The sequence below is a fragment of the Flavobacterium sp. AJR genome (assembly GCF_002156885.1).
GTDB lineage: Bacteria > Bacteroidota > Bacteroidia > Flavobacteriales > Flavobacteriaceae > Flavobacterium.
The window spans coordinates 1-57,671 of the sequence record NZ_NCWQ01000011.1; the positions used below are offsets into that span (position 1 = coordinate 1).

The following is a 57,671-nucleotide window of genomic DNA, read 5'->3' on the forward strand; positions in this document are numbered from 1 at the left end:
AAGAGTAATAAACATTGATAAAAGCGGTTCTAATACTGCAGCGATCAAAGTATATAACAAACGTTCGTTCTCAAAGATTAAAATCCGACAGTGAAATTAATTTCAATCATACTATTTCAGATAGAATATATTTGTGCCTTTCCACATCATATTTCTTCTTAAACATTTTAAAACTTTTTGTGGTGTATTTTTCTTTTGGACTGCTTAAATGTACTAATGTTAATTAATCTTATTTATTCCTTTAAAATCTAGGTTTATAGGCGGTTTGGATGTCCCGTAGAGGAACAGGATAAATTTCTATAAAAATTATGGAAGATTTGAAGAGATTGGCTTACTACAGGTAGGAGCTGTCTCTACATGTCTTCAATATTTTGGTTTGGATGTCCTCTTGGGGATTGATGTAAAAAAATATACTATTTCTCAAATTATTTCAAGAAAATGTTACATGATGATTTATTTAAACTAAAAATAGACAGTCTTAACTTTTGTCGCAAGAATATAGTAGCTCCAAAATTATATGATCTATGATATTGCAGTAATGCTTATAATAATAATTTGAAGATCATGAAAAAACGATAGATTGTAATAGTTTAATTTTCATGTTTTTAAATTAAAAGTAACAATTTTATTTTCTGATTCAAACTTTGTTTTTATTGGAAAATTAGTATTAAATTTACTATTGCCTCAATAAACGAATCTTTTTAGACTTGTAATTTAAAATGATTATAATATTTAAGCAACAAAATTAAATTTAAGCATTTAGAATATTTTTTATTTTTTGAATTGATATTTCCTGTATCTGGTTACATATATTATAGATTCTTTAAACGATTAATTAAATAATAAATTTCCAAATTATGCAAAAATCACTTTTAATTTTTATCACTTTTCTATTTTTAACAAGCTGTAAAAAAGAAAGCTCTACTCAAAATGAATTAAGTCCTAAAGAAGCAAAAGCTCTTGCAAAAGAAGCATACATTTATGGTTATCCGATGCTGATGGGGTATAGATCTACGTACTACTCAACTGTAGATAAAAAAAGTCCTGCCTATCGAAGTGATTTTAATATTATAACACACGACAGACGACCTGCAGATGATACCCGAAAAGATGTGGTTTCAATGAATGCAGACACTCCTTATTCTTTATTTGCAATGGATTTACGCACAGAACCCATTGTTCTGTCTGTTCCTGCCGTAAAAGGCAGATATTATGTTTTCCAATTTATTGATCTCTTTACCCACAATTTTGCTTACGTAGGCACCAGGACTACAGGTACAGAAGCAGGAGATTATTTATTTGTCGGACCAGATTATAAAGGAGAAATACCAAATGGAAAGTTTAAAAAGATTTTTCATGTAGAGAGTCAGCTTGCAATTGGAATTGGAAGAACCCAATTATTTAGTAGCAAAGATTTATCGAATGTTACTCAAATTCAGGATAAATATAAAGTTACTTCAATGAGTAAATTTTTAGGTACTGCATCACCAGCAAAAGCTCCTGAAATTAAATGGGTTTCTGTTAATCCAAAAGATTTTGAAGATTTAAATTTTACTAAGTATTTAAATGTCTATTTAAACTTAGTTAAACCATTCAATAAAGAAGATGCAGACGAGATAGCAAGATTTGAAAAAATAGGAATTAAGCCGGGAGCCGATTTGGATACCTCGCAGTTTAGTGAGGAGATTAGAAAGGCTATTAATGAAGGTGTCGAGGAAGGAATTACAGCTATTAAAGAAAAAGCAGCCCATATTAGTGAGCAGAAAAATGGCTGGAATATGATGGATCCTTTTGGAGACCGAGCATTTTATAAAAAAGACAGACTTCTGCGTGCCGCAGCAGTTATGGTTGGAATCTACGGAAATGATAAGATTGAAGCTTTTTATCCTGTTGCTTACATTGATAAAGAAGGACAGACATTGAACGGAAAAACAAGCAAGTATAAAATTCATTTTTCTAAAGATGAGATTCCGCCTGCAAAATATTTTTGGTCTATAACCATGTATGATAAAAGTGCGGATGGCACAGGAGGATATTTGATTAAAAATCCTATTAAAAGATTTCTTATCAGTTCTACTTCTGAAGGACTAAATTACGATAAAGATGGAGGACTGACAATCTACATTCAAAATCAGAAACCAGACAAATCGAAAGAGTCAAATTGGCTTCCTTCACCAGCAGAAGAGTTTTATTTAATGGCTAGAATTTATGGCCCCAAAGAAGCAGCTTTGAACGGTAAATGGTCACCGCCAGCAGTTGAGAAAGTAGAATAAGTTTCTAAGTATTAATTCAAAAAAAATAATTATGAAAAAGAAAATACTAGTATTCATTTTGGTTGTAATAACTTTCGTTGGTTGTAAAAAAGTAAATAAAGCCGAAGAAATAAGTTCATCAAATCAGGATTCGGCTAAGGTTGATCTCAAAGAAATTAGAGAAATAACAAAGGAAGCATACATATATGGATTTCCTTTAGTAGATAACACCAGAATACAATATGCTTATTTTGTAGACAAACAAAATCCTGAATATAAAGCACCATGGAATACCATTCGTAATATTCCTCGTGTTTTTACATCGGAAGATAAAGCTGTTCAAACTCCAAACTCGGATACTCCTTATTCTTGGATTGGCTTAGATTTAAGAAGTGAGCCAGTTGTTTTTATTATACCTCCGATTGAAAAGAGCAGATATTGGAGTTTGCAGTTAATTGATTTATATACATATAACTTTGCTTATTTAGGAAGCCGAGCAACTGGAAATGGAGGAGGTGCTTTTATGCTTACTGGACCTCACTGGAAAGGAGATATGCCAAAAGGAATTACCAAGGTAATTCAATGTGAAACAGATATTGCATTGGGAATAATCCGTACCCAGTTATTCAACGCCGGCGATTTAAAAAATGTAGAAAAAATACAGAAAAATTATGTTATAAAAACACTTTCTGCCTATTTGGGTAAACCAGCACCACCAAAAGCAAAACCACTTGATTTTGTGAAGCCTCTTACTCCGGAGGAGCAAAAAAAATCATTAGAATTCTTTAATAATTTAAATTTTGCCTTGCAGTTTTGTCCGATACATCCTTCTGAAAAAGATTTAAGAGCTCGATTTGCTAAAATTGGGATTCAGGAAGGAAAAGTTTTTAATCCCGCAAGTTTGAGTCCTGAAGTTAAAAATGCTATGGATGAGGGAATAAAAGATGCTTGGGCAGAAATGGCTGATTTGAAGAAAAAAGTAGTGACTGGTGAAGTTTCTTCAGGAGATGGTTTTGGGACAAGAGAATTTCTAAAGAATAATTATCTTTTTAGAATGAGCGGTGCTTTTCTAGGAATATATGGAAATTCAAAAGAGGAAGCAATTTATCCGACCTATTACGTTGATGCAAAAGGTGAAAAACTGAATGGTAAAAATCGCTATATTTTGAAATTTCCTCCTGGACAGCTTCCACCTGCCAATTCTTTTTGGTCGATTACCATGTACGATCAGCCAGCAAGTCTTCTTGTAGCAAATTCACTTAATCGTTATTTGCTCAATTCAACGATGCTGGGACAATTTAAAAAAGATGCTGACGGCAGTTTAACTTTTTTCTTTCAATCTGATTCACCCGGGAAAGATAAAGAGTCGAATTGGCTTCCTTCACCAAAAGGCGATTTCGCTTCAATAATGCGATTATATTGGCCAAAAGAAGCTGCTTTAAACGGAACGTGGAAACAGCCTCAACTAGTTAAGATTTAATGTTTTTTTATTTTAAATCATTGTGTAAGTTATTGTGAATCAGATTCTATTTGTGCTTCTCTTAATATGAAATTTTATTAAATAGCAAATAAATTTAGAACCGAATTTAGGTGGTCATTTTATTTTAGCATATAAAGGTCAATAAAAATAATTTTTCCAATTTTCTAATTAAGATCTCATTATTTGGCTTTGAACAGCAGTTGAAAGTAATTTAGGAGAATATAAAACTTAATTTCCGGCGTACATTCTCGTTGTTCGAGTCCTGTTAGGCTATTATAAGCTAAGTTTTAAATTTACCTTATTTTTCATGTAAATACCTGTATGTTCTACACTTTGTTTCTTTGTTTAGTGTGATTCTAGAAAAAAGATAATAAAAAGTAAAAACAAGTAAAAGTTACTTATTTAATAGGGTATATAAAAAATGGCGCCAATTGTCTTCAATTGACGCCATTTGGCTGTGGTGACCTCTACGAGACAAATTTCTATAAAATTTATGGAAGATTTGAAGAGATTGGCTTTATGAATTTGGTTTGGATGTCCTGATGGGGATTGATGGATAATTCATGTATTTATTTTGATATGAGTTATAAATATTCGAGTTAGGAACTATCAAGAATTAATAAATTACATTCATTTACCTCTAAAGATAACATTACTATCGAATTTCGTTTTTTCAAACAAAGGATACACTTTATGATGCAAAGAAACGGGAGTAAATTCAATAAAATAAGTCAGCAGTTCTTTTGTTGTTGGGTAATTAGGAGTTTTTGATTTTAACTTTCCGTTAGAATTGTTCCAATCACGAATAAACTTTTTAAAGCAAGATTCACCTTTTCTTCCCCAATATAATTTTGAAGTGCATACATAGCCAATATTCCTTTTGCAAAAGCGGCTCTATTTTTTCTCTGGAATATTTTTTTCATCACCATTAAAGCAGAATATTGGGCAAGGGTTCTCAAAATCATATTTTTTCCCTGAACATTAGCCGCTTGGAGCTGCATTCCCCACCATTGGTGTGCTAATTCATGGGCAATTCTATAGAGAATAATATCGATAATGATTGGTGGTCAATATTAAGCATAAATTCATTGGATTCAGAAAATGGTATTGCCCCGGAGAAAGACTCTGCTTGTTCAATGTAATTAGGAGTTTCTATGATAAGCATATTCCTATGTTGATAAGAGCCAAAATTCGTGGAAAAATAATCAAAAGATAATTTGACAGCTTGGGTCATTCTGTGCACGTTATATTGATGTCCTTTTTGATAATAGATTTCTAAATCTACCGGAGTTGCCAAACGATCATTTTTAGGAAACCATTTGCTCTTGGAAACTTCATAATCTGCCGATATTATCGCATACTGATTTACTTTTGGTTTATCCGTTTTATAATGAAAAAAGGAACGATTACCTAATGTCCAGTCCTTTAGTAAAGTGCCGCAAGAAATGGCTTTTTGACTTTTGTCTGTCCCAATAGTAACTTCAAAATTGAGTAAATCAGCATTACCTCCAGTACCTGCATAAGTTAATTCCGTTTTATCATTTCTTTTGGCCATTTCTTTTGCAGGTGTCAATTCAAATTCTGTCCTAATTCTTGTATTATCAAGCTCATATTCTTTGCTGTAGCCCAGAGTTGGTAACGCTTTATTTGTCAAGTATGTTCCGTTTTGAAGGACACTGTTATTAGAATCATTTTCTTTGAAACCTTTAGCTGTATAAGTCTGCTTAAATTTCATTTTAATAGCTTCACCTGCCTGGACAATGGTGTTATTTATATAGAGCAGTTGATAGATCTGGTAATACAGTTTAAGAGAAGGCAGATGATGAGTGCCCAGTCATTTCTAATTAAAGCAATTAGTAATAACTACAGGTCAAGAGTAATAAACATTGATAAAAGCGGTTCTAATACTGCAGCGATCAAAGTGTATAACAAGGCTTCGTTCTCAAAGATTATAATCCGGCAGTGTAAATATCTCAACAATATTGTAGAACAGGACCATCGTTTTATAAAGTGGAGGATTTTAAATGGTTTAGCTTTTTAAAATTTTGAATCTGCAAAGAGAACTTTAAGCGGTATTGAGATTGTTCATATGCTTAGAAAGAATCAGATGGTTAATCCTGAGAAAACTATATTTAAATTCTTTTGTAAATTGGCAGGCTAACTTTTAAATTACTTAAATTCTTATATTTGATTCTGACAGATGCGACAGAACCCAATAATTACGAACCGTGCTCTCGGACAGTTCCAGTTTTTTTGCAAATTCTACTACTGAAACGTGTGTCTTAAGTTTTTGTAGCAAATTAGAGGGTGACTTCACTTCGCAAACGCATTGTTAATCAAGCATTCTTTTTTTTTCTTCTTACAAAAAGTAATAAATATATGATTGAAAATTAAAGACATAGAGTTTTTTTTGTAACTTGGTATGAATTAGATTTAATTTTAACAAACAGATACTTATGAAATTATTCAAAATTTTTTTAGTTGAAGATGATCCCTTTTTTGGAGAAACTTTAAAGTATCACCTCAAGTTAAATCCTGATTTTGAAGTTTTTTTATTTAAAACAGGAAAAGAATGTTTGGATAATTTATTTCAGAACCCCAATATAATTTGTTTGGATTTTGGATTGCCAGATATAACTGGTGATTTACTTCTTAAAAAAATTCAACAAACAAATAATCAAATTCCCATTATCATTATAAGTGGTCAGGAAGAAATTGAAGTAGCCGTTGATTTTTTAAAATCGGGTGCAAAAGATTACATTGTGAAAAGCAATCACACAAAAGAGTTGCTTTGGAATTCAATTATTAAAATCAGGGAAAATTTAAACCTTATAAATGAAGTAGAAGAACTAAAGGAAAAACTCGAGCAAAAGTTTAGTTTTGAAAATACTATAATAGGGCAAAGTGAAGGAATAAAAGTTGTTTTTAATAAAATAAATAAATCTTTAAGTACTAATATAAATGTTTCTATAACGGGAGAGACAGGAACTGGTAAAGAGATTGTTGCAAAGGCAATTCATTACAATTCTGAGAGAAAAAACAAACCCTTTGTAGCATTAAATATGGCTGCTATTCCAAAAGAATTGGTCGAAAGCGAGTTTTTTGGACATGAAAAAGGAGCCTTTACTGGGGCAGATCAAAAAACGATTGGGAAATTTGAGCAAGCCGATGGCGGAACTATTTTTCTTGACGAAATAGCTGAGCTAGATTTAAATCTTCAAAGTAAATTACTACGAGTGCTTCAAGAACGCGAAGTGACAAGACTTGGTGGAAAGGCAGTCATTAAGTTTAATGCCAGATTAATTATTGCGACTCATAAAGATTTAAAAGAGGAGGTTAAAAAAGGAGCATTTAGAGAAGATCTGTATTATAGAATTATCGGTTTGCCAATAGAATTACCACCTTTAAGAGAGAGAGGTAACGATATTTTACTTTTGTCAAAACATTTTATTGATTTGTTTGTTAAAGAAAATAAATTGAAAACGATTACTATTACCAAAGAAGCTAAAGAAAAACTCCTTAAACATAAATTTCCAGGAAATATAAGAGAACTTAAATCTATAATAGATCTTGCTTGCGTTATGTGTGAGAGCAATGAAATTTGTGTAGAAGATTTAACTTTTGACACAATAAATGATACCGATTTTTTCTTGTCTGAAGATAAGACATTAAAAGAGTTTACTTCTGAAATTATACTGCATTACTTAAAAAAGAATAATGATGATGTATTAAAAACAGCCAAACAATTAGACATCGGAAAATCTACGATTTATAATTTAATTCAAGCAGGTCAAACTAAAAAAAATGATTTAAATGAAAGTAGCCACAGTTTTATTTGAAAGCAATTCTTTTGTAAGAGAATTAAATAATGATAATTTGGATTTTACTGATTCCGACTTAGTTTTAGGTTTTGGATCAAGAGATTTAGTTTCTGATGATACAATTTTTAATCAGTTGAAAAATAAATTTCCATCTTCACAATTAATATTATGTTCTTCGGCTGGGGAGATTTATGACAATGAAGTTCTTGATGATACAATAGCTCTTACTGCAATTAAATTTTCTTCAACAGTAATTAAAACTTATGAAGTAGATATAACAGATTTTAAAAATAGTTTTGAAGCAGGTTCTTCCTTGATTGAGAAATTTGTTCAGGAGGATTTAAAATTAGTTCTGGTACTCTCTGATGGAGGAAAAGTAAATGGGAGTGAGTTGGTAAATGGTATGAATGCCGTAAAAAAGGAAAAAGTATTAATAGTGGGTGGTCTTGCTGGTGATGCTGCAAAATTTGAAAAGACTGTTGTAGGATTGAATGCCCGACCAACTCAAGGTAAAATTATTGCTATTGGTTTTTATGGCCAGAAGTTATTGGTATCTCATGGCTCTTTGGGTGGCTGGGAAAGTTTTGGATTAGAAAGGATAGTTACAAAATCGAAAAGCAATGTTCTATATGAAATTGATGGTAAAAACGTATTAGATCTTTATAAAAGTTATTTAGGAAAATATGCGGATGAATTACCAGGTTCGGCACTACTTTTTCCGCTATCTATTAAGATTGAAGAAGTAGACGAACCCATTGTTAGAACTATTTTATCGATAGATGAAACCAATCAAACCATGACTTTTGCAGGAGATGTTCCCGAGGGGAGTAAAGTGCGTTTTATGAAGGCAAACTTTGACAGACTAATTGATGCTGCAAGTGACGCCGCGTCTTCTTGCTTAGAAGTAAATAGTTTTAGCCCAAAACTGGCTCTCTTAATAAGTTGCGTAGGAAGAAAATTAATTCTGGGAACCCGTATTGATGAAGAAGTTGAAGCTGTTTCTGATATTTTTGGAGGCGATACTATTCTTTCAGGGTTTTATTCCTATGGAGAAATTTCGCCATTAAAACCTTTTGGAGAATGTATACTTCATAACCAAACAATGACTATTACTTGTATAAATGAAATAGAGTAGTTATGGATATTCATAAGCTTTTGCAAAGACAAATTAATAAAAATATAAGTGATGATCTTAAAAATCATCCGGATTTTCAGTCTTTTATAAAAACGGTCAACGACTCGTATCTATCATTTGAAAGAGATAAAGATTTAATGGATCATTCTTTTAAAGTAAGTGAAAATGAATACAATGAAGTAAATCAGAGTTTAAAGAAAGAATATGAATTAAAACAAGAGTCTATTTTAAAGTTATATGAAAGCCTAACAGAATTGGATGAAGGGTATCGATTAATAAATGAAAGTGAAAAAAATGATCTACTTTTTATTTCAAAATATTTAAGTGAACAAATAACTAAAAGAAAAGAGACTGAAAAGAAATTATTTGAGACTGCCCAATTTTTAAAAATATTATTAGAAAGCTTACAATCGGGGATCTTAGTTGTAGATCATAATGATACTATATTATTTGTTAATCAGTATTTATGCGATATGCGCAATATCAATGCTCTGCCAGAGGAAATGATAGGAAAAAAACCAGCGGAATATTTAAATGATGCCCAGTCATTATTTAAAGATAGTGAAGCCTATAGAAATAGGATTAATGAAATTTTATCCAATAAAGAAATTGTAACTGGTGAAATACTTGAAACATTAGATAATCGTTTTTTTGAAAGAGACTACATACCAATTATGGTCAATAATGACTGTATTGGACACCTTTGGAAATCAACAGATGTAACCCAAAGAATTAAGAGTAAAAATTTACTAAAGCAAAGTGAAGAGCGTAATCGTATTATAATGAACTCCTCACTTAATGCTATAGTAACAATAGATGGTACTGGAAAAATAACTTTTTGGAACAATCAGGCCGAAATTATTTTTGGATGGAAAAAAGAAGAAGTTTTGGGTAAAACATTAAACGAAACCATAATTCCCAAACGTCATAAAGATAGTCATTCACAAGGGCTTAAGCATTATGAAGCAACAGGTAAGGGGCCTATTTTGAATAAACAAATAGAACTACCTGCAATAAATAATAGTGGACATGAATTTCCCGTAGAAATTTCTATTATACCTCTGGAGCAAAATGGAGAAGTATTTTTTTGCTCCTTTATGCAAGATATCTCAGAGCGAAAAAAAACAGAAACTAAACTAAAAGTTCAAGAAGAGAAATATCGCAACATTATTGCTAATATGAACTTAGGTCTCATAGAAGTTGATACTAATGAAATAATTCAATATGCCAATCAAAGTTTTGCTACTATCTCAGGATTTGAAGTTGAGGAACTTATTGGTTTGAATCCTTCAAAAACATTTGTCCTCGGTAAGAATATTGAAATGATGAATAGTAAAAATAGATTACGGGAAAAGGGTTTGTCAGATGTTTATCAAATGCCAGTAAAAAATAAAAGAGGAGAATTAAGATGGTGGGCCATCGGTGGAGCTCCCAATTATGATGATAAAGGTAAATTAGTAGGGTCGATCGGAATTCACTTAGATATTACCGAGCAAAAACAAATGGAGATTGAACTTGAAAAGCAAAAAATCAAAGCAGAACAAGCCTCTAAAGCAAAGGAAGCTTTTTTAGCCAATATGAGTCATGAAATAAGGACACCACTAAATGGTATAATTGGTTTTTTAAGAGAATTAGAGAGGCAACAATTAACTGATTTACAAAAAAAATACGTCGAGAATAGTACAGTAGCTTCAAAACATTTGCTATCGATTATAAATAATATATTGGATATTTCTAAAATAGAAGCAGGAGAGATGTCCCTTGAAGTAGAAGATTTTATTCTTGAGAATACAATTGCTAATGTCGTTAATGTACTCGAACCACTGGCAAAGAAAAAAGGACTAAAATTGATTTCGCAGATTTCTAAAGATGTTCATGGGGTCTTAAAAGGAGATATTTTAAGACTAGAGCAAGTATTATTTAATCTAATAGGAAACTCCTTGAAGTTTACTAATAAAGGTAAAATATATTTGAAATGCGAAGTATTAAAAGACATTAAAGCTTTTCAAAGACTACAGATTTCAGTTGTAGATACAGGAATAGGAATGGAACAAAGCTACGCTGAGAATATTTTTAATAAATTTTCGCAAGAAGACAAAGCAATTACCCGCAAATTTGGTGGTACAGGATTGGGTATGACCATTACTAAAGAACTAATCCTGCTTATGAAGGGCAAAATTAATGTACAAAGCGAAAAAGGTTTAGGAACTACCGTGAGCTTTATAATCGATTTAGAGAAGGGTAATATTAATAATATTAAAAAGATTCAAAATGAAATTAATGTAGACATTTCAGGCATAAATGTTTTATTAGTAGAGGATAATATTATTAATAGAATGGTTGCTATTAATTCATTAAACTATTTTAATTGTGTTGTTACCGAAGCAACCAATGGTATTGAGGCGATTGAAATTTTAAAAAATAAAAGTTTTGATATTATATTAATGGATGTGCAAATGCCCGAAATGGATGGTATTGAAACAACAGTAAAGATTAGAGAAGAATTACAATTGCAAACTCCTATTATAGCCCTTACGGCAAATGCTTTTAAAAGTGAGGTTGATAAGTGTAAAAATGCGGGCATGGATGATTATATCACTAAACCTTTTGAAGAGTTTGATTTAATAGAAACAATTTCAAGATTTACAAATAAACAATCAGATGCAACAAATAAACCTTGCAAAGAAAATAATGAAAAACTCTACAATTTAAAGTCATTAGATAGTATTAGTAGAGGCAACTCTGAGTTTATTACAAAAATGATAATGATTTTTATAGATCAAATAAAAGAAGTTATTCCAAACGCAGAAACAGCTCTTGCTTCGGGCGAATTTTTAGCAATGAGCAAACTTATACATAAGATTAAACCAAGTATTGAAGGGATGGGAATAACTAGTATTGCAGATAAAATCAAAACTTTGGAAAAGATCACTAAAGAAGGTAAAGACAAAGAAAAGATTAGCAACCTATTCTCTCAAATAAAAATGGTGTTGCTTACTGTGATAGAACAACTACAAGAAGAAATTTAAAGTTAATTTCTCTATTCCTTGGAATTATTTCCAAAAAATGGAAATAATTGCTTAAAAATAAAAACACAAACCCTTTGTTTTCAGTGTTTTGAAATTTTGGCTTGACTATAGCGTATATGTTATCAATATAAAAGTAGGATAACATGGAAACTAAAACTCAATTTAAATTCTTTATAGTAGATGATGATTTTTTTTGTGCCAATTTGTACAATCAATATCTCACCAACATGGACTATAATGACGTAACACTCTTTGCTAATGGTATTGATTGTATTGATAACCTGCATCTAAAACCGGATATTATTTTTTTAGACCATAATATGGAAGATATTACGGGATTTGAGGTATTGAAAAAAATTAAACGATACAATCCCAATATATATGTAGTTATGGTTTCAGGACAGGAAAATATCAAAACTGCGGTTGATGCGTTAAAATTTGGTGCTTTTGATTATGTAATAAAGGGTAACGATGTTAATGAAAAAATGATTGTGATTATTACTAAAATAATTGCTGTCAAAGAGCAATTAAAAAAAGTATACCCAGGTTTAATTAAACGTTTGTTATCTATTTTTTAATCAAACATACCATACCTACTATGAAAAGTTTACTTACATTTTTTTTAATAACGTTACTTTTTTGTTGCTGTAAAACTCAAAACTTACTAGTAAGTGATACAAAAGTAAATGATAATGAATCTTTTTTAAGCGATCCCAATTATCAATATAAAATACGAAAAGACGATAAAATATCAATCTCAGTATGGGGAGAGGATAATTTAAGTGTAGGTTCAGTTTACGGAATTTACAATTCAAACGAGGTCTACGGAAAATGGTTAATGGTAGATACAAATGGTACTATCGAAATACCAAAAATAGGAGCAATGACCGTTCTTGATAAAACCGTTCCAGAGTTAAAAGAGATGATTAAAAGTGAGCTTAAAAAATGGTTAATCAATCCTATAGTAGATATTAAGGTACTCAACAAGGAGATTATCGTTTTAGGAGAGGTAAGAAACCCAAATACAGTTGCGATAGATAAGGATCATGTTAGTCTTTTGGAAATGATTAGTAAAACGGGGGGATTTGAATTTTATGCCAATTTAAAATCAATTAAAATTTTAAGGCAAGAAGGAGAAAACGTCAGAGTAACGAATATCGATCTTACTCTTGGAAATAACATTGCAAATACCAATATACAATTGCATCCAGGCGATATTGTTATTGTTCCATCCAAAAAGAATAAAGAGTTTGATAAGCGCGTAGCCACTATAATTCCATTGACTACAACAATAAGCGCTGCTGCAATAATAATGGGAGTATTATAAAATAAAATCCTATGAACGAAAATGTACGAATACTAAAACCTCTTTTTAGAGGGTTGCCAATTATAATCTTAGCAATGCTAATTTTGATACTTGCTGCAAAAAAGTACCTTAATTACGTAACTCCAATGTATGAGAGTACAGCCAAGTTAAAACTAGCTGATGTACAGGAGGGAGTTCCTAGTGCCAATCTTTTTAAAGATTTTGATGTTTTTGCTTCGGCAAATAAAATAGCTACTGAAATAGAAGTTCTAAAATCAAACCTGTTAATAGGAAAAGCAATTGATGAGCTACCATTTAATAAAGAAATATATCGAAAAGGTAATGTACGATCTGTAGAGTTATTTAGGAACTCTCCAATCGTAATAGATGGTACTTTTAACTCTGAAAAGGCACTAGATAAAAGATATGGTTTAGATATTATCTCAAATAAAGAATTTGTATTCTATTATCCGGATTCAGAAAATGGTATACCTGGTTACTTTGGAAAATCTCTTTCAATTAATGGAGGTATTCTTTTAATTCATCTTAATGACCCCTTTATAAAATCAAAGAAAGACTTAAAAATTATAGACTCTTATGAATTTGAGTTTTTAAGTAAACAAAAATTAATGGATAAGATTAATAAGAATCTTGATATCGTAGCTGTTGATAAAGATGTACCTGTTATACGCATAAATCTTAAAAGCAATGTACCTGAAAAGGCTGCTTTATTTGTAAATAAATTGGCAGAAGTTTATGTAAAAGATTATATCGAAAGTAAATTTAGAGCAGCAGACACCACTGTCGATTTTTTAAAAAAAGAGATCAACACTTCTAATAAGAATCTTTCTGCTTCAGAAAATAATATCCAAAATTTTAGGGACAAAGAGCATATTATCAATATACCTCAGGAAACCGAGACAGATTTAAGAAAAATTGCCCAGCTGAAAATAGAAAAAGTTAACTTAAAAATGAATCTTGATGCAATAAAGGATCTAAATAAGTATATCGCTAATGCAAAAGGAAATTACTTAGATTTAGCTCCAAATTTTGAGGCTTTCACTGATTTGCTTTCTACAGAGATGATTAAGAACATGAAAAGTTTGCAAGCTGAAAAAAAAGACTTATTACTGACGTATACTCCTGAGAACGAAAAAGTAAAAGTAATAGATGCTAAATTAAAAGACTTGACAGATTATCAGATAGAAAGTATAAGAAACACAGAAAATAACTTACAAACAAAATATTCAGAACTTTCAAACGAAATTAAAGAGTCAGAAAAAGTTTTTATAGGCCTTCCTGAAAAAGAAAAAAAATTAACGATTTTAAACAGAGATTTTAACTTATATGAAAAAAACTATAATTTTCTTAATGAAAAAAGAATTGATGCAGAAATAGCAAAATCAGCTAAAATTGCTTTTCATAAAGTTATTAGTCCTGCCGAAATTTCGACTACACCCGTTTCACCAATACGTTCTATAATAATTATAGTTGCTGCTATAATGGGAATGTTTGGATCTATAGTATTAATATATATAGTTCATTTTGCAAAAGCAAAAGTTAATGACGTATATACTATCGAAAAAAACAGTAGTATCCCGGTGGCAATTGCAACCCCATATATCAAAGTAAATGCCCAAATTGAGGATCATTTTTTAAAAGAGGCATTACAAATAGAGTTAAAAGGGCTCGTTCAGGAAAAAGGAATTATAACAATTAGTTCTTATGATAATACAAGAGCACATTTGTTTCATTCTAAAAATCTTATCAAGGCTTTCTGTTCTCAAGGACGAAAGGTGTTGGTTGTTGATACTACTGGGGAGTTTCTGAATCAAATAGATCACAATAGCTATATCAACTTTTCGGACTCTAAATATTTAAGCGCAATCCAATCTGTTTTTAAAAATGAAATTGAACAAAAAATGGCAAGCCATGAGTTATGTATTATTCACAACCAAGCTATAAATAAAGGACGACTTGCATTATTGTTTATGAGTATAGCATCTCAAAATTTTGTTGTCTTAGATAGTCGAAAAACTGCCGAAAAAACAATACTAGCCATTGAATTATTACAAGAAGAATATCATTTGCCTAATATGTGGTTTATCCTTAATAAATCAGGTTATAATCCCAGTATTTTTTCTTGTGTAAAAAAGGGGTATAGAAAATATTTAAATAAATAAGCTAAATGTACATACTAAGAACATTACTAGTCAAAGATTCTTTTTTAGTTCTCATAGATCAAGTAATTACTAGTGGTACAAATTTTTGTTTAACATTAGTAATAGCCCAAAAATTAGACATAAAAAGTTTTGGTTTATACTCTTTGGTTTTATTGATTGCATATCTTTTATTAAGTGTCAATAATGCCTTAATTATTCAGCCATTTCAAGTTACTATTGCAAAAACAGAAAATAAAGAGCAATATATTACCACCTTATTTTTCGGGATACTTTTTTTATTGATTCTCCCTTTAATAATAATAACGGGAATGTTTCATTTTTTTAAAGATAAAATTTTGTTTCAAATAAGTCCAAGTGCTGTTATTTGTTTTACAATAGGGTTTTTAATTAATGATTTTTTCAGAAAATTGCTTTTAGGTATATCCAAAATAAAAAGAGTATTGGTTATGGATATGCTATTCTTAATTCTGGCTTTTTTATTTTTAGTACTAAAGAAGTTAGACTTATCGGAGGTTTTATTAATCTTTGGAATCATTAATTTAATTTCAACAATCCCAGGGTTTTTATTTATGATAAAGAATTATCAAAAGCCTGTTTCCTGGAGGATATTTTTTGAAGCTCATTTAAAACAAGGTAAATGGCTATTAAGTGTAGCTGTATTACAATGGTGCTCTAGTAATTTTTTTATTCTTATTTCAGGGATTTATCTTGGTATTGAAGCATTGGGCGCTTTAAGATTGGTACAATCATTTTTTGGAATCATAAATATTGGTTTACAGACAATAGAAAATTATTTTCTTCCTAAAATAGCCATGATATATGATAAAAACAGCATCACTGCAAAAAAATATTTGTTAAGATTAACTATAGCAGGTGCCTTTGGATTTGGCATATTAGCAATATTGTTTTTCATTTTTTCTGATCAAATTATAGTATTGGCAGGAGGCCTAAAGTATGAACATTATGGTTATGTAATAAAAATGGTAGCTGTTCTTTATTTTTTTATTTTTTTAGGTTATCCGATACGAATTATGATTAGGGTATTGATGCTCAATAAAGTTTTCTTTACAGGTTATTTACTTTCATTTTTTATCTCGCTGGCTAGTTTTCATTTTCTATTAAAATATTCGGGTCTGTATGGTGCTGTTACAGGATTAATTATAAATCAAATCATAATGATTTTGTATTGGCAATATCAGTTAAACAAAAAGCAATTTCAATTATGGAAATAATTCACTTAATTCTCGGAAAAGCAAACCCTCAAAGGATGAACGGAGTTAATAAAGTAGTTCATCAATTGGCAACAAAACAACATCTTTATGGTGAAAAAGTTGCTGTTTGGGGGATTACAGACAATCTTGAAATAAACTTTGACGAAAGGAGCTTTGAAACACGATTATTTAAAAAAATGGATTTTCCTTTTTCCTTTTCAAAAGAACTTAAACGGGCAATAATTGATAAAAAGGACAATGCAATTTTTCATCTTCATGGAGGCTGGATTCCGGTATATTATTCGTTGACAAAATTATTTTTTAGATATAATATAAAATTTGTCCTTACTCCCCACGGAGCTTATAATGTTATTGCTATGAAAAAGAATACTATTTTGAAGAAGGTATATTTTTATTTTTTTGAAAAAAGAGTACTTCATATAGCTCAAAAAATTCATTGTATTGGTAAAAGCGAGGTACACGGTTTAAAAAGAATTTTTAATACTAATAAATTTATTTTGCTACCCTATGGCTTTGAAAATAACTTGCCAATAGCGTTAAAGACAATTACCGATGAAAATATAGTTTTTGGGTTTATAGGCAGATTAGATATTTACACCAAAGGCTTGGATACTTTAGTAAAAGCGTTTAAAAAGTTTCATGCTAAAGAGCCTTCTTCAATGTTATGGATCATTGGAGATAGTAAGGAAAGAAACACGCTGCAACGGCTTATTTCCAGATATTTATTAGATAGTAGCGTTATTCTTTACGGAAGCAAATTTGGTATGGAAAAAGATGCATTATTACAGAAAATGGATGTCTTTGTTCATCCCTCAAGAAATGAAGGGTTACCACTTTCGGTGATCGAAGCAGCTAGTTACGGAAAACCTTGCATCGTAACAGATGCAACTAATATTGGTTATGAAGTTGTAAAATACAATTCGGGCAAAACAATTTACAGTCAAAGTAGTAAAAAATTAGAAGGAGCTATGATTGAAATTTTTGCAGACTATATAAATCATGATAAATTTATTGTGATGCAGCGCAATGCTATTAAAATGGTAAAAGAAAATTACAATTGGGATGTACTACTCTTACAATTCAATACAGATTTATATCAAATATGATGGAAAAGCAAATCATTAACCACGAGCCTTTTTTAAAAACAATAAATAATTATATGTTTATTGTTTTACTACTTATGATAGCCTGTTTTTTTACATGGAGTGAAAATGTAAATATTACAAGAGCTATAAAAGTAGTTGGGCGCATGGGACTTATGTTTTCTTCAATTGCTATATATTATAAAATAATTCGTTATGGAGCAGTACATACATTAAGTTATAAAAACATTTTTTCACCCTTATTTTACTTTGGTTATTTAGCATTGGGGTTTTTATCCTTTATGTGGAGTACAAATCCTGGTTTTAGTGCCTTACAATGGTTTATGACTTTTCAAAGCCTTGTTTTCGCCTTTTTTTTTATTAAAAGTATAAAAACATTAGATGCCTTTTTTGAAGGGCATACAATTTGGCTTTATCATCTTTTAGGCAATTCTGTATTTGTTTTACAAATCATATTTGTTGTAGGAATGTGGGTTGATCCTGATACTTTTTTCAGGCTTACCAATGGAGGAGAAGAAGTCAGACTAGGAGGGGTAATGATGAATCCAAACGAGCTAGGAATGCTCGCAGGAGTGGGTGTTGCCTGCCTTATTTTTGATTTGTACAGAAAAAAAAGTAAAGTATGGACAATACTAAAAATACTTGTAATATTTTATGCTTTATTCATGACAGGCTCAAGATCTTCGTTAATAGGAGTACTTTTAATTATTTTTTTTCATATCAATCAAACTAAAAAGAAAGGATTAAAACTAGCTATAATAGCCGGAGTGCTCATGGTAGTTCCTTTTGCAATAAATCAAATTATCTTAAAAGGAGGTGATGAAAAGCGTCTGGAAGAAATACTAACCCTAACAGGGCGATTGCCCTTTTGGCAAGCATTAATAACCGAAGGTTTGCCCAGAGAACCATTATTAGGTTTTGGTTATATGAGGATCGATTATAAAGAGTTTTTTCAAAGTGTTCATACTTACCCTGGTAAGATGACGCATAATACTTTTATGCAGGTATTAATGAACTTAGGATTTGTTGGTCTATGCATAGCCATCTTTCAATTATTTTTTACTTTCCGGGCATTCATCTACGAGGATAAAGAAAATCGTCTGATGCTCATCGGAATCCTTATTCCTGTTTTAATAAATTCATTTACCGAGTTTGGAATTTTTGGCGAAAGCAATTATGGAATTTTATTTTATCAGATGATCATTTTTTCCGTTTGCTTTAAAACAAACAAGCATTTTACTTCAGAGCAGAAAATTTATTTAAGGAAAAGAAGACCTGATCTTGTTACATAATTGATTTCCAAAAATATATATATATTCCAAAATATGGAAATTCCAAAATGATTTAAAACTTGTAACTTATTGATTTTAATGATTTTACATTTTAGGCACGGTTTTCCAAATAGATTGATTAATAAACTTTCTTATTATGGAAAATATATTTAGTAAAATCGGATACACTATTTCTAATCAAAAAAATAGTGAACAGGATATCGTTCAGAATGTTCTATTTATCAAAAATCTAAACGGGAGTATCAGATGGATTTGGAACGCAGAGAACAGCAAACCTCTTTTCTTGAAGTTTTATAACGTTGGAGGCATTCGGGCTAAGATCTTTACTTTGGCAGTTAAACTAATTTTTGTCTTGAGAGTACAAAAGATAGTTTTCAATAAAAAGAAATACTATTTTAAAAAAGAAGAAAATTCATTTTTTGATTGCCAGGAAAATTGGGCATTATTTACAGGCACCATGGGTTCTAATAATAAAGCTATTTTATATGCCGATGCATCATTCTTTAAAATAGCAACTACTGTTAAGGCTAAGAGATTAATTAAATCAGAGCATAAAATCTTATCGAATATCACTTTTGATTTTTTTAAAATCCCCAAATCAAAACAAATTTCAGAAAATGTAGTTCAATTTTCAGATATAACTTGTGGAGGGACACGTACTAATAAAATTGAAATTGCACATCTGAAAGCATTAACAGAAATGAATTTTAGAGGACATAATTTAATACAAATTAAAGATTGGGAATTATTTAAAGATTTAAAATTTGATTTTATTATGACCAATGATAGCAGACTTCCTATAAACATGATGAGAAAAATCAGCATGCTTTTAAACGAAATATCTGAAGATGATTATATTAATGTCTCGCTTTCTCACGGCGATTTTACATCATGGAATATGTTTGAGAGTGAAGAAAAAATTTCATTGTATGATTGGGAGCTATTTGCTTTTGACAGATCTACAGGATTTGATTATTTCCACTTTATTATACAACAAGGAATTTTGATAGATAAAAAATCCTGGAAAGAGATTTATATCGATATAAAAGAGCAATGTAGAGGAGAATCTGCCAGCTTTTTATTTGATTATGATCTGGAGATACTTCATAAATATTTAAAATATTATCTTCTTATAAACTGTATTAACTACCTAAAAATATATGCAGCACAAGATAAATGGCATATACAAGTTGATTGGTTATTGCAAGTTTGGAATGATGCTTTAAATAGTTTTGTCATAAAAGCAAAAACCGCCAGAGAACTTATAATCATGGATATTTTTGATGCATTGCAAAATCAAAAATATGCAACAATTAAATTTCATGATGGTTACCCTGAGCAACTTAGTGTTAATTCGGATATTGATATCTTAATAAATAAAGATCTATTTGCGTCAATTTTAAAGCTGATTAAAAGCCATTCATTAGTTGCTAAAGTTTCTCAAAACAAAAAGTCATTTATGAATTCATTACAGTTAGTAATGATTGATGGGACGATTTTAGCTATTGATTTAATTTGGGAATTTAAAAGAAAAAATATCATTTTTTTGGATGCTAAGAAAGCTTTGAAACATGCTTATGTTAACAATTTTGGAGTAAAAAGTTTATCCTTTAAGGATACTCAAAAATACATAAGTGCCTTTTATATTCTGAACAATGTAGCAATTCCTAGAAAATATAAATTGTATATCAAAGAAGAGAAGCATCAAGTAGTAAAAAAGACTACTAATAATAGTTTACAAAGCATTACTTCTCCAAAAACAGATTTGTTAAAACAGCTTTGGGAAAAAAGAGAAAACAAAGGAATCTACTATTTTAGAAATTCATTCTACTATTTGTATGATACGGTTTTTAGAAGTTTCTCCAGAGGATATATAATAACTTTTAGTGGTGTTGATGGAGCTGGAAAATCTACTATAATCGAAAACGTAAAAATTATGATAGAAAAACAACTAAGAAAACCAGTAGTTGTTTTGCGCCATCGCCCTTCGGTATTGCCAATTATTAGTACTCTTTTTAGAGGAAAAAAGGCTCAGGAAAGTTTTGAAAACACGCTTCCTCATTCAGGAACTAATAAAAGTTTAGTATCATCTTTAATTCGGTTTATGTATTATTATGTTGATTATTTTCTTGGTCAGTTTATTATTTTTATCAAATATACTATCAGAGGATATGTTGTAATCTATGATCGTTACTATTTTGATTTTATAGAAGATAGTAAAAGAAGCAATCTTATTTTGTCAAAAAAAATAGCATTATTAGGCTATAAGTTGTTGCTCAAACCTAAATTCAATTTTTTTCTTTTTGCAGATTCTGGAACAATTCTTAGTCGAAAAAAAGAGCTAGATGAGAACGTTATAAATGAACTAACTACAAACTATCAGAACCTTTTTAGTAAACTGGATAAAAGAAGTAACACAGCAGTTTACAAAACAATTGAAAACAAAGAAATTAATCAGACGCTACATATTGTTTTACAAACTTTAATTAATAGATAATATGAAAGCTCTTTTACAAAAACTAATACAATTTCGTAACCCTGCTTTTAAGTTTGATGAGAGTTTAGATTCATTAGCGTTATTACAATTTTTTTGGATACAAGGCATCGCTATTATCAGAGGTTTATTTGTTTTTATTTATTTCAAAAAGGCAAAAGGACTTATGCTTGGCAGAGCAGTTACTTTTTTTAATCCTTCAAAAATTCATTGGGGCAAGTTTTTACGATTAGGTAATCATGTAGCAATTTCGGCCTTGGGCAAAAACGGAATTTGGTTTGGAAATAATGTTAGCATAGGAGCTTTTAGCCGAATAATTATTTCGACTTCATTAAATAATTTAGGCGATAGGATTATAATAGGTAATAATGTAGGGATTGGAGAATTTGCTTATCTAGGAGGAGCTGGCGGTCTTGAAATTGGAGATGATTGTATAGTGGGGCAGTATTTAAGTTGTCATCCTGAGAATCATAATTATGAGCAGTATGATATTTTAATAAGACATCAGGGAGTAATCAGAAAAGGAATAAAAATAGGTAAAAATTGCTGGATTGGAAGCAAAGTAACCATTTTGGATGGCGTAGAAATAGGCGAAGGTTGTGTAATAGCTGCGGGAAGTGTAGTTACTAAATCGTTTCCTAAAGATTGTATCATTGGAGGGGTACCTTCTAAACTTTTAAAAACGAGATTATGAGCACTAAAATCATTTTGGCTAGTTGTTATGCCGTAAATCCATATAAAGGATCTGAAGACGGAATGGGATGGAATTTTATAAGACAGATTGCTCGTTTTAATAAAGTAATAGCTGTTACCAGAGAAAATAATAAAGAAGCAATTGAATCGTATATGCTGCAAAATCCTGATGCTATTTACAACAATATAACTTTTATATATTTTGATCTTCCGTACTGGATGAGATTTTGGAAAAAAGGAAGTCGTGGTGCCATGCTGTATTATTATATGTGGCAAAAAGGAATCGTTAATCATATAAAAAGAAAGAAGCTCAATTTTGATATTGTTCACAATGTTAACTTTCATAATGACTGGACGCCAAGTTTTTTATGGAAACTAGAAAAGCCTATGGTTTGGGGACCTGTAGGACATCATCCACTTATTCCAAGTGTTTATTTAAAACCCTATTCATTTAAATATATTATTAAAGATCGCCTTACCTGGCTTATAAAGAATTTATTTTGGAACTACTCTTCAGGTCTTAAAAAGACTATAAAAAATGCAAGCCATATATGGTGTATGAACACAGGTGTGGTAGAAAAACTTAATCTTAGTGGAAGCTCTTATTCGGTATTCCCATCAGTAGCTTCAGAAGATTTTAGCAAAGCCAATGCCATCATAAAAAATAGCTTCCATGTTATAAGTGCCGGACGCTTTGTACCTCTTAAAGGGTTTGACCTCACCATTCGTTCTTTTATTGCGTTTTTAAATTCTATTTCTCTGCCAGAACGTGCTAATTGTAAATTAACATTAGTTGGATCAGGTCCAGAAAAAGTTTTTTATGAAAAAATAATAGCAGAGAGTAATATGGGGGATAATGTTGAAATAATTGAATGGATAGAGCGCAAAGAACTGATGAAACTGTATGATAAAGCAACTGTTTTTATGTTTCCATCACATGAAGGGGCAGGAATGGTTGTGGCCGAAGCTTTATCGTATGGATTGCCTGTAATATGTCTTGATAATATTGGTCCGGGCCAATACATTACAGCAAAATGTGGTTTTGTAATTCCTCATTCAGATTATTCCTCAACGATTTTTAATCTGAAAGAAGCATTAAATAAATTGTATTTGAGTAATACATTACTTTTAGAAATGAGCACTAATGCCAGAAAACGCTATATAGAAAGATTTACATGGGAGAGTAGAGGAGAGCATTTAAATACAATTTATAATAATTTATAAGATGAGAGTTATTGCAATTCATTTATTAAACGATTACAGCGGAAGCCCTAAAGTACTTAAGCAGTTACTTGCAGGATGGGCAAAAAAAGGCGTCGACTTGCATTTATATACTTGCAGTGGGAGGGAAGGTTTTTTGTCTGGACTACCAGATGTAAAATACCATTTTTACTGGTATAAATTTATGAAGAATCCTTTACTGAGACTCCTTTTTCTTACAAGCAGCCAATTTTTGCTAGCCTTTAAACTGTTGTTTAGCTTAAAAAAGAATGATGTGGTGTATATAAATACCGTACTTCCTTTTGGAGCAGCCATTGCTGGAAAAGTAAGAGGCAATAAAGTGATTTACCATGTGCATGAAACAAGTATGAAACCTCTAGTATTCAAGAAATTTCTTTTTGGAGTTTTAAATTTATTTGCTGATGAGGTTGTTTATGTTTCTAATTTTTTAGCCAATAAAGAACCCGTAAATATTAAAAAAAGAATCATATACAATGTTCTAGAAGAGGATTTTGTGAAATTGGCCTTGGCCAATAAAAACCAGGAAAAAGAAAAAAAGATTGTTTTAATGATCTGTTCATTAAAGGGGTATAAAGGAGTAAATGAATTTTTAGAATTAGCACAAACCAATCCAGGATATATTTTTAAATTGGTTGTGAATGCAACAATTATAGAAATTCAGCAATATTTTAATGCTATAAAACTTCCTGAAAATTTATTCATTTATCCCACACAAACCGATACACATTCCTTTTATAGCGAAGCAAGTGTTGTATTGAATTTATCAGATCCTAAACTTTGGGTCGAAACATTTGGTTTAACAATTCTTGAAGCCATGGCATACGGACTTCCTACCATAGTTCCTCCTGTAGGTGGTGTTACAGAACTTGTTATAGAGGGTAAAAACGGCTATTTAATTGAAAGTAAGAGAATTGATAAAATATCTGATAATTTAAAAGAACTTCTTGAGAATAAAGTATTGTATAAATCGATGAGTAATAATGCTTTTGAAATGAGTAAGCTTTTTAGTTTGGAATATTTTGAAAAACAATCAGCTGAAATAATTTTCCAATACATGAAAGGTAAATCCAAAATATGGAAGTTTTTAAAAGCGAGTAAATCGTAAATACCTGGTAATTAGGTAGATGTATTTAAAGCATGGTTTTGGCAAAGCATATTACAAATACAATAAGCTATGAAAAATAAAAGAATCGCCATTATTGGCACAGTAGGTTTACCAGCAAAATATGGGGGATTTGAAACCCTTGCAGATCATTTAGTAACTAACTTATCAGACAAGTATGATTTTACTGTTTATTGTTCTAAAAAGAAATATACAAAAGAAGAACAGCTAGTTTGGTATAAAGGAGCAAAATTGCACTATATTCCTTTAGAAGCAAATGGAATTCAAAGTATTCCTTATGATTCTCTTTCTATACTTCATGCCTTAATGAAAAATGATGTTTTATTGATTTTAGGTGTGGCAGGAGCCTGGCTTATTCCTTTTATTAGAGTATTTACCAATAAGAAAGTGATAATCTCTATAGATGGCATCGAGTGGAAAAGAGACAAATGGTCGTTAATGGCAAAACTATATTTATGGTGGTCAGAGATGATTGCTGTTAAATATTCGCATATCGACATTTCAGACAATGAATCTATACAAGATTATACAGCCATACGATATAAAACCTTAAGCCGTGTTATTGAGTATGGAGCTGACCATACAATGAAAGTTTCTCCAATAACAGATGATTTCGAAAAGTACCCTTTTCTAAAAACAAGCTATGCTGTAAAAGTTTGCAGAATAGAACCAGAGAACAATGTACACTTAGTATTAGAAGCATTTAAAATTAAAAAAGACATGGCTTTAGTTTTTGTTGGGAACTGGAACAATAGTGATTATGGGCAAAAATTAAAAGAAGAGTATAAAGACGTAACCAATATTCATTTATTTGACCCTATATACAATCAGCGGGAAATCGATTTGATAAGAGGAAACGCAACTTTATATATTCACGGACATTCTGCAGGAGGCACTAACCCTTCACTTGTAGAGGCAATGTATTTAAAGCTTCCTGTTCTTGCTTTTGAAGTTTCATATAATATTACAACTACAGAAGGTAAAGCAATCTATTTCTCATCTGTAGAAGATTTAGTTAAAGAATTGGGTACATTATCTCCCCTAAAATTAATAAGCCTAGCCAATGAAATGGTATTAATTGCTGAAAGAAGATATACTTGGAAAAACATTTCTAAGCTATATGAATTGTTAATAAAAGAAGCTCTTTCAATTAAAAGTAAAGTGGGGGTTACTTCTGAATTACAAAATCTGGATGCTTCTTTTTTGCAGGAACTTCAATTGTTACACATAAATAACAGTAATTTATTTTACGAAAACTAACCAATCATGAAAGCAATATTTGAAATTTTGTCGTACGGATTATTATCCTTGACTTTGACTCTTGTCTTTGTTCCAATAATTAGGAAAATTGCAATAAAAGTGAATCTTGTTGATAAGCCTAATTATAGAAAAGTTCATTTAAGCGCAGTGCCTTTGGTTGGTGGAATTTCAATAGGTTTAGCTGTATTAGTTACTATTTTTACTTCAAGTTTCAGAGTTATTTTTCTTAAAGAATACTTCCCAATATTTGCGGCAGCAATGGTTTTGTTGATCGTTGGAGTTATTGATGATAAAAAAGATATAAAAGCAAAATACAAATTAATTATTCAGGTACTTTTAGCTCTCATAATTGCATTTTCAGGTACAAGAATAACATCATTATATGGGTTGTTTGGAGTTTATGAAATTGTAATTTGGCAACAATATATAGTTACAATTTTGACAATAACAGGTGTTGTCAATGCCTTTAATCTTATGGATGGAGTTGATGGTTTAATTGGAGGGCTATCTTTATTAGGATTTTCAATTTTATTTTTTGTGGCTATTTATTTTAAGGATTATAACTTGGTTTTTTCAAGCGCGTTATTTATCGGAGCCGTTTTAGGTTTCTTAAAATTTAACTTAGGCAAGAAAAAGATCTTTATGGGAGATTCAGGTTCCTTATTTATAGGTTTCATTTTAATTACAGAAGCAATAAAGCTTTTGCAAAAACAACAAATATATAAAGACCACAATTGTAGTTACACTATAATACTACTTATCCTGTTTTTCTCGATTCCAGTTTTAGATTCTTTGCGGGTTTATATGGGAAGAATTAAAAGAGGTAATTCCCCCTTTAGTGCAGATAAATCACATTTACATCATTTACTTCTAGGAACAGGACTTAATCATAAAAAGACGACACTCGTGGTTAGTGCTATTTTTGTATTCTTACTTTTTATTGCGTTGATGTTGCGATATTTTGTGTCAATTACTTTTATAATAGCTATTAGTATTATTGCATTTTCAACTATAATCAGAGTGCTTTTAATGATTAATAAACTTCATCTGTGGAGACTTAAATTAAAAAAACTGGAAAATAGATAAAACGTTGTTTTATATGCAAAGACTTTTCTTAATTCTATTATCCTTTTTTAATAAAGGTATTATATAAAATAGAAGTTGAATAAGTATACCAAATGAAAGATTATCTTATCACTGAGAATGCAGGATCTGTTTAATATCTGTTTTTCAAATGCACTATGGTTTGGTAACATTTAAATTCTAACTAGTTAAAAAAATAATCATGAAAATTCTCTTAACAGGCGCAACAGGTTATATAGGCAAGCGAATCTTGCCATTATTAATAAAGGAAGGTCATGAAGTTATTTGTTGTGTAAGAGATAAAAATAAATTTTATTATCCTGATAAATTTGAAAAAAATATAAAAGTTATTGAAGTTGATTTTCTAAATCCCGAAAGCCTAATAAATATTCCTAATGATATCGATGCAGCATACTATTTAATTCATTCTATGTCTGGTACAGCGACCAATTATAATGAATTAGAAAGTATTTCGGCAAATTATTTTATAGATAAAATAAATAAGACAAATGCGAGGCAGATAATATATTTAAGCGGTATTGTAAATGATAAGTCTTTATCTAAACATCTATCTTCAAGAAAAGCAGTTGAGGATATTTTAAAAACAGCAACAATCCCCACAACGACTTTAAGAGCGGGAATTATTGTAGGATCAGGAAGCGCCTCATTTGAAATAATACGTGATTTGGTAAGCAAGTTACCTGTCATGATTACTCCGAAATGGCTTAATACCAAATGCCAGCCAATAGCTATCACTGATGTTTTAGAATTTTTGAAAAAATCATTATTAAATACCAAAACATATAATCAGAGTTTTGATATCGGAGGCCCGGATATATTAACTTATAAAGAGATGTTATTGCAATTTGCAAAGGCAAAAAATCTCACAAGATATATTTATACCATTCCGGTAATGACTCCAAAATTATCATCTTACTGGCTATATTTTGTAACTTCGACCTCCTATAAATTGGCATCTGCTCTGGTTAGTAGTATGAAAGTGGAAGTCGTTTGCAATGATAATAGAATTAATGCACTATTAGAAGTGTATCCAATTACTTACGTGCAGGCATTAGAAAGTGCTTTAATGAAAATTAATGAAGAATGAATTGTTATGGGGTGATAGGAATTTTAAAAGTACTGTTTTTACAATTGAAAAAAATATAAATAGAGAGGGATGTAATTTAAAACAAAACCAGGATCTAAATTACAGATCCTGGTTTTTATTTAATTATTTATACTTAATGTTTATACTAATAATATCAGATGTCATGTTAGTAGTTCTGGTATAATGACCATACCTAATCTCCAATGTATTCCAATGTTTAAGACCGAAAATTCCATTAGGAGGCGTGTATTTCATCCCCATCCCAAAGAAACTACTATCGAACTTTGATAAATCATAGTTGCTGGTGTAGTATTCATCTGCAGCTGTATGTTCGCCATAAGGTTTAAAATACTTCGTTCCTGTTTGGGTATAATATCTGTAAAATGGACTTAATGAAAATGCTTGAGTTAATTTTACAGGAACTTCAATATCGGCCGTATGTGCTTTTAAACTCCAATCGTCTGAATAGTATCTATAATAAGCTCTTATAATAATGTTGTCTCCTAAAAAATAACTAGCTCTAATTCCCAAAGGAATCTTTAATCTGGTATCTGGCATTTTTTCCTGATGTACAGAACCATCAGTGAAATACACTCGATGAAACGGCAGACTTAAATACCCATTTTGGCTAATTACATCGCCTACTAGCATTACTTGCAATCTTTGGTTTATAATCTGAGCGTAACTTAAAGTTCCTGCAAAAGTGTTTCGATTCGCAGTATCATAACCCTCACTACCGGGAACACGAAGTTCGATTGGCGCAATTAGTTTTAATTGATCAATAAAAGTTTGGAATTTGGCTGTAAATTCTCCATTTCTATCTTTGGTTTTTTGAGAGAAACTTATATTTCCTCCAAAAGATTGATAATCAAATTCAGTTGAAGACGAAACTCCAATACCAATAGTTCTTCCTTTTGCTTCATTTTCTCTAAGATAAGATAAAGAAGGATAAAAGCGGTTGTCTGATGATGAGGCCGATGAATTAGCGCTTAAATCAATCATATCTGAAGAGGCAGAAGTATAATGATCAATACCTGCTTCGATATCAAAAGTATGTTTGATTCCTGTTTCTCCGTATTTTACCAGTTTAACATCGATGGTATTGGCAATATCTGTAAGATGTTGATCGCCAATTCCTCCGGTAACAGCTGAGTTATCTCCGTTTTGGTTATAATAACTAGAAACTAAATTTACTTCTTCAACTTTTAGTTTCTTGCTTTTATAACTGGTAGAATCTGTAGGAATGTTTTGTGCTCTTAATTGAAATAGTCCCAATAAGGCAAATCCTGTAATAAAAATTCTTTTCATTTGTTGATAGTATGAAAATTAGTTACAACCGCAGCCACCGCCGCTTTTTCCAGCATTTGCTCCGGAAGCTCCTTCACGGTAGGATTGAAAACTGAGTTCTGTCTTTTCGATTTTTCTATTAGAAAGTACCATTTCAGAATCGTTTATTTTTCCTTTTTGGTATTCTTTTACCGAAGTACAAGAGGTGAGTAGAATGCCTGTAAAAGCAATGCTACATAATAGTACGAGCGCTTTTTGTTTTGGCTTTTTCATTTCAGGTTGATGTTTTTTGAAGTGTAAATTTTATTGTTGTCGTCGATGATAATACAATATAAATCAGGGATTTGATCTATTAAAAATAAACCTGCTTTAATCCCCATAACAGCAATTGGAGTTGCCATTGCATCTGCAAACTCGGCATTTGCAGTAATAATAGTGACACTTTTTATTCCAGTTACTGGTAATCCTGTTTTTGGGTCTATGGTATGCGAATATTTTTTACCGTTAATGGTTACGAACTTTTCATAGTTACCAGAAGTTGCTATTGCTTTATTAGAAATCTCCATATACGAAAATGCCGCAGTAGGAGAGTCGGGATTGGCAACTCCAATGGTCCATTTTTTGCCATTAGGTTGTAATCCCCATGCCGAGAGATCTCCGCTTGCATTAATGATTCCGCTTTGAATATTATGTTTTAAAAGCACTTGCTTGGCCATTTCAGCTGCATAGCCTTTTCCGATTCCACCAAAACCAATTCGCATTCCTTTTTTCTTTAAAAAGACAGTTGTATTTTTTTGGTCTAGGATAATATTTCTGTAATCTATAAGATGCACCATTTTTAATGCCGTGTCAGCATCTGGCAGTTTAGTCATTGATTTATCAAAATTCCAAAGACTTTTGTCGATACTTCCATAAGAAATATCAAATGCTCCTTGTGTAATTCTCGAAATACCAAGGCTTCTTTCAATTAGGTTAAAAACTTCCAGATCTACTTTTACAGGTTGAATTCCTGCATTATCATTAATCAGATTAGTTTGACTATCATTTTTATAAGTAGTCAAAAGTTTTTCAATCCGTTTGATTTCATCAATCGCCAGATTAATATTCTCGTTTCCAATCTTCTCATTTTCTGCAACAACAGTAATAGTAAAGTTGTTTCCCATGAGTTTTAGGGATTGTGAATATTTTTGATTTTTCAGGATGTTATTTTTTACTATCACAGATCGCTTTTATTTCGGCTGTCCACTCTTCGGGAGTCATTTCTGGTTTTCCATGCCAGGTTTTAATTACTTTGCCATCTGCATCCAGAAGAAGTGTTAAAGGGAAACTTCCTTCTTTGTTGTATATTTCGGCTAAATCCTCGTTTCGTTTTACTTGCTCTGGAGTTCCAATGTTTTTCTTCTTGCGGGGAAAATCAGCATTAACTAATACTAAATTTTCATTTGCCATGTCTGCGAATGACTGATTTTCCAAATAGTCTCTACGCGTTACAATACAAGGCCCGCACCAGTCTGAACCTGAGAAGTTCAATAAGATTAATTCGTGCTTTTCCTTTGCAATTTTTTTTGCATTATTAAAGTCGGATTCCCAATTTATAGGAAGTACTGTCAATAAAAGGAACATTGTAATTAGTTTCATTTTGCAGTTTTGTTTTTAGGTATTTAGGAAATAACGAATTGGGACTTTGTTTATTTTTTAGATTCGCTTAAGATTAGATTAAATTTAGGCAATATCTTGTTTGCTTCTTTTATATAGTTTTACAATTTCGTACCAAGCCACTGACACAAATCCTGTAGCAATTGCTATTACTAATTGATTGGTATTTAAAAAATCAAATTCAAAGAATAAGGTTAACGGTTTTATATAAAGGATTAACCCTAAAAGAATGATTGTAATTAAAATAATAAGTGGTACCATTGGATTTTTATATCTAATTGTTGTCAAGATTGAATAATAAAACGAGCGGTTAATTAAAGTAAGGAATATATTAGCAACTATTAGAACAGTAAAAACCATAGTTCTGGTTAATGCTTCATTATAATTATTAAAAGTACAATATTGATAAATAGATAGTGTTCCGATTGTAATAATTATTCCTTGCAAAAAGCTTGTAGATAATTCTTTCCAATTAAAAAAAGTTGTTGTAAAAGGTTTGGGTTTTTGAGACATTGTATTTTTTTCCATGGGTTCATTTTCATAAATTATGGAACATGTAGGGCCCATTATCAATTCAAGAAAAATGATATGTATTGGCGAAAAAATATTTGGATAGACCCACCCTAAAGCCAGGGGGATAAAGACTATTAATATTATAGGTATATGTATTGAAATTATGTATTGAATTGCTTTTTTTAAATTGGCATATATTTTTCGGCCTACAGCCACAGCTTCTACCATTTTTGAAAGATCATCTTCTAGTAAAATTAGTGACGCGGCCTGCTTTGCAATTTCTGTACCTTTTTTACCCATCGCTATACCAATATGTGCGGCTTTTAGTGCAGGACCATCATTTACCCCATCTCCGGTCATAGCTACAATTTGGTTATTTTGTTTTAAAGCATTTATTATTTTTAGTTTAGCTTCTGGAAACATTCTCGTAAAAATGTTTATTTTCATTACATTGGTTTGTAATTCATTATCATTCATTTTCATCAATTCATCTCCAGAAATACTTTTATCACAATCTTTAAACCCTATTTGTTTTGCGATTGCTTGTGTGGTTGGAGTATTATCACCTGTTATTATCTTTACCGAGATTCCTGCGTTATAAAAATTTTCCAATACTTTTTGGATGTTTTTCTTTGGAGGGTCATAAAAGGCTACAATTCCTAAAAACTTAAATGGAAAATCTTGCTGATTAAGAGGAAAAGTATTTCCTGTAAAAGTTGATAAAGCTACTCCAAGGACTCTATATCCATCTGCAGATAAGGTATTTATAGCGTCATGAGTTTGTTTTTTTTCAATCTCTGAGAGCATAGCCACTTTCAAAATGGCCTCGGGTGCTCCTTTAGCAGCTATAATGCGTTTACCATCAATGGCTTCAAATATATGAGTCATCATAGGAGGTTTACCACCAAGTGGGTATTCATGAATGAGTTTATAATTTGAACGATCGTCTTTCTGGCAGGTCTCTTTATATGCCTTATGCAATGCAATTTCCATTGGGTCAAAAGGAATTGGTTCACTTGCCCACATAGCAGCAGTTAGTAATTCTTTTTCTTCTTCTGTATCAATATTTTCTAAGGTTATTATTTTTTGGCTTGACATTAAAAATAATTTAGCAAGCGTCATTTTATTCTCCGTAATCGTACCTGTTTTATCGACACAAATTATTGTTGCGCTACCTAATGTTTCAACAGTTTTCATTTGTTTTACAACAACCCCCATTTTCATTAATCTCCAAGCTCCTAAAGCCATAAAAGTTGTAAAAGCTACAGGGATTTCTTCAGGTAATATACTCATAGCCAGAGTTAATGATTGTAGCAGGCTATTTATTATATTTTGTGAATACAAGTAATTTATTATCCAAACTATAGCAAAAACAATTGTCCCGACTATAACCATTTTTTTTACAAAGTCACTTATTTGTATTTCCAAAGGGGTTTTCTCTTCTTTAATATGCTCTAAGCTAGTGCCTATTTTACCTAATTTTGTTTGATTCCCTATGGTAGTTACTGTTGCGATTGCCAAGCCTGTAGCTACAGTAGTTCCTAAATAAATATGGTTATCTTCTTTTGTCTTATCCTTAAATACAGATAATGATTCTCCAGTGAGGATAGATTCATTTACAGAAAAATCATTTGAATGTACTATAATGCCATCTGCTGCAACTGAAGTACCTTCTTCAACAATCAAACTATCTCCTACAACTATTTCTTCACTTTTTATTTCTTCTTCTTTTCCATTACGAATCACTTTACACTTTGGTTGTGCAAAATCTTTAAGCTTTTCTAATGCGTTTTTGCTTCTTGAGTATTGAAATAATGATATCGATACTTGAAAAATGATTGCTGCTACCAGAAAAAAGCCATCATTTGTTTTACCGCTTATAAAATAAATAAGTGCTGCAATTAGAAGTAAAATTATCATTGGTTCTTTTGCAATCCGTTTAATTGTACTTAACAAAGTATTCTCTTTTTTGTAATCTAGCTTATTTAGGCCATACTTTTCCCTGGAAAGAATTACTTCTTTATCTGTTAATCCATTTATATTAAAATTATTTACAGGCATATTTGAATTGCTTTTAGGGATGGTTTATTTATTATTTGCTTCGTTAGTACATTATATTTTGAAGTTAGATATACGTATCATTTAATTTTTAAGTAGTTTGAACTCCAAACAGATACCCTACTAAAGCAGACATCCCCATTGCAATGGTTCCCCAAATGCAAATTCGTGCAACGGCTTTTAAAGTATGTGATCCACCCGCTTTAGCAGCTAATACGCCTGAGAAAGCTAAAAAGAGTATTGAAAAACCATATTGATAAAATACCATTTCTTTTATCGGCGCAAAAATGGCAACCAGAAGAGGTAACAAACCTCCAATAATAAAGGATACTGCCGATGCGAAAGCAGCAATTAATGGATTAGCCTGTGTGATTTCATTTATTCCTAGTTCATCGCGCGCATGGGTTTCAAGAGCATCATGAGCTGTCAATTCGATAGCAACCTGTCTGGCTAATTCTTTATCTAATCCTCTTTGAATATAAATATCCGTTAATTCTTCCAGTTCTTCTTCAGGCTGGGTTTCAAGGGCTGTTTTTTCTTTTTTTAAATCAGCTGCTTCTACATCAGATTGGGAACTGACTGAAACATATTCGCCAGCAGCCATAGAAAGAGCACCAGCAACTAAACCTGCAATTGCAGCAAGGAAAATAGGCTCTCTGGTTGTACTCGCCGCCGCAACACCAATTGCCAAGCTGGTTGTGGATAAAATACCATCATTGGCACCAAGTACAGCTGCCCTTAGCCAGCCACTTCTGTTAATATGATGATTTTCAACATGCATAGTTCTAGTTTTTATTTTTGTTTAATCCAGTCTGGATCTTTAGTGGTTTTTTCAAAACCTCCAAAATTAGTCTTCAATAACTGTCTTATTTGTAATGCTGTTTTATTTCGGGTAGCGTTTTTCCATTCATTAAAATCATAAATATAAATTTGTTGAGCATTAGGATTAGTTGTAAATGCTATTCGGGATATTAAGAATTTATATTGTTTTATTTGCTGAGAAACATGACGATTAGGCACTACAATGAGTATTGTTTCCCAATCTAGATAATTCTTAGGAATATCCTCACGGTCTTTTAACCCTAAAAATTCAAGAAAAGCTACTATTTTTTGGTCATTAAGTTTGTGTATGTTTAAATCTACTACTTTTAAAAGGCTATGAAGCTTTGCTTCATCTAGGATAAGACTCATGATATAATATACTATTTTTTATATAAAATTACATTAACCAAGTATAATATAATGGTTTAGGGAGGATAGAATGATTCTAAATTTTATAGTTTTGTTTTTGTGTTTAAATAGTTGGTTATAAAGTGATTAAATTTATTTTGTCAGCAATAATCACAGCGGGGATTTATGAAGCCGCTGTGGATTATAACTGATTTCTGCAAACACATTGATGTTGTTGCTACCTAATTTCAGAGTGTCTAATTTCACCGCCAGTAGTACCTGTTTGTTGGGCAAAGTATAAAACTACAAGACAGTATGCAATTATAGCATACCCAATGTAATTTGCATATGATTTCTTTTTCCAATTGCTCCATAAAGCTAGTATTGAGGTTATACCTAATATATAAGATAATAGGGCAAAAACTTCCGCTTTTTCTTCATGTTCGTGAATTAAACTTTTAGAAATTCCGTCAATTTGTTTTACTACATCCTCAGCTCCCTCGCCTGTAGTTATAGCAGCAAATGTTGTTATAGCTCCCAGAATAAAAATACAATAAGCGGTTCTTTTTACAATTTCTGATTTTACAGTAAATCCACCAATGAGAACCAATAAGCCTACGATTGGTATAATAATCGGCAAGTGATTCAATACTAAATGATAATGCGCTCCGTTCATAATGTTTTGTTTTAAGTTATTAATTTTTATTTATTTTTCATCAATAGGGTATAAGCTCCATTGGTAATCAATTTTTTGTTTTTAAGTTTTTCAGGGTTTAGAATCTCCAAATAGCCATTTTCTTTGGCTCTAAATGAAAGAGCTATTGTAATAATTTGCACCTGATTATTGGTTATATCTGGAACAGCATCAATGGGTAGGTTAGTGGCTTCGTATGAGCCATAGCCAATCAGGGCAATTATAATAAGCCCTACGATGAGTTTATTCCTCACGGAAAACTCAATTATTTTAGTAAGCATAAGTTTGTTTTATTAATCGTCGTTATAAAAAATAAGGAATAGCAAAGACACACGCCATTAGATGTGAAAGTTTTTAAGCCAATAAAAAACGATTAACAGTTTCTGGGTGGCTGCCAGATAGACGAAAGTGAAATAGAAGAATAGGAAAAAGAATATGTATATAAAATTTCTTTTTTATACTTAAAATTGACTTTTTGTATTGTTTTATATTCTTGTATTAGTGGATAAAAGACAACTGAGGATATATTAGTATGTGATTTAAAAGGTAATTTCATATCCTTATCATAATCAGCATCAAATACATGTTGCGCCTGGTAATGAATATGTAAAAAGTTCAAAATAGTCAAATTACTATTTTGCTGTTTGTGTTCCATATAATGTTCTACCAAGAGAGGTAGCTTTATTAATTCACCTAATTGAGTAATTGAGAGTAGGTAAACAGATAAAAATAATATGGATAAATATTTTTTCACAGTACAAATATACGTAATAGTCGGATGTTTTTTTTAGTAACCAATTGTTTATAAGTGTTGTAAATAGTTAAAAGAGGTTCAATAGTTTTGTCTCATCAAGAGTCTAGTTTTCGTAGCGTATATAAATTTAGTTTATTTATTTAATTGTAAATCAATAAACTAAAGAAATCGATACAATGGGTGATTTATTTAAAAGTTAAAGGGTAGTAGTGTTATCTATATAGAGCTTGGCATACATTTGATTTTCTATTCACTTTATAGTTGAGGATATAAAAAGACTTAGGTTTTAAAAAGTTTGAATCTGCAAAGAGAACTCTTATTAGAATTGAGGTTGCGCACATGTTGAAAAAAAACAAATAAGAAATCGAGAGAATAGTAGTTAAAAACAACTATAAGTGTTTGTTTTTTTTTGATGCCGAAAAAGCATCCGAATATCTTTGCAATGTCGAATTAATAAAAAATAGTACTTATGCTAAATACTAAAATGATTGGCAATAAAATTGCCGAGGCTCGAAAAAGAATAAATATTTCTCAAGCTCAGCTTTCTCAGCGGCTATTCATAAGTTCTCAGGCGGTAGGAAAGTGGGAGCGTGGTGAATCAATGCCAGATATCACTACTTTTAGCCGTCTGGCAGAAATTCTGGGTGTCGATCTTAATTATTTTTCAGAGCATTCCCAATCTGAAACGACTGAAACAGTAATCGATGCGTCTATTGTTAAACAATCTGATGAATTGCAATCCTCATCTATTAAAGAGGAGAAAAAGATTAAGTGGGATTTGTCAGATGGTAACTGGATAGAAGCTGACTTTTCCGGATTGAAAAACCTGCATGAAAAATTCAGTTCCTCCAACATGCAGCGTTGCTTTTTCATTGGTTCAGATTTGTCTGGTCTTCTTCTAAAGAATAATAATGTTGATGGCTGTGATTTCTCAGATTCTGACATCAGCAATAGCCAGATTCAGAAATCCAATTTACACAAAAATTTATTTAAGGGATGCAGTCTGAAAGAGGCAGAATTTTCTACTAGTTATATTATGGGATGTAATTTCTCTGGAGCAAATCTTACCAGAGTGAATTTTCTAAAAAATAATCACGTTGATACTTGTGACTTTTCAGGTTCGGATATTAGCAGCAGTCACATTCAGGGCTCTAGCTTAGCCAATACTATTTTTAAAGACTGTTGCCTTAAAGAAACGGAGTTTTCAAGAAGTAGTGTCATGAGGTGTGATTTTTCTGATGCCAATTTTTCTGGACTGGCCTTTAAATCTGGAGCTTTTGGGAAGAATACAATTGTAAATGTTATTTGGAATCACACTTCTTTTACAGCAATGGAGATTGAAGATATAGTTTTTGAGGGTAGATTAGAAGACTGTTATTTTGAAAACTGTACCTTTAAAAGAGTAACATTCCAGAATGCTGTACTTACGAACACTTTCTTTAAAAATAATAATTTGAAACGGGTTAAGTTTGTAGACTGTCAAGCAGATCAAATGACCTATGAGTTTCTGAAAAGTGGAAGCGCGGATTTGACGGGTATCAAATTATTAACACCCTAAAGAAGATTTTTACAAAATAGCTTAATGAGAATTAACTATCAATATGAGTTTGGTGAAGAAAACCTGTAGCATCTTAATAAAAGGAAAAAAAAATGCTAAATCTTTCGATTTAGCATTTTTTTTAGAGCGTATTTTTCCTGAATCTTTTTGATTGTTTTTTTGTTTAACTAGTTTACCAACATTTGCCTCCTATCTGTATCAGAGGACATTTAATGGTTTGGTAAGATTTACTATTTAAGTGTGGGTGATAAAGCCTCATTTGTTATTGATAATTTTGGAAATTTCACCAAAGGTGTCGACAAAAGGGATTATGGGATCTAACTATATGATTTATCTTTTAGGAGTTCTAAATCTTTTAATCCATAACTAATAAAGGCTATTGCTTTCCAATTCAGAAGAAGTAAAATAATTTCTTTTAGATTATAGATTAAAGCCGAACTAGTAATAGTTCGGCTTTTTTTATGCGAAAAAACTATTCTAGAACTATTTTTTTAATTGTTTCATTAATGTTTTTTTATTAGGAAAAATTAGATTTAATTTGCCGAAAACTAACAAATAAATATGAAAAAAATTTTAGGAACAGGATTAGTGATTTTATCATTATTCTTTGCAGGATGTAGTAGCGATAGTGGCGATGATACTAATGACGCAAACAATGCTAATAATGCAAACAATCAGGCTAGCTCAATTACTGCAAGTATTAATGGTGCTGCCTGGACAGGTAAGGTTAATAGCGTAACATTAATTCGTGCAACAAGTACAAAAGAGCAACGTTTTGATATAAGTGCTCAGGATGCATCACAATTATTGTCTTTGACATTTTCTAGCGAATTAACGACTGATAATGGGATGCCTGTGCGTACTTATTCTTTTGATGAAGAAAGCGAAACAAGCGATGCATTATTTATAAATACGTATTTAATAGGGAATAGTACTTATACTGAGCATGCTCCTAAAATAGGGAAAATAACAGTTACCTCTATTGATAAAGAAAAGAAAACTATTTCGGGAACATTTAGTTTTACTGCTATAAAAGCTGGTTCGTTGCAAAATCAAATTGTAACTCCAGAAACGGTAGAAGTTAGCAAAGGTGTTTTTACAAATTTATCTTATAAGGTAATTACGATAGATTAATTATTCTAAAAGCATAAAAAAACCGAGTCATTTCTGGCTCGTTTTTTTTATGCTTTATACTTTTTAAAATTCAATGTATTCGTCTTCTGGATTTCTTATGATTATTGCTCCAACCGTAATTATCATTTCATCTTTAGAGGCAGTAGTTTTCTTTAAATTTATTTTAATTTTTGGGTTATGGGTAAGTTTTAATTCTACATTATCATAAGTAAGATAAGATACTTGTAATATATCTCCTTTTTTTGCCTTTATAGAGAATTTACCATCAAAAGCAGTATGCATACTTCTTCCTTTTATCTTTATAGTTGCTCCAGGCATTGGTAGTTTTTCTTCGTCATAAACGGTTCCTGTATATGTAATCTCGTCTTTATCATCGGCAGAAATCGTGTCGTTGGGGAGTTTTATATCGGTTTGTTCTGTTTTTATAGCTTCTTGTGCTTTTACACTTTGATTTCCTAATCCTAAGAAAGTAATTACAGACGCGGCAGCTATCATCCAGAAAGAATTTTTTTCTTTTGGAACCATAATATTGCGGTTAAGCTGTGTGTTATTAAAACGTCCACATAAGCTATTATTCTTGGTATATGCTATAAGAATTTCTCTATCTGATGCTTTTGTAAAATCAATCACATTTTTCTGGCAGTTGCTACAAAATCTACCTTTTTCGGTTGGTGTCATTTCTAGCCAGTTTTCGTGACAAGGTTTTGGAATTGATATTTTGATATTATTTTTCATTTTAATTTTAATTTGAATTAAATTTTCATCAGACAAATAATATTATGGAGTACATTTTTTGTGTGTGCCTAGCTTTTGTGAGTTTTATAAATGTATTTAATCATCTTCTGTTTTTGCTGTAACGACTTCTCCTATAAAATAATAATTTTTCATTATTGGTTTAATTTTAATATCATTTTCAAGTTTAAATTCGGTGGTTAAAAAATCTTCATGTTGAAATATTAAAACTGCTCCTTTTTTTGCCTTTATTGTAAACTCTCCGTCAAAATTAGTTTTGGTTTCAATTTTGGTTCGTTTTACTTTAACATTAGCATCTGTTATTGGGTTATTTTGAGAATCATATAAAGTTCCTGTATAGGTTATGAGGTCTTTTTTAGACTTAACCTTTATATTGTTTTTAAGTTGTTTGCGGTCTGTTTGTTCTGTTTTTGCCTTTTCTTGTGCTCTTATTATTTGATTTCCTAATCCTAAAAATGCAATTGCTGATGCTGCAGCAATCATCCAGATTGATTTTTTTTCTTTAGGAATTATCATTTTTCTATTAAGTTGTGTACTATTAAAACGTCCACATAAGCTATTATTCTTGGTATATGCTATAAGAATTTCTCTATCTGATGCTTTTGTAAAATCAATTACATTTTTCTGGCAATTGCTACAAAATCTGCCTTTTTCGGTTGGTGTCATTTCTAGCCAGTTTTCGTGACAAGGTTTTGGAATTGATATTTTGATATTATTTTTCATTTTAATTCAAATTAAATTTTCATCAAACCCATAATGTTATGTAGGCACATTAGCTGTTTAAAGATGCAATAAATATGACATATACACTTCTTTTTGTTCCAGATTGCTTTTACGAGTTTAAAAATAGGGATTAATTGATTAAGGATCTGAATATTTTTTTAAATGATTAAAATTTTATAGAGGTTAATGTCAAATTATCTTGTCAAGATTAATAAGAACTTGACTCAGGTTATCTTAGGGTTATACTATTTTATCCGATGTTGTTTTTAGTGCATTCTTTTAGCTAAAACATTGGTTTCCATTATTTTTTATTCTTTTTATTTGTAGCAAATCAGACATAAATAGTCTTTCCTTTTTCTAACTTTAAAAACCATAATTATGTATTCAGAATTTTTAGTTTCAATACTTTTATTTGTTGTTTCAATGGTATTAATGCTTTTTCCACCAAAAAGAATTAATCGCTTTTATGGTTATCGAACTAAAAAATCGATGAAGAATATCGAGAATTGGAATTTTTCAAATCATTTTGCCTCTATTGCAATTTTTGTAATCTCAGTTGGTAATATTATAGGGTTTTGTGTTGCGTCTTTATTTGTAGATGGAGTAAATAAAATTGTTTTTGCTGTAATTTTATTAGCTGAATTGGGATTGGTTTTTCTTATTACTGAAAGAAAATTATCTGAATATGAAAAAATAAGTAAATAGGATGACATCTATTTTATTTTTTAAAAAAATGAAAGCACTATCATTGGTAGTGCTTTTTTGTATATCGGGATATTCACAAGAAGTTTTTACATATGAGAAAGAGATCAGTGAAATCGGAAAATATGACTCTACTGAGATTGAAATCGAACAAACCGAAGAAAAAATAAAACTTTATGGAACTTTAATTTGTCCTAAAACAGAATTTGATAAAGTAGTAATTATTATACCAGGTTCAGGTAAAGATTCCAGGAATAGTCATTATATTTTGGTAGAAGAGTTATTGAAGAATGATATTGCCGTTTTTAGATATGACGAAAGAGGTGTTGGGAAATCTGAGGGTAAATATAACATGGTTTCTTATTGTATATCTGACAAGATAAATGATGTTATTTATGCAATTGAACATATCAAAAGTTTACCATTCTTAAAAGATAAAAAAATTGGTGTAATTGCACATAGTGAAGGTGGTTTAGCAAGTATTGGAGCAATTGAAAAAGGAACAAATGTTGATTTTTTAGTCCAATGGGCCACACCAGTAGAAAAGCATGGAGCTTTCTTAAAATACCAAGTAAAAACTGGAGTAAATTTACAAGAGAGGAATCTTCAATATACAGATTTAGAAACTAAACTCGAGGTTATGGACTTGATCCATAAGATGGTAGAAGAAAATAAAAATGATGCTAACGATTTATTAAGAGAGAAAATTAAAATTTCTTTAAAAGAAAAAGGCTTTAAGAAAAAACAATTCGAATGGTATATTTCTTTTCCTACCTATTTAGATTTATTAAGAAAGAACTACGAAGACACGTACAGAGCTCTTAAAACACCTACACTTTATATAATTGGAAGCAACGATAAATTTGTAGATCCAGTATCGAATATCAATATTTTAAAAAGCTTTGACAATGATAATATTGAAATAAAACTTTTTAATAACCTCAATCACTATTTGACTTATGGTGAAATAAAAGCAATGAATTTTCATTTATATGAAATAGATAATTTGGCGTTAGTAGAGATTATTACTTGGATTAAAAAGATTTAGTCATTTTTTTCTTAAAATAAAATAGGTGATTTTAAGTTGAATATTTGGTCTTTTATCCTTTAGAGAAAATAAAAAGCAAAGTAATAGTGTAAATAATTTTATAGCTTAAAATTAAATTATAAAGGCAAATAATATTGTGATGACAGCATTTTTACATTCGTATTTTACCGTATTTATGAGAGAAATCTATTTTCGGGAACTAAAAAATACGGTTGAGGTCCAAAAAATGATTCTTCGGTAGTTTTAGAAAGAATCTAAACAAATAATTAAGGAACTTTACTTCTATAATTATTTAATTGATATATTATGACTTCACCACTTACTATTATTGCAGCTACAAATTTTTCCGATATAGCAAATAACGCTGTTGCTTATGCAGCGGGACTTGCAAAAGCCACAAGTGCCAAGCTTGTTTTGTTTAATTCCTTCTCTTTGGGGTTACATAGCTCTAATGCCCATATTACTGCGGAAGCTATGCAAAAGCAAATTGAGAAAGCTACCGAAAAGCTAGAGACTTTTGGAAAAGAAATTTCAGATCTTTATGCTATCGAAGTAAGTTGTTTTTGCAAATATTCTTTTTTAGAAGATCAGCTTACATCAATAATTGAAGATACTAATGCTGAACTAGTTGTCATGGGAATGGCAGAACGGTCTTTTGAGCAGGAATTATTAGGAAATTCGACAACATCGGTAATAAAGAACTTAAATATACCAGTATTGGCAGTTCCTAAAAATGCTAGTTTCCAAAACATACAAAAAATTCTTTATGCTTGTGATACTTTAAGTTTCTCTTCAATAAAAAGATTTAGTTGGTTAAAAGAGATTGTAGGTAATCTGGGAGCTGAATTAGAGTTCTTTAGCGTAGACGAAAAAATAGATAATCTTAAGCTAGAGCAAGGGGTACAGCTATTAAATTCATCGCTTGAAGAAGAGTTTAAAGAAGTTAAATATATTTATAAGACTGTGAAGTCTAATGCAGTAATTAATGAGATCCAAAAAGAAATCAAGAATTATAATGCAGATATTTTGGTAATGGTACCACAAAGGTATGGTTTTTGGGATTCTTTAGTTCATAAAAGTAAAACCAGAATCATGGCAGCAGGTTTAGATATCCCCCTATTATCTTTTCCTAATTTCTGATGATATTTTTATTTCATATAAAAAACTAAGAAATAACAACATAATCGATTAAAAATGAATGCAACAATTACGGCTATAGGTGGCTTTGTACCGAGTTCTATACTAAGTAATGAGATGATATCTAAAACGGTTGACACAACTGTGGAATGGATTGAAAAAAGAACTGGAATAAAAGAGCGTAGATTAGCTACTAGCAAAGACCAAGCAACGTCAGACCTTGCTTGTGCTGCAATTGAAAATTTATTGCAAAACTATGATGTTGACCCAAAGGAAATAGATGGATTATTAGTAGCTACAGCAACTCCAGACCATCTTTTGACTCCTACAGCAAGTAAAGTATGCGAAATAAGTGGACTTACTAATGCTTTTGGTCTTGATCTTAACGCTGCTTGTAGTGGCTTTTTGTACGCGCTAGAAGTGGGTACTGCCATGATTGAAAGTGGTAGATATGAAAAAATCATTGTGGTTGGGGCAGATAAAATGAGCTCAATTGTAGATTACGAAGATCGCAATACCTGTATTCTTTTTGGAGATGGGGCAGGGGCAGTTCTTCTGGAAAAAACAGATTTAGAATACGGAATGATGAAAAGCATCTTGCGTACAGACGGTAGCGGAACATCTGCCTTATTAGTTCCTGGAGGTGGTTCTAAACTTCCTGCTACTATGGGAAGTATTGTAAACCGAGATCATTATATTAAGCAAGAAGGGGCTTTTGTGTTTAAAAGAGCTGTGGAATCGATGAGTAGTGTTTCTCAAGATGTTCTTGCTAGTAATAATTTAAGTGTAGAAGATATTGATTGGGTTGTACCACATCAGGCTAATCTAAGAATTATTAACGCTGTAAGCGAAAGTTTAAATATTGGTACAGAAAAGGTTAAGGTGAATATAGATAAATATGGTAATACAACATCTGCAACCATACCGTTATGTCTTTGGGATTTTGCTGCTGATTTTAAGGAAGGGCAGAACATATTAATTACCACCTTTGGAGCTGGTTTTTCGTGGGGAGCGACTTGTATAAAATGGGGAGTTATGCGAAAACAGAAAACTGTAAAGTCTTCAAAAAACGATAAAAAATCAGAATATGCTTTAACACATTAATAGAGATTTCAATTACTTTAATAATTTTCCTAACACAACAACTGTTCTTACTTATTAGCTTATGAATTCAAAAACACAAAATAAAACTAATGGTAAGAACTTTTTCTATAAATATTATAGGATTATTGTAATACCAGTTGTTTTTTTAGTGTACTTGTCTTCTTATTTTGTTTTAAATCCTTACAGAAGTTATGGACAAGATTCTTTATGGGATTTAGATTGGACTCTTGATATATTCTTGATTTTAGCGTATTGTGCAATCCTTACTGAATTAAGTCTTTTTGTAGGGCGTACTCTAAATCACTGGATTAGTTGGGAACAAAAGCCTATTTTTAGGGCTTTTGTGCAATTTTTGTTTCTCATTATAGGTAACATTCTTTTAAATTATTTGTTTTCTTTTTTATGGCAATTTTTTTATCCCTGGACTCCGTTAAAAGAAAGTGAACTTCTGATTATATGGCAGTCAAATTTGATGGCAGCTATATTGTCACTTTTCATAAGTTTTATTCATACTAGTATATTTTTGCTTAATCGATGGCGCGTCACTTTGGATGAGGCTGCGGAGCTCAAAATTAAGGCTTCTCAGCTGCAAGAAGCTGTAACCCGCTCAGAGTTAGAGTCTTTAAAACTACAGCTTGATCCCCATTTTACGTTTAATAATTTTAGTACTCTTACCGAATTAATTCACGAAGATCCACTATCGGCAGCTTCATTTTTAGAGAATATCACAAAGGTTTATCGCTATATGATTTCTAACCTTAATAAAGACACTATTACGGTAAGAGAAGAAATTGAATTTTTAAATGCTTATTTTTATCTTTTAAAAAAACGCCTTGGTGATAAGGTTGAATTGAAAATACAAGTAAATATGACTTGTCTAGATTTTCATTTACCACCTTTAACACTGCAATTACTGGTAGAAAATGCTGTAAAACATAACGTAGCTACGTTGTCTAATCCGCTTATAATTTCTATTTATTCGGATGTTGGAGATGTTGTTGTAAGGAATAATTTGCAGCCTACATCTGGTAAAAGCTTTGTTTCTACAGGTGTTGGGAATAAAAATATTGAATTTAGATATAAAATATTATCTGATCGAATGCCTGTTTTTTCTGAGTCTAACGGGTTCTATTGTGTTCGTTTACCTTTAATATAATAATATGAAAATTTTAATTGTAGAAGATGAAAGTATCAATGCCAATCGTCTTAAAAGATTATTAGAAGAATTGGAGCCAGATTGCAAAATTCTGGATATTATAGATACGGTTCAAGGTACAGTAACATGGCTAAATACTAATGTTATGCCTGATTTAATTACTATGGATATTCGTTTGGCAGATGGTATTAGCTTTTCTATTTTCGAAGAGGTAAAAATTACTTGTCCTATTATATTTACCACTGCTTATGATGAATATGCGGTGAGAGCTTTTAAGGTAAATAGTATTGATTACTTAATGAAACCGATAGAAAAGAATGAACTTCAAGATGCTTTGACTAAATTTAAGACTTTAGCAAAAACGAATCATAACACCGAAGATATTGCAGGGATTTTAAAGAAATTTGTTCATAAACCTTCCTTTAGATTACGTTTTTTAGTCACTTATCGTGATGGATATAAAAGCGTGGTTGTTACCGATATTGACTTTATATATTCGGAATTTAAAACGTCGCATCTTTTTCTTAAAAACGGTACTATTATAGCGATTCCGCAAACAATGGAAGAGCTTGAGGAAGAACTCGATCCAGATATTTTTTTCAGAGCCAACAGGCAATTTTTTATACGGGTAGAAAGTATAAAATCTATTTCGAATTACTTTAATGCCAAGCTTAAAATACTACTTTACGGAGATTCGGAGCGTGAGGTAATCATTAGCCGAGAAAAAGCTCCTTTTTTTAAGCAATGGATGGATCGCTAATACACTTAAAATTAGGTATAACTTACTAGTTTTATAGATACTACTCTTTTTTATTTCGGGAACTATTTATCATTTATTCAATGATTATTTAGTCTGTCTGCATTACAAATCCAAAAAACAAATTCAATTTTATTTTTTCATTGTAAATCAAACTAATAGTTCGAAAACGGATTGTAAAGACAAATAGCATAAACATTGCCCACGCTTTCAACCGTTGGAACGCAATGCATTATCGCAATCTGTACTGCATGGTTGAAACCTTGGGCTTGGTTCTTTTTTCCTTTGGTAACCTACGTATTCGTTTCAGTATTGAAAAATTACGGTTGGGTAATCTTCTAATAATTTAAGAGGGGTTTGGGTTGTTATTTTGTCGTCAAATTCGATGTATTCATTCAAAACGAAATAAAATGACAAAACAGTTTTTCCAAAATAATAAAACACTCAGCAAAATGGTAGTTTTATTGATTATCATTAGCTTTTCTTCGTGTGGAAAAGGTGGGGCAGAAGCTTTAGAAGCTCCAAAACCAGAAGTAGATTTTTTTCAGGCTAAATCTATGACAGGTGAAGTTGAAAAAAAATACCCGGGAATTATCGAAGGTTCAGTTAATGTAGATATAAAACCTCAGGTTTCAGGATATCTTGAAGCAATTTATGTAAAAGAGGGAGAGTATGTAAGCAAAGGACAATCACTTTTTAAAATTAAAGCAGATGTTTTTGTAGAGCAAGTTAATAATACTCGTGCTGCATATAAGAGTGCTTTGGCAAATCTTGCAAACGCCAAATTAGAGATTGAAAAGATTAAACCTCTTGTGGATGCTAAAGTATATTCGGATATGCAATTAAAAACTGCACAGGCCAATTATGAAGCAGCAGTAGCGCAAGCAGCTCAGGCAAAATCGGCTTTGGGATCTTCACAACTTAATGCTGATTTCTCTTTGATTAAAGCACCGGTAAGCGGTTATATTAGCCGTATTCCTAATCGTGTAGGTAATCTGGTTACTCCAACAGATGCTGTTCCATTAACTATTCTTTCTGAGATTAATACTGTATTTGTGTATTTCTCTTTGAGCGAATCTGATTATTTGTCTTTTTCAAAAGATTCACAATTAAACCAATCTGTAAGTTTGATCTTGGCAGACGATAGTTTGTATGAACATCAGGGAAAACTAGAAGTTGCCAGCGGTAATATTGATCGTACTACAGGAACTATTGCATTAAAAGCAATTTTTCCAAATCCAAAAAAACAATTACGATCAGGAGGTTCAGCAAGAGTTGTATTAAATAGTAGTTTGTCTTCGGTAATTAGTGTTCCAATGGCAAGTGTAAAAGATATTCAGGATAAATTTTTTGTTTATGTTTTAAGACAAGGCAACAAAGTAGCGATGGTTCCTATTGAAATTACTGGTAGTGCAGGTGCAAATTATTTTGTAAAATCTGGTGTAAAATCAGGGGACAAGATTGCATTAAATACTATCGATGCACTTTATGATAATATGGAAGTAGTTCCAAAAGTAGCTGCAAAAGCGCTAAGCAATAAATAAATTTCGGTTTTAATATAAAATAACATTTTCCATGTTAAAAAAAATAATAGACAGGCCTGTACTGGCTACAGTTATCTCCATTGTATTGGTGATATTAGGTGTCATAAGTCTTACAAGATTATCGGTAACAAGGTTTCCAGATATTGCACCACCAACAGTAATGGTAAGTGGTACTTATCCCGGAGGAAATAGTGAAACCGTTATTCGTTCTGTAGTGACACCACTAGAGGAACAAATAAACGGGGTTGAGAATATGCAGTATATAAAATCTACTGCGAGTAATGATGGATCTTTTTCTATCAGTGTAATTTTTAAACAAGGTGTCGATCCTGATCAGGCTGCGGTAAATGTGCAAAACAGAGTACAGCAAGCAACACCAAAATTGCCGCAAGAAGTTATCAGAATGGGGCTTACGACCTCAAAGCAGCAAAATAGTATGATTGTTATTTTTAATCTTTATACAGATGATAATAACAAATACGATGAATTGTTTTTGCAAAATTATGCCAACATTAACTTGGTTCCGCAAATAAAGCGAGTTCCGGGAGTAGGTCAGGTTCAGATTTTTGGACAAAAAGATTACTCTATGCGAGTTTGGCTTGATCCACGCAAAATGGCAAATGCGGGCTTAGTACCTTCAGATATAAGTCAGGCAATTGCAGATCAAAGTTTAGAGTCGGCTCCGGGAAAATTAGGAGAAGAATCAAAGTCGGCTTTAGAGTATGTTATCAGATATAAAGGAAAGAAAAATAAGCCAGAGCAATATGAAAATATTGTAGTTAAAACAGATGGGAATAATATTTTAAGACTTAGAGATGTAGCGAGAGTAGAATTTGGTTCAATTTCTTATAGTGGAGACAATAAATCTAGCGGAAAAAACGCCGTTACAATGGCGATATTACAAACATCGGGTTCGAATGCAAACGACATTGAAATCGGGATTAATAAAGAAGTAGAACGTTTATCTAAATCTTTTCCTCCAGGTATTAAATACGTTAACGTAATGAGTACCAAAGAAAGACTTGACGAAGCAACAGGACAGGTAAAATCGACATTACTAGAAGCTTTTATTCTGGTTTTTATAGTAGTATTTATATTCCTGCAAGACATTCGCTCGACGATTATCCCAGCTATTGCAGTTCCGGTAGCAATTATAGGAACGTTTTTCTTCCTGCTCGTATTTGGATTCACCATAAATATTCTAACACTTTTTGCTTTAGTTCTTGCGATTGGTATTGTGGTCGATGATGCCATTGTGGTGGTTGAGGCTGTGCATAGTAAGATGGAAGAAGATTCTGGGCTTTCCGCCAAAGAAGCTACTCATAGCGCCATGACAGAGATTACAGGAGCTGTTGTATCGATAACACTGGTAATGTCGGCAGTATTTATTCCGATTGGATTCATGACAGGATCATCAGGGATTTTCTACACGCAGTTTGCTTATACACTTGCTATTGCAATTATCATTTCGGCAGTAAATGCACTTACGCTTACACCAGCATTATGTGCACTTTTGTTAAAGAACGACCATAATGGTAAACATGAAGGGAATGATCATAAATCAGGATTTAAAGAACGTTTTTTCGTAGGATTCAATACAGGGTTTAACAACTTAACGGGTAAATACATTAAAGGAGTTCGTTTTCTTATAGGCAGAAAATGGCTTGCAGGAGGATTAGTTGTTGGGATAAGTACTATTGCTATCGTAATGATGATGTCTACACCTAAAAGTTTTGTGCCAATGGAAGATGATGGCTTTATGCTTTACAGTTTATCGATGCCTCCAGGAACAGCATTAGATCGTACTACTGCAGTAGTTGAGAAGATTGAAAAAGAGCTTTCGACAGTAGAAGCTATTGATAATAATACCAGTATTACAGGTTTTAACATTCTTAGTAATAGTGCCAGTCCTGCGTATGGTTTAGGGTTTATAAAATTAAAGCCTAAAAAAGACAGAGGAGCGGTAAAGGATATTGATGAAGTATTAAATATGGTTACAGGCAAATTATCGGGTATAAAAGAAGGTTCGATCATGGTACTCAGAATGCCTCCTGTAGAAGGATTTGGTGTAACAAGTGGTGCCGAGATTGTACTTCAGGACAGAACAGCACGTGATCCGGCTACATTAAAAGCAATGACTGATAAAGTGATTGGGCAAATTATGCAACAACCAGGAGTACAATACGCCTATACTACATTTAGAGCAGATTATCCGCAGTTTGAACTAGAAGTAGATGAGGAGAAAGCTAGCCAAATGGGAGTTAACATACGTGAACTTTTAAATAATATCCAGACTTATTTTGCAGGAGATCAGTCGGCGGATTTTACAAGATTCGGAAAGTTTTACCGAGTTAATGTTAAGGCTGATGGTATTTTTAGAACAGACCAAGATGCGTTTAACGAAATATTTGTTAGAAATGCAAAAATGGAAATGGTACCAGTAAAATCTCTTGTAAAGCTTCATAAGGTTTATGGACCAGAATCTGTAAACCGTTACAACCTTTACAACTCGGTTAATATTACTGCGGTAGCCTTACCAGGATTTAGTAATGGAGAAGTTATGGGTAATCTGGAAAAAGTTCTGGATAAACTCCCATCTGATTATAGTTATGAGTGGACAGGATTAAGTCTTGAAGAAAAAGAGGGAGGGAATCAGACTATTGCCATATTTGGGTTATGTCTTCTATTTGTTTTCTTTTTATTAGCTGCACAGTACGAAAGTTATTTATTGCCTCTTGCAGTATTGCTTTCTATCCCAACAGGTATATTAGGAGCTTTTGCGGGAGTTAAAGCAGTAGGGCTTGATAACAACATTTATGTTCAGGTTGGTTTAATTATGTTGGTCGGGCTTTTGGCCAAAAATGCTATTCTTATTGTAGAATTTGCGCTTCAAAGACGTTATGCAGGTCTATCTATTACAGAAGCGGCTATCGAGGGAGCCAGATCGAGATTAAGACCTATTATCATGACATCTCTAGCTTTTATTGCGGGTATGATTCCTCTGATGTTTGCCACAGGAGGAACAGCAGTAGGAAACAGATCTATAAGTGTAAGTGCTGCTATAGGAATGTTTAGTGGCGTTGTTTTGGGAGTTTTTGTAATTCCGTTACTTTTTATACTATTTCAATATTTACAAGAAAAAGTATCGGGTAAGAAGATTGTAATTAAAAATATAAAAGAATAATAATGAGAGTACTATATAAAATTGGAATTTCTTTATTTGCGGGTGTTTTGCTAACATCCTGCGTAGTAGGGAAAAAATATTCTCGCACAGATTTAAATGTTCCCGAAAAATATCGTGAAGAAGTAACACTAACCGGAGATACTATTTTGCATCCTTGGAAGAATTACTATAAAGATCCATTGTTGGTTGATTTGATAGAGAAAGCCCTCGTTAAAAATAACGAGGTGCTTATCGCCATAAAAAGCATGGAGCAGCTAGACCTTAATTACAAACAAGCAAAATTAGGTCTATTGCCAACGTTAGATTTTGATGCAAATGCGAGTCGCAGTTATCAGTCTAAAAACTCACTTAATGGTTCTTTGAGCGCACAGTTTACCAGTAAGGATTATATGGACGATTATAATGCCAATATTCAGTTGTCTTGGGAAGCAGATATATGGGGGAAAGTAACGATGCAGAAAAGAGAGGCAAAAGCCAATTATTTTGCTCAAAAAGAGAATCTTTCAGCTTTAAAAACCAGAATTATTGTTCAGGTTGCGCAATCGTATTATAATCTTTTAGGATTGGATGAACAACTTAAAATTGCACAGAAAAACATCGAATTAAGTGATAACACTTTAAAGATGATGAAGATGCAATATAATTCGGGAGCAATTAGTTCCTTGGCGCTTTATCAGACTGAAGCTCAGAAAAAAACAGCTGAGTTATTGGTTCCTTTAGCGAAAGCAAATATTGCGGTTCAGGAAAATGCATTGCAAATTTTATGTGGAGAATATCCGGATAGCATATTACGATCTGGAAATCTGGAAGTAGCAGAATTTGATGTTGTTTTGCCTTCAGGGATTCCAGCATCACTTTTGAGCCGAAGACCAGATGTAAAAGCTGCCGAATACGCTGTTATGTCTGCTAATGCTAAAACAGGATTGGCAAAAGCTACTATGTATCCAACACTGAGTTTGAGACCTTCAATCGGAAAAAATTCATTTGAGTTTGATACTTGGTTTAATTTTCCAGGTTCAGTTACTAAAACTATTGCAGCTAATTTAGCACAACCAATATTTAGAAAACGTGCTTTAAGAACTGCTTATGAAGTTGCGATTATAGAACAGGAAAAAGCAGTTATTCAGTTTAAGCAATCGTATATAACTGCTGTTGGAGAAGTAAATGATGCCATGTCTCAATTAAAATATGCCGATGAACGCATGGAACTTGCGACTGAAAAAGCAGTTTCTTTAGATAAAGCAACTTCTGATGCGACATTGCTATATAAAAGCGGTATGGTAACTTACCTAGATGTTATTGTTGCCCAAAATGGTGCTTTACAAAATGACTTAGATGTTGTTAGTATAAAGTTAGAAAAACTAAATGCTGCAATAAATCTATATCGTGCTTTGGGCGGCGGAGTGCAATAGATAGTTTTAAGTAAAAAAAGAATCCATCATCTCTATAAATTATTATAAAGATGATGGATTTATTTTTCTCCTATTTTACAAGTGTTGCAGCGTGTTTTTTGGTTTTATTTGTTCAAATTTCAGATATATTAAAAACCAAATCGAATGTTATGTCGTAAATGCTTTTATAACTAAAAAATTAAATCATGAAAACGAAAAGCATTTTAGCAGCAGCATTTTTTGCATTAGTATTTGGAGCAACTTCTTTCGCTCAAAAATCAGTTATGGTTGGTGGAGCAGCAATGTATCCAAACAAAAATATTATCGAGAATGCCGTAAACTCAAAAGACCACACCACATTAGTAGCAGCAGTAAAAGCAGCTGGTTTGGTAGAAACATTAGAAAGTAAAGGACCCTTCACTGTTTTTGCTCCAACAAACGAAGCATTTAATAAATTACCAAAAGGAACAGTTGAAACATTATTGAAACCAGAAAACATTAAAACGTTGCAAAATATTTTGACCTACCATGTTGTGGCTGGAAAAATGAATGCAGCCGATATTGCCAAAGCAATAAAAATGGGTGGAGGTAAAGCAACATTAAAAACTGTAAGTGGTGGGACACTAACAGCTTGGATGAAAGGAAAAGATTTGTATATAAGCGACGAAAGCGGTAATAAAGCAAAAGTAACCATCGCAGACGTAAACCAATCAAATGGTGTAATTCACGTAATTGATACGGTATTATTACCAAAAAAATAAAAGCACTGATTGTCCCAATAATCAAAAAAAGTCCTGTATGTTGTACAGGACTTTTTTGTATTTATTAGGAATGTATAGATTTAATCTAAAGCACGTTTTGTAACGTAATAACGGTAACCAATTATTGCCATTTGCCATTTTTTGGCTTTTGTAATATCAAGTCCTCGCTTGGTAAAACTGGGTAAAATCAATTTGTTTATCTGAGCTAGAATTTTATACATAAGAGTAGGATTTTTTTCAAAGATATAAAAAAAGACTTTGTAGTGTTACAAAGCCTTCTTTCATTGGATTCTCAAATATTATTTTACTAAAAGTTTATCTATTTTGGTTAGCATTTCTTTTGCATTTGCATTTTCTGGCGAAAGAGCTAAAGCTTTTTGATAAGTCTGTTTAGAAATCTCAAGTTGACCATTATTAAAATAACTTTCGGCCAGGCTATCAAATGCATTTCCTGATTTAGGATTTTCTTTTGTATTTAATTCGAATACTTTTATAGCATCATTTATTCTTCTGTAATTCATTAGAGTATAGCCAACAACGTTTAATCGGTATTCAAAATTCCATTCAGGATGATTCTTTTTCAAGGCAAGATAATTTTGCTCAGATTTAGCAATATCTAATTTTAAAAAATCTTGTGTTGTCTTTTCATCTGCTAATAAGTAATCATCGATTAAGGTTTTATCTACAATTCCTGCTACATGATTAATTACTTGAGACTGTACATATAAATTATCATATTTATGTCCATTGGATAAAAAGATAATTGTCATATCGTTTTTAACGAACTTTCTAAAAGCAGTTTCATTACCTCCTGTAAAACCATACGAAAGAATTTTGTTTACAGGGTAAAAGTCCCATCCATATCCAAAGTTTTCATCACTTTTAGTGTATTTAAACGGCTCCCACATCGAATATTTTGTTTCCTTTTTCAAGAAAGTATTCTTATCCAGATTTTCATTCCAACGAATAAATTCTGGCAACGTTATGTTCAAACCATTAGCAGAATGACCATCAGAACCACTATTTAAAGTGTTTTTTACATACTTTTTAGTTTTACTGTCATAGTTATATCTAAACGCACTATTAGGAAAGCTTTTGCCAAAGTCTGATGAAAAATAAACACCAGATTTTACTCCTGGAAATTGATTTTTTAAGATGTATTCTTCAAAAGGTAAACCAGTTATTTTTTCAATAATCTTAGCAAGAAAAAAGTAATTGGTTTGATTGTAACTGTATTGTTCTCCTGTTGCAAATTCCATTGGTTTGGTTGATAATATTGCAATTTTTTTATCATAAGGTAAAGTAATCGGAATATCTTCGAACATTACAATATCTGGCAAACCAGAAGAATGAGACAATAAATTAGCGACTTTTATCCCTTGCCATTCTTTTGGGAGATTATCTAGATATTTTGATATTGGATCTTCTAGCGATAATTTTCCTTTTTCTATAAGTTGAAATATCCCAACATTTGTAATTAATTTTGTTGTAGAGAAAATCTTGAAAGCGGTGTTTTTATCTACTAGTTTATTATCCTCAAAAGAAGCTGTACCATAGTATTTTTCATAGATAACTTTTCCGTCTTTAATAACAGCCAGTGCCACTCCGGGAATTTCATTTATCTCGATTACTTCATTAATATAGTTATCGATTTTTTGCTTTATTTCCTTTTGATTACTATCTGCTTTTTGACCAAAACAGATGCTAAAAATGAGTAGAAATATTGAAATTAAAAATGTTTCTTTCATAGTAACAATTAAGGGGTGATGCATATATTCTTATGATTTTTTATAACAGATTAAAGAAGATTTTTTTATTTGGATTTATTTTCCTTTTCAAATTTTCGCATCTCTTTTTCAGCGTCCTTCGCTTCTTTTTCATATACTTTCATCTCTTTATTGAAAATCTTCATTTCCTGATTAAAGTTTTCCATTTCTTGATTAAATTTTCCCATTTCCTTATCGTAAATAGCTTGACGTTTTGCCATTACGGCTTCTACTTCTTTTTCGTAAGCAGACATATTTGGTTCAAAAGCATCCATCTTCTTCTGAAATTCTGCCATTGCTTTGTTGAATTTTTGCATTTCTTTTTCATCATTTACATCTTTTGGATGTACAGGAGGCTTTGGCATTTTAGACATGTCAATATTTGCAACAGGCATTGGTCCTTCAGGAAATTCTGGAGCATCAGGTGGTGTTGGAGGCGTAGGAGGTATAGGAAAATCTTCATCGTTATTATAACTTTCGGCTCCTTCTGAACTTTCACTTAGAGTTACAGGCTGATGAGTTTCTTTGCCAGTTTGCAAATTAATAGTTTCAGTACCATCTTCATTTTTTATTATAACAACACCAAAAGGTTTTATGGCTTCGTTACCGCTAGTTTGCATGATTTGCGATTTGCCATTCTTTCTTTTTATGTCAACTCTTATTCCAGTTAATTCATTATCAGAATTTCTTGTTACTTCTGTAAATGCAACAATTACTTCATGATTTGCTTTTAATTTCTGTACAATTTCATCTAATTCTTTATCAGTTGTATTCTTTTTAATTTTGTACACAAATACATCCTTCGCGTCAGATTTTGTATTTATAACAATATCTTCTTTTGCTTCTTTTTGTTCTTTTTCCTGGGCAATAACTTTAACTTGAAATAAGAATACAAATGCTCCTAATACGGGAAGAACTAAGGCATACTTCCAGTAATTTTTCTTTTTTGATTGATTTTTGTTTAACATGACGATTCGTTTTTTGATTAATGATTGATAAAAGTGATTGGTGATTGCAACACAATTTTCATGTGTTGTTATTTTTAAAAGCGTGTATTGATACGCTTTTTTATCGGTAATTTTTTTCAAAGCTTCGGCATCGGCAATGAATTCTAAGTTTTGCATAATAGCTTTCTTGTACAACCAAACGATTGGGTTAAACCAGAATACGATACAAAATATCCTAGTTATCAATACGTCGGTAGTGTGATTTTGTTCGCTATGAATTTTTTCATGTTCCAGAATATTCTCCAATTCGCTCGTATTGTACAGTGATGAGTTGTACACGATATAATTGAAGAAAGAAAACGGAGCAATATTCTCAGAAACATCTACAAACTTAAAATCGGCTTGGTTTTGAATGGTTTGTCCTTTAATAACCTTTTTAAGACTATAAAAGTCGAAGGCAAATTTTAATAATAATAAAGTGATGATTGAAACATATAATATAACGAGACACAGGTTTAAATGTGTGTCTAACCAACTCTGCTCTATAGGAGTTGTTTTAATTGTGGTATTTATAGAAGAGGTAAAATTGGTACGGGTAGGAGCAACCCAAACTATTTTGGTGTAAACTACAAATGGCAATACAATCGATGTGATTAATCCCGATAATAAAAACCATCTATTGCTATTAAAGAAAGTTTCTTTTCGCAATAAAATGTAATACGCCAAATAAAACAAGGTGATTAGCCCGCTAGTTTTAAGAATATAGATAAAAATTGCCTCCATAAATTATTATTTTTTGTTTTCTATCATATCTAAGATTTCACGTAACTCATCGGCCGAAATTTTTTCTTCTTTGGCAAAAAAGGAAACCATATTCTTATACGAACTATTAAAATAATTATCAATTGCAGTACTCATAAAGCGCTTGCTATATTCTTTTAGAGTTACTACAGGATAGTATTGGTGTGTGTTTCCAAAAGGAGTATGTGCCACAAAGCCTTTCTCTTCTAAGTTTCTTACAATGGTCGATAGGGTGTTGTAATGCGGTTGATCCTCAGTAATTTCTGCTTGGATTTCTTTTACAAAAGCTTTATTCAACTTCCATAAAATGTGCATTATCTCTTCTTCTTTGTTGGTTAACTTTTGCATGTTTTCTAATTTTAATTCAAACTTACAACTAATTCTATAGTTACACAACTATAAATGCAGTTATTTAACTATTTTTATAGTTAGTTATAAAATAGATAGATGCAATTAGAAACGTATTTCAGGTTTAAAATATTGTTTTACAGTGATTTAATTTGTTTTGAGGAAAGGGTTTTTGTGTTATTACAAAATGCTATTTTCTTTTTGTAATTCTTTTTGAATCCAAATACAACATGCGGTTGCAGCCAATCCGATAGTTCCCATTATAAACCAATTAGACTGATATCCTAATCGGGTAATGAATTCAAAACCTACTTTAGAACTAATAATATGTGCCAGACTAAAACTCATGGTGTATAAAGCCATGTATCGCCCTTCTTGACCGCGAGGGGCTCTGCTTAAAGCAAAAGCATTAGAGAAAGGAAAATTCAATATTTCGCCCACCGAAACCATAATCATTGCAAACACAAGTACTCCAGCCCAAACATTAATTAATAATAGGTAGAAACTAGAGGCCATTAATAAGGTTCCGTAGGTAATTATTTTAATTTTCGGGAAAGCTTTACGTTCTAAATAACTTACTAATGGCATTTCTAATGAAAATATCATAAGTCCGTTTAAGGTCATTAATAGCCCCGTTTGTAATTCGCTTAAGCCAAATTTTTCATTGTGATATAAAGGTAAAGTGGTAAAAAGCTGAAAGAAAACCATTGCAGTAGCAAAACTCACAAATAAGAACACCCAGAATATCTTATCTCTAAATACCGATTTTGGTTCGCTTATTATATCATGGCTACTATCATAAACTGGTTTTTTCTTCTCTTTTACTAATAATGCAAAAATTGAAATCGAAAGAATACAAGAGGCACCATCTACCCAAAATAATCCCTGA

At 31.5% G+C, this 57,671-nt stretch carries 48 protein-coding genes and 2 pseudogenes (1 of these 50 running past the window's edge); 31 read left to right on the forward strand and 19 right to left on the reverse strand.

The annotated features are described in order from the left end of the window. Positions 1–857: 857 nt before the first annotated feature. Both B8T70_RS04270 and B8T70_RS04275 read left to right on the forward strand, forming a co-directional pair. Complete coding sequence (locus B8T70_RS04270) at positions 858–2,273, forward strand: DUF1254 domain-containing protein (protein WP_086894041.1); 1,416 nt, start codon at positions 858–860, stop codon at positions 2,271–2,273. Positions 2,274–2,304: 31 nt separating this feature from the next. Continuing rightward, positions 2,305–3,732, forward strand: coding sequence for a DUF1254 domain-containing protein (locus B8T70_RS04275; protein ID WP_086894042.1), 1,428 nt, complete (start codon positions 2,305–2,307; stop codon positions 3,730–3,732). A 773-nt stretch (positions 3,733–4,505) separates the two neighbouring features. Here the strand turns inward: B8T70_RS04275 and B8T70_RS04280 are convergent. Together B8T70_RS04280 and B8T70_RS04285 are read right to left on the reverse strand one after the other, a co-directional pair. Continuing rightward, a complete protein-coding gene (locus tag B8T70_RS04280) occupies positions 4,506–4,733 on the reverse strand; it encodes a hypothetical protein (RefSeq protein WP_086894043.1) in 228 nt (75 codons plus the stop codon). 17 nt (positions 4,734–4,750) lie between these two features. Beyond that, the gene (locus B8T70_RS04285; protein ID WP_086894044.1) at positions 4,751–5,467 is read right to left on the reverse strand and encodes a hypothetical protein; all 717 of its coding nucleotides are present in this window, start codon (positions 5,465–5,467) and stop codon (positions 4,751–4,753) included. A 48-nt stretch (positions 5,468–5,515) separates the two neighbouring features. Here B8T70_RS04285 and B8T70_RS24440 point away from each other — a divergent pair, with 48 nt between their 5' ends. Next, positions 5,516–5,773, forward strand: coding sequence for a DDE-type integrase/transposase/recombinase (locus tag B8T70_RS24440; protein ID WP_369827358.1), 258 nt, complete (start codon positions 5,516–5,518; stop codon positions 5,771–5,773). A gap of 132 nt (positions 5,774–5,905) precedes the next feature. On the opposite strand, the gene B8T70_RS24445 is transcribed toward B8T70_RS24440, so the two are convergent. Beyond that, positions 5,906–6,049, reverse strand: a complete 144-nt coding sequence (locus tag B8T70_RS24445) for an HTH domain-containing protein (protein WP_369827359.1) — start codon at positions 6,047–6,049, stop codon at positions 5,906–5,908. 139 nt (positions 6,050–6,188) lie between these two features. On the opposite strand from B8T70_RS24445, the gene B8T70_RS04295 reads away from it, so the two are divergent. From B8T70_RS04295 to B8T70_RS04370, 16 genes and pseudogenes are all read left to right on the forward strand, one after another. Next, positions 6,189–7,571 carry a sigma-54 dependent transcriptional regulator gene (locus B8T70_RS04295; RefSeq protein WP_086894045.1) on the forward strand — a complete coding sequence of 461 codons (1,383 nt, stop codon included), beginning with the start codon at positions 6,189–6,191 and terminating at the stop codon, positions 7,569–7,571. Continuing rightward, complete coding sequence (locus tag B8T70_RS04300) at positions 7,546–8,688, forward strand: FIST signal transduction protein (RefSeq protein WP_039115298.1); 1,143 nt, start codon at positions 7,546–7,548, stop codon at positions 8,686–8,688. The genes B8T70_RS04295 and B8T70_RS04300 overlap by 26 nt, the downstream gene beginning before the upstream one ends. A gap of 2 nt (positions 8,689–8,690) precedes the next feature. Next, the gene (locus B8T70_RS04305; RefSeq protein ID WP_086894046.1) at positions 8,691–11,717 is read left to right on the forward strand and encodes a PAS domain S-box protein; all 3,027 of its coding nucleotides are present in this window, start codon (positions 8,691–8,693) and stop codon (positions 11,715–11,717) included. A 143-nt stretch (positions 11,718–11,860) separates the two neighbouring features. After that, positions 11,861–12,295, forward strand: a complete 435-nt coding sequence (locus B8T70_RS04310) for a response regulator (RefSeq protein WP_039120348.1) — start codon at positions 11,861–11,863, stop codon at positions 12,293–12,295. A gap of 20 nt (positions 12,296–12,315) precedes the next feature. After that, positions 12,316–13,044 carry a polysaccharide biosynthesis/export family protein gene (locus B8T70_RS04315; RefSeq protein WP_086894047.1) on the forward strand — a complete coding sequence of 243 codons (729 nt, stop codon included), beginning with the start codon at positions 12,316–12,318 and terminating at the stop codon, positions 13,042–13,044. An 11-nt stretch (positions 13,045–13,055) separates the two neighbouring features. Then, on the forward strand, positions 13,056–15,206 hold the full coding sequence (locus tag B8T70_RS04320; RefSeq protein ID WP_086894048.1) for a Wzz/FepE/Etk N-terminal domain-containing protein: 2,151 nt from the start codon (positions 13,056–13,058) through the stop codon (positions 15,204–15,206). Positions 15,207–15,211: 5 nt separating this feature from the next. After that, positions 15,212–16,438, forward strand: coding sequence for a lipopolysaccharide biosynthesis protein (locus tag B8T70_RS04325; RefSeq protein WP_086894049.1), 1,227 nt, complete (start codon positions 15,212–15,214; stop codon positions 16,436–16,438). Beyond that, positions 16,429–17,544 (forward strand): glycosyltransferase family 4 protein, encoded by a 1,116-nt coding sequence (locus B8T70_RS04330; protein ID WP_123912069.1) that lies wholly within the window; start codon positions 16,429–16,431, stop codon positions 17,542–17,544. Before B8T70_RS04325 ends, B8T70_RS04330 begins: the two co-directional genes overlap by 10 nt. A 53-nt stretch (positions 17,545–17,597) precedes the next feature. Next, the gene (locus B8T70_RS04335) at positions 17,598–18,833 is read left to right on the forward strand and encodes an O-antigen ligase (RefSeq protein ID WP_242667422.1); all 1,236 of its coding nucleotides are present in this window, start codon (positions 17,598–17,600) and stop codon (positions 18,831–18,833) included. Positions 18,834–18,969: 136 nt separating this feature from the next. After that, the gene (locus tag B8T70_RS04340) at positions 18,970–21,330 is read left to right on the forward strand and encodes a hypothetical protein (protein ID WP_086894052.1); all 2,361 of its coding nucleotides are present in this window, start codon (positions 18,970–18,972) and stop codon (positions 21,328–21,330) included. Between the two features lies 1 nt (position 21,331). Then, positions 21,332–22,021 (forward strand): DapH/DapD/GlmU-related protein, encoded by a 690-nt coding sequence (locus B8T70_RS04345; RefSeq protein ID WP_086894053.1) that lies wholly within the window; start codon positions 21,332–21,334, stop codon positions 22,019–22,021. Further along, complete coding sequence (locus B8T70_RS04350; RefSeq protein WP_086894054.1) at positions 22,018–23,244, forward strand: glycosyltransferase family 4 protein; 1,227 nt, start codon at positions 22,018–22,020, stop codon at positions 23,242–23,244. The genes B8T70_RS04345 and B8T70_RS04350 overlap by 4 nt, the downstream gene beginning before the upstream one ends. 1 nt (position 23,245) lies before the next feature. Beyond that, positions 23,246–24,367 (forward strand): glycosyltransferase family 4 protein, encoded by a 1,122-nt coding sequence (locus tag B8T70_RS04355; protein WP_086894055.1) that lies wholly within the window; start codon positions 23,246–23,248, stop codon positions 24,365–24,367. 69 nt (positions 24,368–24,436) lie between these two features. Beyond that, positions 24,437–25,645 (forward strand): DUF1972 domain-containing protein, encoded by a 1,209-nt coding sequence (locus tag B8T70_RS04360; protein ID WP_039120400.1) that lies wholly within the window; start codon positions 24,437–24,439, stop codon positions 25,643–25,645. A 6-nt stretch (positions 25,646–25,651) separates the two neighbouring features. Next, positions 25,652–26,731 carry a glycosyltransferase family 4 protein gene (locus B8T70_RS04365; protein ID WP_086894056.1) on the forward strand — a complete coding sequence of 360 codons (1,080 nt, stop codon included), beginning with the start codon at positions 25,652–25,654 and terminating at the stop codon, positions 26,729–26,731. Between the two features lie 199 nt (positions 26,732–26,930). Beyond that, a pseudogene (locus B8T70_RS04370) lies at positions 26,931–27,833 on the forward strand (NAD(P)H-binding protein); the annotation flags it as partial. 126 nt (positions 27,834–27,959) lie between these two features. Here the strand turns inward: B8T70_RS04370 and B8T70_RS04375 are convergent. The 9 genes and pseudogenes from B8T70_RS04375 to B8T70_RS04415 form a co-directional block, all read right to left on the reverse strand. Continuing rightward, positions 27,960–29,144 carry a DUF3570 domain-containing protein gene (locus tag B8T70_RS04375; RefSeq protein WP_039115326.1) on the reverse strand — a complete coding sequence of 395 codons (1,185 nt, stop codon included), beginning with the start codon at positions 29,142–29,144 and terminating at the stop codon, positions 27,960–27,962. An 18-nt stretch (positions 29,145–29,162) separates the two neighbouring features. Then, the gene (locus B8T70_RS04380) at positions 29,163–29,396 is read right to left on the reverse strand and encodes a DUF4266 domain-containing protein (protein WP_039115327.1); all 234 of its coding nucleotides are present in this window, start codon (positions 29,394–29,396) and stop codon (positions 29,163–29,165) included. Beyond that, complete coding sequence (locus tag B8T70_RS04385) at positions 29,393–30,286, reverse strand: FAD:protein FMN transferase (protein WP_086894057.1); 894 nt, start codon at positions 30,284–30,286, stop codon at positions 29,393–29,395. The genes B8T70_RS04380 and B8T70_RS04385 overlap by 4 nt, the downstream gene beginning before the upstream one ends. Before the next feature lie 40 nt (positions 30,287–30,326). Beyond that, positions 30,327–30,761 (reverse strand): thioredoxin family protein, encoded by a 435-nt coding sequence (locus tag B8T70_RS04390; protein WP_086894058.1) that lies wholly within the window; start codon positions 30,759–30,761, stop codon positions 30,327–30,329. A gap of 84 nt (positions 30,762–30,845) precedes the next feature. After that, positions 30,846–33,353: a cation-translocating P-type ATPase gene (locus tag B8T70_RS04395; protein WP_086894059.1), complete on the reverse strand. Its 2,508-nt coding sequence runs from the start codon at positions 33,351–33,353 to the stop codon at positions 30,846–30,848. An 88-nt stretch (positions 33,354–33,441) separates the two neighbouring features. After that, a complete protein-coding gene (locus B8T70_RS04400) occupies positions 33,442–34,131 on the reverse strand; it encodes a VIT family protein (protein ID WP_086894060.1) in 690 nt (229 codons plus the stop codon). Positions 34,132–34,142: 11 nt separating this feature from the next. After that, a complete protein-coding gene (locus B8T70_RS04405; protein WP_039120396.1) occupies positions 34,143–34,541 on the reverse strand; it encodes a hypothetical protein in 399 nt (132 codons plus the stop codon). A gap of 217 nt (positions 34,542–34,758) precedes the next feature. Next, positions 34,759–35,196: a hypothetical protein gene (locus tag B8T70_RS04410; protein ID WP_039120395.1), complete on the reverse strand. Its 438-nt coding sequence runs from the start codon at positions 35,194–35,196 to the stop codon at positions 34,759–34,761. A gap of 119 nt (positions 35,197–35,315) precedes the next feature. Continuing rightward, a pseudogene (locus tag B8T70_RS04415) lies at positions 35,316–35,495 on the reverse strand (efflux RND transporter permease subunit); the annotation flags it as partial. A 942-nt stretch (positions 35,496–36,437) separates the two neighbouring features. Here B8T70_RS04415 and B8T70_RS04420 point away from each other — a divergent pair. Beyond that, the gene (locus B8T70_RS04420; RefSeq protein WP_086894061.1) at positions 36,438–37,526 is read left to right on the forward strand and encodes a pentapeptide repeat-containing protein; all 1,089 of its coding nucleotides are present in this window, start codon (positions 36,438–36,440) and stop codon (positions 37,524–37,526) included. Between the two features lie 561 nt (positions 37,527–38,087). Further along, positions 38,088–38,660 carry a DUF6252 family protein gene (locus B8T70_RS04425; RefSeq protein WP_039115340.1) on the forward strand — a complete coding sequence of 191 codons (573 nt, stop codon included), beginning with the start codon at positions 38,088–38,090 and terminating at the stop codon, positions 38,658–38,660. A gap of 63 nt (positions 38,661–38,723) precedes the next feature. Here B8T70_RS04425 and B8T70_RS04430 read toward each other — a convergent pair whose 3' ends face one another. Together B8T70_RS04430 and B8T70_RS04435 are read right to left on the reverse strand one after the other, a co-directional pair. Next, positions 38,724–39,395, reverse strand: coding sequence for a carboxypeptidase-like regulatory domain-containing protein (locus tag B8T70_RS04430; protein ID WP_039115341.1), 672 nt, complete (start codon positions 39,393–39,395; stop codon positions 38,724–38,726). A gap of 96 nt (positions 39,396–39,491) precedes the next feature. Continuing rightward, a complete protein-coding gene (locus B8T70_RS04435) occupies positions 39,492–40,136 on the reverse strand; it encodes a carboxypeptidase-like regulatory domain-containing protein (protein WP_039115343.1) in 645 nt (214 codons plus the stop codon). 378 nt (positions 40,137–40,514) lie between these two features. Here B8T70_RS04435 and B8T70_RS04440 point away from each other — a divergent pair, with 378 nt between their 5' ends. From B8T70_RS04440 to B8T70_RS04485, 10 genes are all read left to right on the forward strand, one after another. Continuing rightward, positions 40,515–40,841: an SdpI family protein gene (locus tag B8T70_RS04440; RefSeq protein ID WP_039115344.1), complete on the forward strand. Its 327-nt coding sequence runs from the start codon at positions 40,515–40,517 to the stop codon at positions 40,839–40,841. A 28-nt stretch (positions 40,842–40,869) separates the two neighbouring features. Then, complete coding sequence (locus B8T70_RS04445) at positions 40,870–41,886, forward strand: alpha/beta fold hydrolase (protein ID WP_165763187.1); 1,017 nt, start codon at positions 40,870–40,872, stop codon at positions 41,884–41,886. 306 nt (positions 41,887–42,192) lie between these two features. Then, the gene (locus tag B8T70_RS04450) at positions 42,193–43,026 is read left to right on the forward strand and encodes a universal stress protein (protein ID WP_086894063.1); all 834 of its coding nucleotides are present in this window, start codon (positions 42,193–42,195) and stop codon (positions 43,024–43,026) included. Positions 43,027–43,080: 54 nt separating this feature from the next. Then, complete coding sequence (locus B8T70_RS04455; RefSeq protein WP_086894064.1) at positions 43,081–44,127, forward strand: beta-ketoacyl-ACP synthase III; 1,047 nt, start codon at positions 43,081–43,083, stop codon at positions 44,125–44,127. Between the two features lie 61 nt (positions 44,128–44,188). Further along, positions 44,189–45,283 carry a sensor histidine kinase gene (locus B8T70_RS04460; RefSeq protein WP_086894065.1) on the forward strand — a complete coding sequence of 365 codons (1,095 nt, stop codon included), beginning with the start codon at positions 44,189–44,191 and terminating at the stop codon, positions 45,281–45,283. A 4-nt stretch (positions 45,284–45,287) separates the two neighbouring features. Next, positions 45,288–46,043 (forward strand): LytTR family DNA-binding domain-containing protein, encoded by a 756-nt coding sequence (locus B8T70_RS04465; protein ID WP_086894066.1) that lies wholly within the window; start codon positions 45,288–45,290, stop codon positions 46,041–46,043. Positions 46,044–46,450: 407 nt separating this feature from the next. Then, on the forward strand, positions 46,451–47,584 hold the full coding sequence (locus B8T70_RS04470) for an efflux RND transporter periplasmic adaptor subunit (RefSeq protein WP_039115351.1): 1,134 nt from the start codon (positions 46,451–46,453) through the stop codon (positions 47,582–47,584). Positions 47,585–47,615: 31 nt separating this feature from the next. Then, positions 47,616–50,768, forward strand: a complete 3,153-nt coding sequence (locus tag B8T70_RS04475) for an efflux RND transporter permease subunit (protein ID WP_086894067.1) — start codon at positions 47,616–47,618, stop codon at positions 50,766–50,768. A gap of 2 nt (positions 50,769–50,770) precedes the next feature. After that, positions 50,771–52,180, forward strand: coding sequence for a TolC family protein (locus B8T70_RS04480; RefSeq protein ID WP_086894068.1), 1,410 nt, complete (start codon positions 50,771–50,773; stop codon positions 52,178–52,180). A gap of 185 nt (positions 52,181–52,365) precedes the next feature. After that, on the forward strand, positions 52,366–52,920 hold the full coding sequence (locus B8T70_RS04485; RefSeq protein WP_039115355.1) for a fasciclin domain-containing protein: 555 nt from the start codon (positions 52,366–52,368) through the stop codon (positions 52,918–52,920). Between the two features lie 80 nt (positions 52,921–53,000). Here the strand turns inward: B8T70_RS04485 and B8T70_RS04490 are convergent, their stop codons facing one another. From B8T70_RS04490 to B8T70_RS04510, 5 genes are all read right to left on the reverse strand, one after another. Beyond that, positions 53,001–53,141, reverse strand: coding sequence for a hypothetical protein (locus B8T70_RS04490; RefSeq protein ID WP_039115357.1), 141 nt, complete (start codon positions 53,139–53,141; stop codon positions 53,001–53,003). A 78-nt stretch (positions 53,142–53,219) separates the two neighbouring features. Then, a complete protein-coding gene (locus tag B8T70_RS04495) occupies positions 53,220–54,668 on the reverse strand; it encodes a serine hydrolase (protein WP_086894082.1) in 1,449 nt (482 codons plus the stop codon). Between the two features lie 65 nt (positions 54,669–54,733). Next, a complete protein-coding gene (locus B8T70_RS04500) occupies positions 54,734–56,416 on the reverse strand; it encodes a M56 family metallopeptidase (protein ID WP_086894069.1) in 1,683 nt (560 codons plus the stop codon). A gap of 6 nt (positions 56,417–56,422) precedes the next feature. Further along, on the reverse strand, positions 56,423–56,782 hold the full coding sequence (locus B8T70_RS04505; RefSeq protein WP_035621639.1) for a BlaI/MecI/CopY family transcriptional regulator: 360 nt from the start codon (positions 56,780–56,782) through the stop codon (positions 56,423–56,425). Between the two features lie 180 nt (positions 56,783–56,962). Next, positions 56,963–57,671: the 3' portion of an MFS transporter gene (locus B8T70_RS04510; protein WP_039115361.1), read on the reverse strand. Its footprint extends 512 nt past the window's final position; 709 of the gene's 1,221 nt are visible here — the last part of the coding sequence; its start codon lies off the right edge, out of view — the gene reads right to left on this strand; the stop codon is at positions 56,963–56,965.

Excerpts from the sequence above, each read along its gene's own strand:
- B8T70_RS04420 (WP_086894061.1), top strand. The coding sequence starts at position 36,438 with ATGCTAAATACTAAAATGATTGGCAATAAAATTGCCGAGGCTCGAAAA.
- B8T70_RS04450 (WP_086894063.1), top strand. The coding sequence starts at position 42,193 with ATGACTTCACCACTTACTATTATTGCAGCTACAAATTTTTCCGATATA.
- B8T70_RS04320 (WP_086894048.1), top strand. The coding sequence starts at position 13,056 with ATGAACGAAAATGTACGAATACTAAAACCTCTTTTTAGAGGGTTGCCA.
- B8T70_RS04375 (WP_039115326.1), bottom strand. The coding sequence starts at position 29,144 with ATGAAAAGAATTTTTATTACAGGATTTGCCTTATTGGGACTATTTCAA.
- B8T70_RS04380 (WP_039115327.1), bottom strand. The coding sequence starts at position 29,396 with ATGAAAAAGCCAAAACAAAAAGCGCTCGTACTATTATGTAGCATTGCT.
- B8T70_RS04400 (WP_086894060.1), bottom strand. The coding sequence starts at position 34,131 with ATGCATGTTGAAAATCATCATATTAACAGAAGTGGCTGGCTAAGGGCA.
- B8T70_RS04335 (WP_242667422.1), top strand. The coding sequence starts at position 17,598 with ATGTTTATTGTTTTACTACTTATGATAGCCTGTTTTTTTACATGGAGT.
- B8T70_RS04445 (WP_165763187.1), top strand. The coding sequence starts at position 40,870 with ATGAAAGCACTATCATTGGTAGTGCTTTTTTGTATATCGGGATATTCA.
- B8T70_RS04405 (WP_039120396.1), bottom strand. The coding sequence starts at position 34,541 with ATGAGTCTTATCCTAGATGAAGCAAAGCTTCATAGCCTTTTAAAAGTA.
- B8T70_RS04325 (WP_086894049.1), top strand. The coding sequence starts at position 15,212 with ATGTACATACTAAGAACATTACTAGTCAAAGATTCTTTTTTAGTTCTC.
- B8T70_RS04485 (WP_039115355.1), top strand. The coding sequence starts at position 52,366 with ATGAAAACGAAAAGCATTTTAGCAGCAGCATTTTTTGCATTAGTATTT.
- B8T70_RS04340 (WP_086894052.1), top strand. The coding sequence starts at position 18,970 with ATGGAAAATATATTTAGTAAAATCGGATACACTATTTCTAATCAAAAA.
- B8T70_RS04425 (WP_039115340.1), top strand. The coding sequence starts at position 38,088 with ATGAAAAAAATTTTAGGAACAGGATTAGTGATTTTATCATTATTCTTT.
- B8T70_RS04495 (WP_086894082.1), bottom strand. The coding sequence starts at position 54,668 with ATGAAAGAAACATTTTTAATTTCAATATTTCTACTCATTTTTAGCATC.
- B8T70_RS04480 (WP_086894068.1), top strand. The coding sequence starts at position 50,771 with ATGAGAGTACTATATAAAATTGGAATTTCTTTATTTGCGGGTGTTTTG.
- B8T70_RS04430 (WP_039115341.1), bottom strand. The coding sequence starts at position 39,395 with ATGAAAAATAATATCAAAATATCAATTCCAAAACCTTGTCACGAAAAC.
- B8T70_RS04500 (WP_086894069.1), bottom strand. The coding sequence starts at position 56,416 with ATGGAGGCAATTTTTATCTATATTCTTAAAACTAGCGGGCTAATCACC.
- B8T70_RS04345 (WP_086894053.1), top strand. The coding sequence starts at position 21,332 with ATGAAAGCTCTTTTACAAAAACTAATACAATTTCGTAACCCTGCTTTT.
- B8T70_RS04395 (WP_086894059.1), bottom strand. The coding sequence starts at position 33,353 with ATGCCTGTAAATAATTTTAATATAAATGGATTAACAGATAAAGAAGTA.
- B8T70_RS04315 (WP_086894047.1), top strand. The coding sequence starts at position 12,316 with ATGAAAAGTTTACTTACATTTTTTTTAATAACGTTACTTTTTTGTTGC.
- B8T70_RS04300 (WP_039115298.1), top strand. The coding sequence starts at position 7,546 with ATGAAAGTAGCCACAGTTTTATTTGAAAGCAATTCTTTTGTAAGAGAA.
- B8T70_RS04360 (WP_039120400.1), top strand. The coding sequence starts at position 24,437 with ATGAAAAATAAAAGAATCGCCATTATTGGCACAGTAGGTTTACCAGCA.
- B8T70_RS04270 (WP_086894041.1), top strand. The coding sequence starts at position 858 with ATGCAAAAATCACTTTTAATTTTTATCACTTTTCTATTTTTAACAAGC.
- B8T70_RS04435 (WP_039115343.1), bottom strand. The coding sequence starts at position 40,136 with ATGAAAAATAATATCAAAATATCAATTCCAAAACCTTGTCACGAAAAC.
- B8T70_RS04365 (WP_086894056.1), top strand. The coding sequence starts at position 25,652 with ATGAAAGCAATATTTGAAATTTTGTCGTACGGATTATTATCCTTGACT.
- B8T70_RS04505 (WP_035621639.1), bottom strand. The coding sequence starts at position 56,782 with ATGCAAAAGTTAACCAACAAAGAAGAAGAGATAATGCACATTTTATGG.
- B8T70_RS04385 (WP_086894057.1), bottom strand. The coding sequence starts at position 30,286 with ATGGGAAACAACTTTACTATTACTGTTGTTGCAGAAAATGAGAAGATT.
- B8T70_RS04305 (WP_086894046.1), top strand. The coding sequence starts at position 8,691 with ATGGATATTCATAAGCTTTTGCAAAGACAAATTAATAAAAATATAAGT.
- B8T70_RS04410 (WP_039120395.1), bottom strand. The coding sequence starts at position 35,196 with ATGAACGGAGCGCATTATCATTTAGTATTGAATCACTTGCCGATTATT.
- B8T70_RS04470 (WP_039115351.1), top strand. The coding sequence starts at position 46,451 with ATGACAAAACAGTTTTTCCAAAATAATAAAACACTCAGCAAAATGGTA.
- B8T70_RS04475 (WP_086894067.1), top strand. The coding sequence starts at position 47,616 with ATGTTAAAAAAAATAATAGACAGGCCTGTACTGGCTACAGTTATCTCC.
- B8T70_RS04350 (WP_086894054.1), top strand. The coding sequence starts at position 22,018 with ATGAGCACTAAAATCATTTTGGCTAGTTGTTATGCCGTAAATCCATAT.
- B8T70_RS04295 (WP_086894045.1), top strand. The coding sequence starts at position 6,189 with ATGAAATTATTCAAAATTTTTTTAGTTGAAGATGATCCCTTTTTTGGA.
- B8T70_RS04280 (WP_086894043.1), bottom strand. The coding sequence starts at position 4,733 with ATGCAGCTCCAAGCGGCTAATGTTCAGGGAAAAAATATGATTTTGAGA.
- B8T70_RS04330 (WP_123912069.1), top strand. The coding sequence starts at position 16,429 with ATGGAAATAATTCACTTAATTCTCGGAAAAGCAAACCCTCAAAGGATG.
- B8T70_RS04440 (WP_039115344.1), top strand. The coding sequence starts at position 40,515 with ATGTATTCAGAATTTTTAGTTTCAATACTTTTATTTGTTGTTTCAATG.
- B8T70_RS04490 (WP_039115357.1), bottom strand. The coding sequence starts at position 53,141 with ATGTATAAAATTCTAGCTCAGATAAACAAATTGATTTTACCCAGTTTT.
- B8T70_RS04455 (WP_086894064.1), top strand. The coding sequence starts at position 43,081 with ATGAATGCAACAATTACGGCTATAGGTGGCTTTGTACCGAGTTCTATA.
- B8T70_RS04285 (WP_086894044.1), bottom strand. The coding sequence starts at position 5,467 with ATGAAATTTAAGCAGACTTATACAGCTAAAGGTTTCAAAGAAAATGAT.
- B8T70_RS04310 (WP_039120348.1), top strand. The coding sequence starts at position 11,861 with ATGGAAACTAAAACTCAATTTAAATTCTTTATAGTAGATGATGATTTT.
- B8T70_RS04355 (WP_086894055.1), top strand. The coding sequence starts at position 23,246 with ATGAGAGTTATTGCAATTCATTTATTAAACGATTACAGCGGAAGCCCT.
- B8T70_RS04465 (WP_086894066.1), top strand. The coding sequence starts at position 45,288 with ATGAAAATTTTAATTGTAGAAGATGAAAGTATCAATGCCAATCGTCTT.
- B8T70_RS04390 (WP_086894058.1), bottom strand. The coding sequence starts at position 30,761 with ATGAAACTAATTACAATGTTCCTTTTATTGACAGTACTTCCTATAAAT.
- B8T70_RS04460 (WP_086894065.1), top strand. The coding sequence starts at position 44,189 with ATGAATTCAAAAACACAAAATAAAACTAATGGTAAGAACTTTTTCTAT.
- B8T70_RS04275 (WP_086894042.1), top strand. The coding sequence starts at position 2,305 with ATGAAAAAGAAAATACTAGTATTCATTTTGGTTGTAATAACTTTCGTT.